The organism is Arthrobacter sp. NA-172, from assembly GCF_043952055.1.
Lineage (GTDB): Bacteria > Actinomycetota > Actinomycetes > Actinomycetales > Micrococcaceae > Arthrobacter.
Window position 1 is genome coordinate 2406572 of the sequence record NZ_JBINOT010000001.1, and the last position, 55488, is coordinate 2462059.

General features: G+C 63.3%; 53 protein-coding genes, 3 tRNA genes and 7 pseudogenes (2 of these 63 only partly in view). 30 read left to right on the top strand and 33 right to left on the bottom strand.

Annotation, left to right across the window (positions count from 1 at the left end; all coding sequences use genetic code 11):
- The 5 genes and pseudogenes from ACF0H6_RS11870 to ACF0H6_RS11890 form a co-directional block, all read left to right on the top strand.
- Window positions 1-537: pseudogene (locus ACF0H6_RS11870) on the top strand (DUF3566 domain-containing protein) (it extends 152 nt beyond the left edge of the window).
- 113 nt (window positions 538-650) lie between these two features.
- A tRNA-Ile gene (locus ACF0H6_RS11875) sits at window positions 651-723 on the top strand.
- Between the two features lie 58 nt (window positions 724-781).
- Window positions 782-898 carry a DLW-39 family protein gene (locus tag ACF0H6_RS11880; protein ID WP_395249762.1) on the top strand — a complete coding sequence of 39 codons (117 nt, stop codon included), beginning with the start codon at window positions 782-784 and terminating at the stop codon, window positions 896-898.
- Window positions 899-970: 72 nt separating this feature from the next.
- Window positions 971-1046: transfer RNA gene (locus ACF0H6_RS11885), tRNA-Ala, on the top strand.
- 67 nt (window positions 1047-1113) lie between these two features.
- The gene (locus ACF0H6_RS11890; protein ID WP_395249763.1) at window positions 1114-2022 is read left to right on the top strand and encodes a DMT family transporter; all 909 of its coding nucleotides are present in this window, start codon (window positions 1114-1116) and stop codon (window positions 2020-2022) included.
- 32 nt (window positions 2023-2054) lie between these two features.
- Here ACF0H6_RS11890 and ACF0H6_RS11895 read toward each other — a convergent pair whose 3' ends face one another.
- Together ACF0H6_RS11895 and ACF0H6_RS11900 are read right to left on the bottom strand one after the other, a co-directional pair.
- Window positions 2055-2939: a glycosyltransferase gene (locus tag ACF0H6_RS11895; RefSeq protein ID WP_395249764.1), complete on the bottom strand. Its 885-nt coding sequence runs from the start codon at window positions 2937-2939 to the stop codon at window positions 2055-2057.
- Between the two features lie 122 nt (window positions 2940-3061).
- Window positions 3062-4060: a hypothetical protein gene (locus tag ACF0H6_RS11900; protein WP_395249765.1), complete on the bottom strand. Its 999-nt coding sequence runs from the start codon at window positions 4058-4060 to the stop codon at window positions 3062-3064.
- A 153-nt stretch (window positions 4061-4213) separates the two neighbouring features.
- Between ACF0H6_RS11900 and ACF0H6_RS11905 the strand changes: the two genes are divergently transcribed.
- Window positions 4214-4756 (top strand): peptidylprolyl isomerase, encoded by a 543-nt coding sequence (locus ACF0H6_RS11905; protein ID WP_395249766.1) that lies wholly within the window; start codon window positions 4214-4216, stop codon window positions 4754-4756.
- A 21-nt stretch (window positions 4757-4777) separates the two neighbouring features.
- Entirely contained in the window at window positions 4778-5647 is an 870-nt protein-coding gene (locus ACF0H6_RS11910; RefSeq protein ID WP_395249767.1) for a rhomboid family intramembrane serine protease, read from the top strand.
- A 7-nt stretch (window positions 5648-5654) separates the two neighbouring features.
- Here the strand turns inward: ACF0H6_RS11910 and ACF0H6_RS11915 are convergent, their stop codons facing one another.
- From ACF0H6_RS11915 to ACF0H6_RS11965, 11 genes and pseudogenes are all read right to left on the bottom strand, one after another.
- Window positions 5655-6125, bottom strand: a complete 471-nt coding sequence (locus ACF0H6_RS11915; RefSeq protein WP_395249768.1) for an SRPBCC family protein — start codon at window positions 6123-6125, stop codon at window positions 5655-5657.
- Window positions 6122-6520, bottom strand: coding sequence for an ArsR/SmtB family transcription factor (locus ACF0H6_RS11920; protein WP_395249769.1), 399 nt, complete (start codon window positions 6518-6520; stop codon window positions 6122-6124). Before ACF0H6_RS11920 ends, ACF0H6_RS11915 begins: the two co-directional genes overlap by 4 nt.
- A gap of 573 nt (window positions 6521-7093) precedes the next feature.
- Window positions 7094-8448, bottom strand: a pseudogene (locus ACF0H6_RS11925) (FtsW/RodA/SpoVE family cell cycle protein).
- A 103-nt stretch (window positions 8449-8551) separates the two neighbouring features.
- Entirely contained in the window at window positions 8552-9583 is a 1032-nt protein-coding gene (locus ACF0H6_RS11930) for a cation diffusion facilitator family transporter (RefSeq protein ID WP_395249770.1), read from the bottom strand.
- Window positions 9580-9942 carry an ArsR/SmtB family transcription factor gene (locus ACF0H6_RS11935; RefSeq protein ID WP_395249771.1) on the bottom strand — a complete coding sequence of 121 codons (363 nt, stop codon included), beginning with the start codon at window positions 9940-9942 and terminating at the stop codon, window positions 9580-9582. Before ACF0H6_RS11935 ends, ACF0H6_RS11930 begins: the two co-directional genes overlap by 4 nt.
- Before the next feature lie 304 nt (window positions 9943-10246).
- A complete protein-coding gene (locus ACF0H6_RS11940; protein ID WP_395249772.1) occupies window positions 10247-10849 on the bottom strand; it encodes a DNA-3-methyladenine glycosylase I in 603 nt (200 codons plus the stop codon).
- A gap of 56 nt (window positions 10850-10905) precedes the next feature.
- On the bottom strand, window positions 10906-11586 hold the full coding sequence (locus ACF0H6_RS11945; protein ID WP_395249944.1) for an alpha-ketoglutarate-dependent dioxygenase AlkB family protein: 681 nt from the start codon (window positions 11584-11586) through the stop codon (window positions 10906-10908).
- A gap of 11 nt (window positions 11587-11597) precedes the next feature.
- Window positions 11598-12224, bottom strand: a complete 627-nt coding sequence (locus ACF0H6_RS11950) for a methylated-DNA--[protein]-cysteine S-methyltransferase (protein ID WP_395249773.1) — start codon at window positions 12222-12224, stop codon at window positions 11598-11600.
- Entirely contained in the window at window positions 12221-12727 is a 507-nt protein-coding gene (locus tag ACF0H6_RS11955; protein ID WP_395249774.1) for an RNA polymerase sigma factor, read from the bottom strand. The genes ACF0H6_RS11950 and ACF0H6_RS11955 overlap by 4 nt, the downstream gene beginning before the upstream one ends.
- A complete protein-coding gene (locus tag ACF0H6_RS11960) occupies window positions 12727-13236 on the bottom strand; it encodes a methylated-DNA--[protein]-cysteine S-methyltransferase (RefSeq protein WP_395249775.1) in 510 nt (169 codons plus the stop codon). The genes ACF0H6_RS11955 and ACF0H6_RS11960 overlap by 1 nt, the downstream gene beginning before the upstream one ends.
- Window positions 13237-13278: 42 nt before the next feature.
- Window positions 13279-13530, bottom strand: coding sequence for a cell division protein CrgA (locus ACF0H6_RS11965; protein ID WP_395249776.1), 252 nt, complete (start codon window positions 13528-13530; stop codon window positions 13279-13281).
- 297 nt (window positions 13531-13827) lie between these two features.
- Between ACF0H6_RS11965 and ACF0H6_RS11970 the strand changes: the two genes are divergently transcribed.
- Window positions 13828-14556, top strand: a complete 729-nt coding sequence (locus ACF0H6_RS11970) for a class E sortase (RefSeq protein ID WP_395249945.1) — start codon at window positions 13828-13830, stop codon at window positions 14554-14556.
- Between the two features lie 169 nt (window positions 14557-14725).
- A complete protein-coding gene (locus ACF0H6_RS11975) occupies window positions 14726-15367 on the top strand; it encodes an anthranilate synthase component II (protein WP_395249777.1) in 642 nt (213 codons plus the stop codon).
- 51 nt (window positions 15368-15418) lie between these two features.
- On the opposite strand, the gene ACF0H6_RS11980 is transcribed toward ACF0H6_RS11975, so the two are convergent.
- Window positions 15419-15610 carry a three-helix bundle dimerization domain-containing protein gene (locus tag ACF0H6_RS11980; protein WP_395249778.1) on the bottom strand — a complete coding sequence of 64 codons (192 nt, stop codon included), beginning with the start codon at window positions 15608-15610 and terminating at the stop codon, window positions 15419-15421.
- A 245-nt stretch (window positions 15611-15855) separates the two neighbouring features.
- Between ACF0H6_RS11980 and ACF0H6_RS11985 the strand changes: the two genes are divergently transcribed.
- The gene (locus ACF0H6_RS11985) at window positions 15856-16860 is read left to right on the top strand and encodes an alcohol dehydrogenase catalytic domain-containing protein (RefSeq protein WP_395249779.1); all 1005 of its coding nucleotides are present in this window, start codon (window positions 15856-15858) and stop codon (window positions 16858-16860) included.
- A gap of 55 nt (window positions 16861-16915) precedes the next feature.
- On the opposite strand, the gene pknB is transcribed toward ACF0H6_RS11985, so the two are convergent.
- The 7 genes from pknB to ACF0H6_RS12020 are packed head-to-tail and all read right to left on the bottom strand — an operon-like array spanning window position 16916 to window position 26457.
- Window positions 16916-18847: a Stk1 family PASTA domain-containing Ser/Thr kinase gene (pknB, locus tag ACF0H6_RS11990; RefSeq protein ID WP_395249780.1), complete on the bottom strand. Its 1932-nt coding sequence runs from the start codon at window positions 18845-18847 to the stop codon at window positions 16916-16918.
- Between the two features lie 54 nt (window positions 18848-18901).
- On the bottom strand, window positions 18902-20704 hold the full coding sequence (locus ACF0H6_RS11995; protein WP_395249781.1) for a protein kinase: 1803 nt from the start codon (window positions 20702-20704) through the stop codon (window positions 18902-18904).
- Window positions 20701-22158: a penicillin-binding transpeptidase domain-containing protein gene (locus ACF0H6_RS12000; protein ID WP_395249782.1), complete on the bottom strand. Its 1458-nt coding sequence runs from the start codon at window positions 22156-22158 to the stop codon at window positions 20701-20703. The genes ACF0H6_RS11995 and ACF0H6_RS12000 overlap by 4 nt, the downstream gene beginning before the upstream one ends.
- On the bottom strand, window positions 22155-23522 hold the full coding sequence (locus ACF0H6_RS12005) for an FtsW/RodA/SpoVE family cell cycle protein (protein ID WP_395249783.1): 1368 nt from the start codon (window positions 23520-23522) through the stop codon (window positions 22155-22157). The genes ACF0H6_RS12000 and ACF0H6_RS12005 overlap by 4 nt, the downstream gene beginning before the upstream one ends.
- A complete protein-coding gene (locus ACF0H6_RS12010; protein WP_395249784.1) occupies window positions 23519-25222 on the bottom strand; it encodes a protein phosphatase 2C domain-containing protein in 1704 nt (567 codons plus the stop codon). The genes ACF0H6_RS12005 and ACF0H6_RS12010 overlap by 4 nt, the downstream gene beginning before the upstream one ends.
- A gap of 3 nt (window positions 25223-25225) precedes the next feature.
- Entirely contained in the window at window positions 25226-25708 is a 483-nt protein-coding gene (locus ACF0H6_RS12015) for an FHA domain-containing protein (protein WP_395249946.1), read from the bottom strand.
- Between the two features lie 5 nt (window positions 25709-25713).
- Window positions 25714-26457: an FhaA domain-containing protein gene (locus ACF0H6_RS12020; protein ID WP_395249785.1), complete on the bottom strand. Its 744-nt coding sequence runs from the start codon at window positions 26455-26457 to the stop codon at window positions 25714-25716.
- Between the two features lie 375 nt (window positions 26458-26832).
- Here ACF0H6_RS12020 and ACF0H6_RS12025 point away from each other — a divergent pair.
- Window positions 26833-26915, top strand: a tRNA-Leu gene (locus tag ACF0H6_RS12025).
- A 69-nt stretch (window positions 26916-26984) separates the two neighbouring features.
- Here the strand turns inward: ACF0H6_RS12025 and ACF0H6_RS12030 are convergent.
- Window positions 26985-27660 (bottom strand): annotated as a pseudogene (locus ACF0H6_RS12030) (TetR/AcrR family transcriptional regulator).
- Window positions 27661-27799: 139 nt separating this feature from the next.
- On the opposite strand from ACF0H6_RS12030, the gene ACF0H6_RS12035 reads away from it, so the two are divergent.
- Window positions 27800-29194 (top strand): flavin monoamine oxidase family protein, encoded by a 1395-nt coding sequence (locus ACF0H6_RS12035; protein ID WP_395249786.1) that lies wholly within the window; start codon window positions 27800-27802, stop codon window positions 29192-29194.
- A gap of 149 nt (window positions 29195-29343) precedes the next feature.
- Here the strand turns inward: ACF0H6_RS12035 and ACF0H6_RS12040 are convergent, their stop codons facing one another.
- The gene (locus ACF0H6_RS12040; RefSeq protein ID WP_395249787.1) at window positions 29344-29973 is read right to left on the bottom strand and encodes a hypothetical protein; all 630 of its coding nucleotides are present in this window, start codon (window positions 29971-29973) and stop codon (window positions 29344-29346) included.
- Window positions 29974-30125: 152 nt separating this feature from the next.
- Entirely contained in the window at window positions 30126-30575 is a 450-nt protein-coding gene (locus ACF0H6_RS12045) for a DUF5997 family protein (RefSeq protein WP_395249788.1), read from the bottom strand.
- Between the two features lie 167 nt (window positions 30576-30742).
- Between ACF0H6_RS12045 and ACF0H6_RS12050 the strand changes: the two genes are divergently transcribed.
- The 6 genes and pseudogenes from ACF0H6_RS12050 to ACF0H6_RS12075 all read left to right on the top strand — a co-directional run bounded on the left by ACF0H6_RS12050 (window position 30743) and on the right by ACF0H6_RS12075 (window position 35254).
- Window positions 30743-31153 carry a molybdopterin-binding protein gene (locus ACF0H6_RS12050; protein WP_395249789.1) on the top strand — a complete coding sequence of 137 codons (411 nt, stop codon included), beginning with the start codon at window positions 30743-30745 and terminating at the stop codon, window positions 31151-31153.
- Window positions 31150-31969 (top strand): annotated as a pseudogene (modA, locus tag ACF0H6_RS12055) (molybdate ABC transporter substrate-binding protein). Before ACF0H6_RS12050 ends, modA begins: the two are co-directional and overlap by 4 nt.
- A 6-nt stretch (window positions 31970-31975) precedes the next feature.
- Window positions 31976-32779 (top strand): ABC transporter permease, encoded by an 804-nt coding sequence (locus ACF0H6_RS12060; protein WP_395249790.1) that lies wholly within the window; start codon window positions 31976-31978, stop codon window positions 32777-32779.
- The gene (locus ACF0H6_RS12065; RefSeq protein WP_395249791.1) at window positions 32776-33840 is read left to right on the top strand and encodes a sulfate/molybdate ABC transporter ATP-binding protein; all 1065 of its coding nucleotides are present in this window, start codon (window positions 32776-32778) and stop codon (window positions 33838-33840) included. Before ACF0H6_RS12060 ends, ACF0H6_RS12065 begins: the two co-directional genes overlap by 4 nt.
- A 43-nt stretch (window positions 33841-33883) precedes the next feature.
- Window positions 33884-34630, top strand: coding sequence for a LysR substrate-binding domain-containing protein (locus tag ACF0H6_RS12070; protein ID WP_395249792.1), 747 nt, complete (start codon window positions 33884-33886; stop codon window positions 34628-34630).
- Window positions 34631-34633: 3 nt separating this feature from the next.
- Complete coding sequence (locus tag ACF0H6_RS12075) at window positions 34634-35254, top strand: LacI family DNA-binding transcriptional regulator (RefSeq protein ID WP_395249793.1); 621 nt, start codon at window positions 34634-34636, stop codon at window positions 35252-35254.
- 70 nt (window positions 35255-35324) lie between these two features.
- On the opposite strand, the gene ACF0H6_RS12080 is transcribed toward ACF0H6_RS12075, so the two are convergent.
- Window positions 35325-36824, bottom strand: coding sequence for a SulP family inorganic anion transporter (locus tag ACF0H6_RS12080; RefSeq protein ID WP_395249794.1), 1500 nt, complete (start codon window positions 36822-36824; stop codon window positions 35325-35327).
- A gap of 7 nt (window positions 36825-36831) precedes the next feature.
- Complete coding sequence (locus ACF0H6_RS12085; protein WP_395249795.1) at window positions 36832-37935, bottom strand: GTP pyrophosphokinase family protein; 1104 nt, start codon at window positions 37933-37935, stop codon at window positions 36832-36834.
- Window positions 37936-38099: 164 nt separating this feature from the next.
- Here ACF0H6_RS12085 and ACF0H6_RS12090 point away from each other — a divergent pair.
- The 4 genes and pseudogenes from ACF0H6_RS12090 to ACF0H6_RS12105 all read left to right on the top strand — a co-directional run bounded on the left by ACF0H6_RS12090 (window position 38100) and on the right by ACF0H6_RS12105 (window position 41328).
- A pseudogene (locus tag ACF0H6_RS12090) lies at window positions 38100-38988 on the top strand (alpha/beta hydrolase).
- Window positions 38982-39950 (top strand): carbohydrate kinase, encoded by a 969-nt coding sequence (locus ACF0H6_RS12095; protein WP_395249796.1) that lies wholly within the window; start codon window positions 38982-38984, stop codon window positions 39948-39950. Before ACF0H6_RS12090 ends, ACF0H6_RS12095 begins: the two are co-directional and overlap by 7 nt.
- Window positions 39951-39983: 33 nt before the next feature.
- Window positions 39984-40472, top strand: coding sequence for a YbhB/YbcL family Raf kinase inhibitor-like protein (locus ACF0H6_RS12100; RefSeq protein ID WP_395249797.1), 489 nt, complete (start codon window positions 39984-39986; stop codon window positions 40470-40472).
- Between the two features lie 46 nt (window positions 40473-40518).
- Window positions 40519-41328, top strand: coding sequence for an HAD family hydrolase (locus tag ACF0H6_RS12105; RefSeq protein WP_395249798.1), 810 nt, complete (start codon window positions 40519-40521; stop codon window positions 41326-41328).
- 25 nt (window positions 41329-41353) lie between these two features.
- Here ACF0H6_RS12105 and ACF0H6_RS12110 read toward each other — a convergent pair whose 3' ends face one another.
- On the bottom strand, window positions 41354-42628 hold the full coding sequence (locus ACF0H6_RS12110) for a LuxR C-terminal-related transcriptional regulator (RefSeq protein ID WP_395249799.1): 1275 nt from the start codon (window positions 42626-42628) through the stop codon (window positions 41354-41356).
- Window positions 42629-42766: 138 nt separating this feature from the next.
- Here ACF0H6_RS12110 and hxlB point away from each other — a divergent pair, with 138 nt between their 5' ends.
- The 4 genes from hxlB to ACF0H6_RS12130 all read left to right on the top strand — a co-directional run bounded on the left by hxlB (window position 42767) and on the right by ACF0H6_RS12130 (window position 45354).
- Complete coding sequence (gene hxlB, locus ACF0H6_RS12115) at window positions 42767-43420, top strand: 6-phospho-3-hexuloisomerase (protein WP_395249800.1); 654 nt, start codon at window positions 42767-42769, stop codon at window positions 43418-43420.
- 57 nt (window positions 43421-43477) lie between these two features.
- Window positions 43478-44101: a 3-hexulose-6-phosphate synthase gene (hxlA, locus tag ACF0H6_RS12120; RefSeq protein ID WP_395249801.1), complete on the top strand. Its 624-nt coding sequence runs from the start codon at window positions 43478-43480 to the stop codon at window positions 44099-44101.
- A gap of 180 nt (window positions 44102-44281) precedes the next feature.
- On the top strand, window positions 44282-44530 hold the full coding sequence (locus ACF0H6_RS12125) for a hypothetical protein (RefSeq protein WP_395249947.1): 249 nt from the start codon (window positions 44282-44284) through the stop codon (window positions 44528-44530).
- Between the two features lie 38 nt (window positions 44531-44568).
- On the top strand, window positions 44569-45354 hold the full coding sequence (locus ACF0H6_RS12130) for a glycerophosphodiester phosphodiesterase family protein (protein WP_395249802.1): 786 nt from the start codon (window positions 44569-44571) through the stop codon (window positions 45352-45354).
- Here ACF0H6_RS12130 and ACF0H6_RS12135 read toward each other — a convergent pair.
- Together ACF0H6_RS12135 and ACF0H6_RS12140 are read right to left on the bottom strand one after the other, a co-directional pair.
- A complete protein-coding gene (locus ACF0H6_RS12135) occupies window positions 45296-46579 on the bottom strand; it encodes an RNA polymerase sigma factor (protein WP_395249803.1) in 1284 nt (427 codons plus the stop codon). The genes ACF0H6_RS12130 and ACF0H6_RS12135 overlap by 59 nt on opposite strands.
- Window positions 46580-46585: 6 nt before the next feature.
- Complete coding sequence (locus ACF0H6_RS12140) at window positions 46586-46936, bottom strand: YciI family protein (RefSeq protein WP_395249804.1); 351 nt, start codon at window positions 46934-46936, stop codon at window positions 46586-46588.
- A 132-nt stretch (window positions 46937-47068) separates the two neighbouring features.
- Here ACF0H6_RS12140 and ACF0H6_RS12145 point away from each other — a divergent pair, with 132 nt between their 5' ends.
- The gene (locus ACF0H6_RS12145; protein ID WP_395249805.1) at window positions 47069-48211 is read left to right on the top strand and encodes a glycerate kinase; all 1143 of its coding nucleotides are present in this window, start codon (window positions 47069-47071) and stop codon (window positions 48209-48211) included.
- Window positions 48212-48243: 32 nt separating this feature from the next.
- On the opposite strand, the pseudogene ACF0H6_RS12150 reads toward ACF0H6_RS12145, so the two are convergent.
- Window positions 48244-49594, bottom strand: a pseudogene (locus tag ACF0H6_RS12150) (uracil-xanthine permease family protein).
- Window positions 49595-49782: 188 nt separating this feature from the next.
- Here ACF0H6_RS12150 and ACF0H6_RS12155 point away from each other — a divergent pair.
- Both ACF0H6_RS12155 and ACF0H6_RS12160 read left to right on the top strand, forming a co-directional pair.
- Complete coding sequence (locus ACF0H6_RS12155) at window positions 49783-50388, top strand: malonic semialdehyde reductase (RefSeq protein ID WP_395249806.1); 606 nt, start codon at window positions 49783-49785, stop codon at window positions 50386-50388.
- Window positions 50389-50432: 44 nt separating this feature from the next.
- Entirely contained in the window at window positions 50433-50933 is a 501-nt protein-coding gene (locus tag ACF0H6_RS12160) for a 2'-5' RNA ligase family protein (protein WP_395249807.1), read from the top strand.
- A 6-nt stretch (window positions 50934-50939) separates the two neighbouring features.
- Here the strand turns inward: ACF0H6_RS12160 and pgm are convergent.
- A pseudogene (pgm, locus tag ACF0H6_RS12165) lies at window positions 50940-52610 on the bottom strand (phosphoglucomutase (alpha-D-glucose-1,6-bisphosphate-dependent)).
- Between the two features lie 208 nt (window positions 52611-52818).
- On the opposite strand from pgm, the gene ACF0H6_RS12170 reads away from it, so the two are divergent.
- The gene (locus ACF0H6_RS12170; protein ID WP_395249808.1) at window positions 52819-53472 is read left to right on the top strand and encodes a DUF4190 domain-containing protein; all 654 of its coding nucleotides are present in this window, start codon (window positions 52819-52821) and stop codon (window positions 53470-53472) included.
- Between the two features lie 89 nt (window positions 53473-53561).
- On the opposite strand, the gene ACF0H6_RS12175 is transcribed toward ACF0H6_RS12170, so the two are convergent.
- Both ACF0H6_RS12175 and ACF0H6_RS12180 read right to left on the bottom strand, forming a co-directional pair.
- The gene (locus tag ACF0H6_RS12175; protein WP_395249809.1) at window positions 53562-55031 is read right to left on the bottom strand and encodes a peptide MFS transporter; all 1470 of its coding nucleotides are present in this window, start codon (window positions 55029-55031) and stop codon (window positions 53562-53564) included.
- A gap of 58 nt (window positions 55032-55089) precedes the next feature.
- Window positions 55090-55488, bottom strand: partial view of an amidase gene (locus tag ACF0H6_RS12180; protein ID WP_395249810.1) — the final stretch only. 1071 nt of this gene lie beyond the right edge of the window; only the last 399 of its 1470 coding nucleotides appear in the window; the start codon falls outside the window, past its right edge — the gene reads right to left on this strand; its stop codon occupies window positions 55090-55092.

The window sequence follows — 55488 nt, forward strand, 5'->3', positions numbered from 1 at the left end:
GGCACCGGGCCAGCGCCCGGCAGGCCAGCGCCCGGCTGCGCCTGGTCAGCGTCCCGTCGGAGCGCAGCGCCCTGCAGGCCAACGTCCCGCGGTTCCCGGCCAGCGGCCGGTCCAGGGCAGCAGCGTTCGGCGCAAGGGACTCCGGGGCTTGTGAAGCCGGCACCGAAGGCGAAGGTGCGCCGCGCCCGCCTGTTGGTCAGCAAGGTGGATCCGTGGTCGGTGCTGAAGATGGCCTTCCTGTTGTCCGTTGCCTTGGGCATCGTGACGGTGATTGCCGCCATCGTTCTATGGACCGTCCTGGACCTTACCGGCATTTTCAACCAGGTGGACAGCCTCTTGGGCACCCTCGCAGGCTCGGAAAGCGGTGGCTTCGAACTCAAGAAGGTTGCATCGCTCGGGCAGGTGGCCTCCTTCGCCACCATCATTGCCGTGGTGAACGTTGTGCTGCTGACTGCCCTCTCCATGTTGAGCGCAGTGCTGTATAACATTTCGGCAACACTCGTGGGTGGCATCGGAGTGACCCTCACTGACGACTAGCCCAATCGGTCGGAAAATAGGGGAAACTGCTGGAAAACAGTGGTGAAAATACCTCGATTTGAGATCGGGCCGGGATGTGCTGTAAAGTCATGTCTCGGCCCGAAGAGGTATCGGGGCGTATAGCTCAGGCGGTTAGAGCGCTTCGCTGATAACGAAGAGGTCCCAGGTTAAGTCCTGGTACGCCCACGGAACCTGCACAGGTTTTGCTCAAAGGTTCAGGAAACTGATCCGGAACGGGGTGCATGTGAAGAAGTTGCTCATAGTTGCAGCTGCGATCGCAGGCGTCCTGCTCTACAAAAAAGTGCAGGCATCCGAAGCCCGGAAAACAGTCTGGAGCAAGGCAACCGACTCGGTTGACTAGCCAAGACGCCCGGCCTGAACATGGTAAAACCCATGGATGGAGCTGAGGTAGTATGGATGGGTTGCTTCTTATGGGGGCATGGCGCAATTGGTAGCGCACCTGCTTTGCAAGCAGGGGGTTCGGGGTTCGAGTCCCCGTGCCTCCACCATAAGAAAGAGTCCCGGTCAGAAATGACCGGGACTCTTTGCGTTAACTCATCCAACTAAGGTTGAAATGTGAACTTGATTGTTGCTGCTTTGGGCGTGCTCGGTGTGGCATCGTCAGGGCCCCTTATCGCAGGAACACTGGGCGCCACGTCCGTCACGGCGCTGGCTATCGCCTTCTGGCGCAACGCGATCGCCGCCGTCGTCATGGCATCCCCGGTCCTGATCCGCGAACCCCGGCAGTTCCGCAAGATCACGCGCTACGAATTTTCGTGGTCCGCTGTCGCGGCGGTAGCGCTGGCCTTCCACTTCGCCTGCTTCATCACGGCGCTTCAACTAACGTCGGTTGCCGCCGCAACCGCACTCGTTTGCCTGCAATCGGCGTGGATAGCCGTTTTCCAGCTCCTCCGCGGCACCAAGCACCGTTGGCCTGTGCTGGTGGGCCTGGGGATCGCACTGGGCGGCGTCGCGGCGATCACGGGCTTCGACATGGGAGCGTCCCCTAGAGCCCTCCTCGGTGATGTCCTGGCCCTCGCCGGAGGTGCGTTGGCCGGGCTGTACACCTTGGCTGGAGGCAAGGCGCGCCAAACCATGGGCATAGGAACGTACACGACGCTCTGTTATGGGATCTGCGCGGCCATTGTTGCCGCCTTGGCTCTCGTGGGCGGCCAGCCGCTTGTAGGGTTCGACGCCGGAGGCTGGCTGGGGATTGCGGCGATCACCGTATGCGCACAACTAGTAGGCCACACTGCCTTCAACCATCTCTTGGCCACCATGAGCCCGCTGCTGGTCTCGATGATCATCTTGCTGGAAATTCCGGGGGCAGCCCTTCTGGCCGCCGTGTTCCTGCACGAAACCTTGCCTGCAGGGACCTATGCGGGGCTCGCCCTCATCCTGGTGGGGCTCGCCGTCGTGGTCGCCGGCCAGCGGCGCGGCAGAGGCAACACTGAGGGCGCGATCGCCGAGCTCGGTACGGACTGACTGACCCGGGAAGCTGCTGTTCGTTTGTGGGGCTACTGGCCGCCGCGCCGGGCGCCTTGGCTCGAGTTGGCCGTATGGAAGGCGCGGAGTAGCTTCGCCGGGAAATAGACCGAGAAGAACACCACCATGGGGGCCTTAAGCGCCATTTTCTTCACGTTGTGGGCCTTGTAGGTTCGGTCGAAGCGGGAAACGTAGTAGCGGTAGTCGCGCGGTGAATCCTCAAGCCTGCGGGCAGACATACCGGACACCATCTGTGGCCAGTACTGCACCCTGAGATCGTGGTCCGCCAGATGCAGGGACAGATCAATGTCCTCATGCATCTCGTCCTTCTCGTCCAGGCAGGCTTCGTCCCGGATGGTTTCCCAGGCCGAGCGGCGAAGAGCCATGTTGGATCCAAAAAGGAAGTGGTATTGGTGCTTCGCGAGCCGAAGCATGAGCTGGCGCATTTTGTCGTCGGCTTTGAGCCCGAATCGACGCATGGGCATGTCGTAGTAAACAACCGGGCCCGTGGCGGCTTGAACTGAGGGATCCGCGAAGGCCTTTTGGACCTGTTCGACCCAGTCCGGCTCCAGGACCGAGTCGGCATCGATGCGGCCCAGGACCCCCGAGGTGGCGTTGTTCAGGCCAAAGTTGCGGGTGGGGATCAGTCCTTGCGACGTGTCCTGGCTCAGCAGGATGATGGGGCTCTCGGGGTATTCCTGTTGCATCTGCTGGACGATCTGCGCAGTCCGGTCCCCGGACATGTTGTCCACGACGATGATCTCGTCTGCGGGAACCGATTGGTAGATGGCCGCGATCAGGCATTGCCGGATGACGCTTTCCTCGTTGTACGCCGGGATGACGATTGAAACGCTCGGCTTCACGGGTGCGGCGGCTGCGTTAGTGACTGCATCTACGAAAGATCTATCGGCTAGCATCCCCATAAATCTAACATCAGGGCGGTGTTCCTTGAGGAAGCCTCCGGTGACAAGTGGCCAAACAATTGAAGGGATCCCGGCGAACCGGAATCCCTTCAACGTGGAGCAAATATGGCTCTGGCCTAGGCCTCGTGTTTGCCGGCTTCGTCGCTTGCTGCCTCGTCGCTTGCTGCCTCGTCCTTCGCGGCCTCGTCCTTGTGCAGGCTGGCAGCGATGTTCTTCACCGCAGTCTTGGCATCGGTTGTCGCCTTTGCTGCGGTGTCCGTGGCGTGCTCAACGACGTCTTTTGCCTTTTCCGCCGCAGTCTCGGCTGTGTCAGCAACGTTGACGGCAACGTCGTCAACCTTGTCCGATACCTTGGCCGCGGCGTCGTCCGCCTTGGAGGCAACCTTTTCTGCGGCCGCAGCGGCAGGAACGGGTGAAGGCGTTGTCACCGGGACCGGAGTCTTCCAAGGGTCCTCCACCGGACGGCTGGCCCTCCATGCGGCGACGCCGGCCGCGGCAGCTGCTGCCACCACCGTGAAGATGAGCAGGCCCCTCTTCTTGGGCTTCCGGGTCTTCGCAATCTCGTTCGAGACTGCCTTGGATGCTTCCTCCGCCGCGGCCTTCAGCTGAGCTCCAGTGGCCTGAGCCTGATCCTGGAGGTTATGCACCACTCCCGAGTCCACAAGCTTCTGGGCGACAGCATCGACCTGCGCGGGCGCGTTTTCAAGAACCTGGTGCACCACTACCGAAGCCTGCCCGAGCTGCTCGGAGAGCTTGGGAAGATAATCCTCGACGACCCTGTCCCGGGCGTGGCTGAGCGCCGGCGTCGCCTTGTTAAGGGCTTCCTGGATCTTGGGTGAGGCGTCCTCCACAGCGTCGTGGATCCGCGGAGCGAGGCTCGCCAAGCCTTCCTGGAGCTTCGGCGTGACGGTAGCGACGCCGTCGGCGAGGTTGTGCGCGGCCGACTTCAAGCCTTCCTGGAGCTTCGGCGATGCGGTGTCGATGCCGTGCTGGATGCGGGGAACCGCCCAGTTCACAGCTGCCTCGACGCGCGGTGCCGCCCAGTCCTTGGCATTCTCGACACGATCCCCAACGGTGTGCTCAAGTTCGCGGGCAATCCGGTCCGTTTTCTTCACAACTACCTCCCGATCAACATGCTCGTTTGTTGTTAGCCTACGTCGCTTGATCGGCACCGGCTATTCATCCAGCGGATTCATAGAAGATTTCACCGAGCGCGGAACCGCCTTCCTGGCCGCCTCGGCGTTGACCCTGCATGAAAGAATGGCGCTATGACCAACGCAACCGCAAAAGCAACTTTCCACACGAGCCTCGGCGATATCGTGGTTGACCTCTTCGGCAACCACGCGCCCAAGACGGTCGCTAACTTCGTTGGCCTGGCCACCGGCGAAAAGTCCTGGACGCACCCGGAGACCGGCGAAGACAAGACGGGGACCCCGCTGTACAACGGCACAATCTTCCACCGCATCATCAAAGACTTCATGATCCAGGGCGGCGATCCCCTCGGCCGCGGCGTCGGCGGACCGGGCTACAAGTTCGACGACGAGATCCACCCGGAACTGAACTTCAACGGTCCCTACAAGCTGGCCATGGCCAACGCCGGCGTCCAGATGGGCAAGGGCACCAACGGTTCCCAGTTCTTCATCACCACGGTCAACACTGACTGGCTTTTCGGCAAGCACTCCATCTTCGGTGAGGTTGTTGACGAAGATTCCAAGAAGGTTGTCGACGCCATCGAGGCTGTCCGCACCGGCATGGGCGACCGCCCCGTCGAAGACGTCGTCATCAACAGCATTGACATCGTCGAGCTCTGATTCCCGGAGCCTGAGCAGCATATGAGTTACGGAATCCCGGCGGCAGAGCCGTCCGCAGACATTCCGGTGTGCCCCAGGCACCCGGACAGGCCTTCCTATGTGCGGTGCCAGCGTTGTGGGCGTCCTGCATGCCCCGAATGCCAGCGGGCGGCCGCCGTCGGGTTCCAATGCATTGACTGCGTCAATGAACTAAAGCGTTCGACGCCGGCCGCGCGTTCTGCCCTTGGCGGCACTCTTTCGACCGGCCGGCCACTGGCGACGTACGTGCTTATTGGCCTGTGCGTCCTGGTGTACGCCCTGCAGTGGCTCATTCCCGGCAACGTGGTCGAGGATCAACTCTTCTTCGCATCCGGCTATGCCGCCCCCCAATACGGCGCCTTCGAACCGTGGCGGATGCTGACTTCAGCCTTTGTCCATTCACAGGGCTTTGTCCTGCACATCGTGCTCAACATGTACATGTTGTGGATCTTTGGCCAAGTGCTTGAGCCCGTTCTTGGCCGGCTTCGGTTCCTGGCCGTGTACGTGTTGTCAGCCATTGGCGGCTCTGTGGGCTTCATGCTGCTGACGCCTATCATGCCTGGAACCGCAGTCGAAGGCGCCTCCGGCGCCATTTTCGGCCTCTTTGGCGCGCTCTTGGTGATTCAAAGCCGCCGGGGCGGAGACACAAGGCAACTGTGGATCCTCATTGTCATCAATGGCGTCATCGGCTTCGTGGTCCCCGGCATTGCCTGGCAGGCCCATTTGGGTGGCGTTGTGACGGGCGCTTTGTGCGCAGCAGTCATCGTCTTCGCTCCGCGCGGACCGCGCCAAGCGTTGTTGCAGACTGCCGGCATGGCGCTGGTGGCCGGAATTCTGGTCCTGGCCACCGTCCTACGGGTGACGGCAGGCTAGCGGTCCCTTAACCGAGGATTTCCGCCAAGCGATCCATCGACTCCTTGATTCCTGCGTCCATACCGCTGGCTACAGCCATGTCCCGGGCCTCCACCGAGGGAAACACGGAGTGCTGCACCACGCGCGTGCGGCCCCCGAGATCCTCGAACCGGGTGGTATCCAAAGTCACTTGGCCCGGGGCACCATCGAACTCGAACGTCTGGATGATCCGCAATGGCTTCTGGACTTCGTGGAAGACCCCGCGGAAGCCGAATTCGTTGCCCTCGGGGTCCGCATGGATGTAGCGGTAGCTGCCGCCGGTCTGTGCGTCGTAGGACTCCAGGCGCATCTCCAAGCGACGCGGACCCAGCCACTTGACCACAAGGTCGGGATCGGTGAATGCCTGGAACACGCGATCCGGTGCGGCGTCGAAATCCCTGCTGGTATCGATGAACGGCGTACCTGCGACGACGTCGATGGTTGTTGTGTACGTGCTCATTTTTCCTTCTCCTCTTCCGGTTGGTCTTCTTCGGCCCGGTCGAAACCGGGTTCGCCGGCCAATAGTTCATCAAGCCGCGCGAAGCGCTCCTCGGCCTGTAGACGGTAGTTTTCAATCCACTCGGCCAAGGGACCCAGCGCCGTGGTATTCAGGTGGCAGGGCCGGCGCTGTGCTTCCCTGCTCCTGGTGATGAGCCCGGCCCCTTCCAGCACTTGCAAATGCTTCGAAATGGCTTGCAGGGTGACGGAGAAAGGCAGCGCGATCTCATTGACGGTTGCATCGCCTAGGGCCAATCGAGCCACTATCTTGCGGCGGACAGGATCGGCGAGGGCCATGAACGCCCGGTTGAGCTGGTCCTCAGGATCCAGCACCGCTGTTCTAACGATCTCCGGCATGTGTCTCCCCTGCCCGGCTCCGGTGGTGCGCACTTCGCAGCTAGCGCTGTACGCAAATGCCGCTGTACTCAAACATCATCTTTATTCAATTGAAAGGTTTATCAACCAATCGATTGAATACTTTTAGCTTAGATCCGCGGGTCGAGGACGTCAATAGCTCTGCCTAGTACGTTATCCACAGTGGTTATCCACAGTGTGTGTAACTTACACGCATGTAGTTTCCGCGAAAGTCCGCCCCCTGGGGCCGACTAACGAGGACAAAGGGTTCCTCTGGGCATTCACGTCCACAGCTGTGGATAACTTTCGCCCACAGTCCTGTGGTTATGTGGATAAGAAGCCCATAATTCGGCAGTGTGTGGACAACCTCACTGCTGACGGCGATCGGAGACTTGTTTCAACAGGGTTATCAACAATGTTAATAACTCACATCGTTGTAGTTCGCCATCTTTGACGGCCCGGAATACCCGTCATTCCGGGAGATTTCCACTTTCAAGCCAAGGTTTTCCCCACCTGTGGATAACTTGTGGGTACGGGCCTGTTGTTAAGTGTGTAACTACCCTGGGGGCAGGCAGCTCAGACGGGGACGTGTTCGGTCTGGGAAGCGACTGTTTGGGGCCTGCGGGCTGCGTCGCTGATCCGCAGCAACAGGGCGACGATGATCCAGTTTGCGAGGAGGGAGGATCCGCCCGCGGAGAGGAACGGCGTGGTCAATCCGGTGAGCGGGATGAGGCGCATGACGCCGCCGATGATGATGAAGCACTGAAGAGCCATGCTGAAGGCCAGTCCGCAGGCAAGGAGCTTTCCGAACGCATCCCGGATGCCCAAGGCAGCCCGGAATCCCCTCGTGAAGAGCAGCAAATAGAGCAGGACGATGGCGAACAAGCCAATGAGGCCGAGTTCTTCACCAAGGGAAGCGATGATCATGTCGCTGTTCGCGAAAGGCACAAGGTCCGGGCTGCCGAGCCCGAGGCCTTTTCCGATCAGGCCGCCGTCGGCCATTCCGAAGAGGCCCTGGACAATCTGGGCGCTACCACCGGGGAAACGGGTGAAGGCCTGGGGGTCGAAGGCATTGAACCAGGCGTCAATGCGCAAGCCGACATGGGGAAAGATCTTTGCTGCCGCGTATCCGCCCAAAAGCATGAGCACGACGCCGAGGACGAGCCAGCTGGCCCGGCTCGTGGCAACGTAGATCATCACGATGAACAGCCCGAACAGCAGGATGGACATGCCGAGATCGTGTTGGAAGACCAGCACGCCCACGCTCGCTGCCAGGCGGTGATCATCGGCCCGGTGTCCTTGATCCTGGGGAACTGCAGGCGCCCGAATTTCCTGCCGGCCAGCAGGATCAAGTCCCGGTTGGAGGACAAGTAGCCCGCGAAGAAGACGGCGAGCGTAATCTTAACGATCTCGCCGGGCTGGAACTGCAGGGAACCGAGGCGTATCCAGACATTCGCGCCGTTGATGTCGCCGGCCGAAATGCCCGGTACGAGGGGAAGGATAAGAAGCGCGGCGCTGACCGCAAGTGCAATGAACGTGTAACGGCGCAAAAGCCGGTGGTCCTTCAAAAGCCACAAAACGGCGGCCGCGACCAGGACCGAGACGATCGTCCATGTCATCTGGTTGGTCCCCGCATTGGTACCGGTGGACGCGTCCAGCCTTCGGATCATGGCGATGCCCAAACCGTTCAATGCAACCACGATCGGGAGGATCACAGGATCCGCGTACTTGGCCTTGAACCGCAGGACAACGTGAAAGATCCCGGCCAGCGCCGTCAGTGTCCCGGCTTGGAGCCAGAACCCAAAGTCAAGGGCTTGTTTCTTGTCCACGCTGGTCATTGCGATGGCCCCGATGCCGACGCCAAGCGCTACTACAAGCAGCACCATCTCTACGTTCCGGCGAGGCTTCGCCAAGATCGCTTGCTGGCTCATGGTCGTCCTCTTTCGTGGATTTCGGGCGGCCCGGCCGTCCTCGCTTCAGTGGGTCATCATAGCCCGGACAGCTGAGCAGCCCTTGGGAACAGACTCCATTTCATCAGTGGCCCGGTCCCGTCACCGGCTGAATCACCATGTCGTCAAGCTTGGGGAGCGCGCCCCCCAGACTGTGCCGGGCCTCGTGGACAGTTTCTTCCACTGCAGACAGGCTTGCGTTGGCGACGACGATGGTAGCCGCGCCCTGCAGGCGATGGCCGACCCACCGCAATTGCAGCTTCGATACGGAAATGACCCCGGGTGTCAATTCCAACGCCGTGTGTGCGCGGTCGAGCAGTTCAGGTTCAATTCCGTCCATCAGCCGTCTCCCCACGCTGCGTACCGTTCCCCAGAGCAGGACGAGAATGGTCGCCGAAATCAGCAGGCCGACCAGCGGATCAGCCAGAGGGAAGCCGAGCAGCACGCCGCCGGCGCCAATGACGACGGCGAGGGAGGTAAAACCGTCGATTCGCGCATGGACGCCGTCGGCTACCAGTGCGGCAGAGCCGATCTGCCGGCCGACCCTGATGCGGTAAACAGCCACAATTTCATTGCCGGCAAAACCTATGAGTCCGGCCGCGAGCACCCACCAAAGGTTGTTCAGGGGTTGGGGATGGAATAGTCGATCGATCGACTGCCATGCGGCGACTACTGCAGAGAGTGCAACCACGACGACGATGAAGAGTCCGGCTAGGTCTTCCGCCCGACCGAACCCGTAGTTATAGCGGCGGGTTGCCGCGCGACGTCCCAGGATGAACGCAATCCACAGGGGCACCGCGGTGAGGGCATCGGAAAAGTTGTGGATGGTGTCAGCCAGCAACGCCACCGAGCCGCTGATAAGGACAACAAGAAATTGCAGGACCGTGGTGCCGAGGAGGATGAACAGGCTGATCTTCAGCGCCCGAACACCTTGCGTGCTTGATTCCAGGGCATCGTCGATGGAATCGGAGGCATCGTGGGTGTGCGGGACAAACAGTTCATACAGCCACCCCTTGAAACCCTTGTGATGCTCATGGGAGTGTCCGTCGTGGTCGTGGTCGTGGTCGTGGTCGTGCACGTGGTCCTTGTGGTGACCGACTTGTTGGCGACTGGTCATGCCGTTGCCCTTTCTTCCCGGTGGTGTGCAGGGGTGCCGCCCAGGGCGTGTTCCGCTTGGAAAATTGCGTCCGCGACCAGTTGCCGGGCGTGCTCGTTCTCCAGCCGGTACATGACCCTGGTTCCGTCCTGCCGTGTGGACACCATCCGCGCCAAGCGCATCTTTGCAAGGTGCTGCGATACCGCTGCCGGAGACTTCCCCACCAGCTCGGCCAGCGCGCCGACGGCCATCTCGCCGTCCCGGAGCGCAAGGATGATCCGGACCCGCGTGGCATCGGCCAGCATCGCGAAGACCTCCACGGCCAACTCGACGTACTGGCTGTCAACTCCCAGCGAGCAGGCATTCTTATCTGCATTCATACGCAGATTCTTTCACAATTTTCAGCCATATCCGCTTCGAAGACTCCGGGTGGCTACCGAAGGTCTTTCGGCAGGCCGGAGACGAGGGGTTGAATGAAGTTCTCAACGTCCTTGGGGTGAACTCTCAATGAACCCGGGCACACTATCCACAGCCTTCTTCACACCGGGTAAAAAATGGACGTCAAACCGGCAGGCCGTACTCTCAGCTGGTGTAAGGGATTTTTGCCGCAAGTGCGTGGATGTCCACATGAATTGTCCACAGCTGTGGATAAAGTTACGCACTTCTGTGGAAAGTAGGAGCGTGTCAGATCCACACTCCCGAACTTCCACGACGATGGCTGTCCACAAGATGGGTATCGATCATGCCGATTGCCTCCATCAGCGCGTACATCGTAGTGGGCCCGACGAAAGCGAAGCCTTTTTTGCGCAGGGCCTTCGACAACGCAACTGACTCCGGCGACTGAGTGGCGACGTCGGCAAATGTGCGCGGTTCCGGCGTCGAGTCCGGCTGGAAGGACCACACGAAGTCCACCAGTCCGCCTTCGCTGCGCATCGCGATGGTGGCATTGGCGTTGGTGATGGCGGCGCGGATCTTGAGGCGGTTGCGCACGATCCCCGAATCGAGCATGAGACGTTCGAGATCATCCTCGGTGAAGGCGGCGACGCTCTCCGGGTGGAAGTCCAGGAAAGCGGCGCGGAAGGCTTCGCGCTTGCGCAAGATGGTGGCCCAGGAGAGGCCTGCCTGGAATCCCTCCAGGCTGATCCGCTCGTACAGGCCCCGCTCGTCCCGTACGGGCATGCCCCACTCATGGTCGTAGTACTCGCGCATGAGGGGATCAATGGACGCCCACGGCGGCCGGGCAAGGCCATCGTCGCCAATAATGGTGCCGTTCTCGGGCGGGGTCATAAGTGTTCCTCCACAGGAAGCCGGGCAGAAGCTGCTGTTGTCATTGTGCCCCGCTCCTACGACATTCCCGTGACCCGCAGGGTGATATTGATCCTGCCGCCCGGCAACCCGCAGCCTTCAGGAGCCGTCCCCGGGCGCATCTTGGTGATGCCGTGGTAGGCAAAACGGGACGCGCCACCGAAGACGAACAGATCACCGGAGGACAGTTCGACGTCGGTATAAGGCTTGGTGCGCGTCTGAGTGTTCCCGAAGCGGAACACACAGCTGTCTCCGATGCTGAGTGACACCACGGGAGCCCGCGATTTCTCGTCCTTGTCCTGGTGCATCCCCATCTTGGCGGCGTCGTCGTAGAAATTCACCAGCGCAGTGTCCGGGGTGTAGTTGGCGGCTTCGGCGGCATCGCCGTATGCCTCGAAGAGCGCTTTTCGGCCCAGGCGCACCATCCAGTCAGGAAAGTCGAGAACCCGGCGCCCGTTCACGTCGAAGGCCTCGCGGGTGTATTTGTAGGGCTGCCAGTGCCAGCCGAGGCACACCGTCCGGACCGACATGGGGTGCCCGCCGGGAAGAACCGCCGCGCGCAAAGGAACAGGACCCTGGGTCCACTCGACGAAACGGGCAGTGATCCACTGCTGCTGTTCCAGGCTCAACCACGCTGGAACATGGACGGCGCCGGGGGCGATCAGCCGAGGGCCGGCGTCGGGCGCGTCCGGCAACTCAAGCGGAAACAACGGTTCCATCCAGGGTGAACTCATGCTGCCTCGAGAGCCAGCAAGGTGCGCTTGGCTTCGGTGCCGCCGAGGTAGTTGCCAAACGATCCATCGGATTTCACCACCCTGTGGCAAGGAACAATCACAGGTAAAGGGTTGGTGGCGCAGGCGGTCCCGACGGCGCGCACGGCCCGCGGGCTTCCCGTCGCTAAGGCGACCTGCGCGTAGCTCTCTGTGTGTCCATAGGCGATTTGCGGCAAATGCTCCAGCACGCTGAGGCGGAATCCACGCGAAAGGGCGAAATCCAAGGGCAGGCCAAAATGGTGCCGCGTCCCGGCAAAGTACTCGTCCAGCTCGCGCGCTGCGAGATCCAGGCGGCCCGCGGAGAAGAGGATCCGCGGACTAAGCTTTTCCGCGAGGCGTTCCAGGACGGCGTCGTGCCCTTCCACTTCGAACGCCACCCGCACCATGCCACGTTCGGTCGCCGCGAGCAGTAGTTTGCCGAGAGGGGAATCCACTGTGCGGTAGGCAATATCGAGGGTGTGCTGCTCCGCGGCTGCCGCTGTGAGGCGGTCGTGGAGCCGCTGCAGGACGGCTGGTTCCGCGTCATTGAAGGGGGCGAGGGCGAGAAGCCTGGAGACGTCCGCTTCGTTGGAGTCGATGCTCATGGGGACTCTTCTTTCACGTAGCTCGCTGAGCTACCGACGAGAATGGTGCGGAGCGCCTTGACGCCGTCGGCGCCGGCGCGACGTGCGGCATCGGGGGTTCCACCGAGAAGGGCGGCGACGTCCTTGTATGGAAGCCCTGCGAGGTAGTGGTACGCCACGGCCTGGCGCTGCTTCGGCGGAAGCTGCCCGACGGCGTCGAACACTTCCGCGTGACCATTCCCCGGGATGCCAAGCCCGGAAGGCAGCGTGGGCACTTCGTCCACGGGAAGTGGTTGGCGGTTCCGGGAGCGGATGATGTCGATGGATTTGCGGTGCGCGATGGTGACGAGCCAGGCCTGGACGTTTGCGTCCGCCGGAAGCTCGGGGTAGGCCTTCAAAGCGGAGAGGAAGGTCTCGGACCAGCCGTCTTCGGCGTCGTGGGCGCCCAAAACTGCGCGGCATACCCGCAGGACCGTTGGCCCGTGCTCCCGGACGATCAGTTCGAACGGCTTCTTGGGCTCCATCAGAAGAGCTTGCTCTCCTTCGCCGCCAGTGGTTCTTCGAGTTCCAGGAGGAACCGTTTGTTATCGAGTCCGCCGGCGTATCCGGTGAGCCTTCCGTCGTGCCCCACTACCCGGTGGCAAGGGATCACGATACTCAGGGGGTTGCGGCCAACCGCTGAACCAACTGCCTGCGAGAGGTTGCGATCGCCAAGCTCAGTGGCCAAGTCTCCGTAGCTGACGGTTTCCCCGTACGGAATATGTTCTAGCCTGGCCCAGACCCGTTCCTGGAACGGATTTCCGGAGGCTTTGAAAGGGACGCCGAACCCTGTCCGCTCTCCCCGCAGGTATTCGCCCAGCTCCGTGGCGGCTTCTCGGAACAATGCGTCCTCGGCCGGGACGGTTTCGCCGAAGAATTCCGGAGGCGGCATATGCCAATGGCCTTCGAAGAAGATGCCCGTCAGCAAGTCGCCCTGGGCGGTCAGTGTGAGTTGGCCCAGTGGCGAATCAATGGTGGTGTGCCTGGTGGTCATGCCTAGTAGACGGTGCAGGCGGCCGATTTGTGAGGTCGCCGCTCAGGAGCGCCAGCGCGTGGTCATGAGGAAGCCGACGATTGCTATGCCGAAACCTGCCACGATGTTCCAAGATGCCCATGCGGGAACGGGAAGCTGACCGCTGGTGATGTAGAAGGTGATGATCCACAGCAAGCCGATGATCATCAGTCCGAACATGACGGGCTTGTACCAAATGGGGTTCGGCTTGTACTGCTGGGCGGTGGCCGCCTCGGTGGGGCGGACCGCCCTCTTACGGGACTTGGACTCGGGCACGGATCCTCCTTGGCCGGCTGAATGAAAGGCCGCGCGCGGGCTTGATATCCTGCAGGAAGGAAAATTCCAGCGGTCAACGCGCACGCGGCAATTCCGGGTTCGTACTAGCAGATAAGTCTAGCCGGATTTCGGAGACTGCTTGTCGTCGGGGGTCCGCGCCCGTGAAGAGGAGACCCAGTGGCGCATCAGCAGACGGAGGAAACCGCTGCGGTGCCCGACGGCGGCCCGGAAACCGGAGCGGACGGCACCCGGCGGTCCCGCTCGGCGCGCCGCAAAGGAAGGCCAACTACCGGCGACATTGTGCGGAAGATCGTCCAGGTCGTTGGTGAGCTCCTCCTTACTGCCGGTGTCATCATGCTGCTTTTCGTGGCGTGGGAACTGTGGTGGACCAACGTCGAAGCCGATGCGAAGCAAAGCCAGGCCATCCAGGGATTTGCCAAGGATTTTGCCGGCCCCGTCACTCCGGTTGCCCCAGCCAACCCTGCTGCGCCGCCGAACTACGGAAAACCCGCGGTGGCACAGGCTCCCGGGCACAGTGGAATGATCGGCATTATGTACATTCCCCGATTCGGTCCGGATTATTCGAGGCCCATCATTGAGGGAACCAGCTCCGACATCCTGGACACCCTGGGCCTTGGCCACTATGGATCCACCAGCATGCCCGGGGCGCCAGGCAACTTCGCAGTCGCCGGCCACCGGCAGACGCACGGCGCTGTGCTGGACAACATCCATCTCCTCGTCCCGGGCGACAAGCTCTACGTGCAGACCAAAGACGGTTATTACACCTACGTCTTCCGCAACAACCAGATCGTGCTGCCTTCGCGGACGGACGTCCTCCTGCCGGTTCCCACACAGCCCGGCGCGACGCCCACGGAAAGCTATCTGACCATGACAAGCTGCAATCCGCGTTTCGGCTCAGAAGAACGCATCATTGCGTACTCAGTGATGGAAAGCTGGCAACCTGCGTCCGCCGGGCCGCCGCAGGAGATCGCCAAACAGGTCGCCCAGACGAGCGGAAAGGGCTAAGCCATGTACGGATGGATATTCCGCCACCTCCCGGGACCACTGTGGGTCCGTATCCTGACATCAGCTGCCCTCGTGGCATGTGCGCTTGTCCTGATGGTTGAGTTCCTCTTCCCTGGATTTCGCAGTTCACAACTCTCACCGACTCAACGATTGGTTCAGCAAAGCAGCCATGAGCACTACAAAAATCCTCGTCGTGGACAACTACGACAGCTTCGTCTACACGCTGGTCGGCTACTTGCAGGAGCTCGGCGCGGAAACCACTGTGGTCCGCAATGACGACGTCACCCTCGCCGAAGCGATCGAGCTGGCAGAAGCCCGCGACGGCGTCCTGATCTCCCCCGGTCCCGGTACCCCTGCTGAAGCCGGCGTCTGCATCGAGTTGATCAAATGGTGCGGAGACAACAACAAGCCGATGTTCGGCGTTTGCCTTGGCCATCAGGCGCTGGCGGAGGCCTATGGAGGCATCGTCACGCATGCACCGGAGCTGATGCATGGCAAGACTTCACCGGTGCAGCACTGGGGTAAGAGTGTCTTTGCCGGGTTGCCGTCTCCGGTGACAGCAACGCGTTACCACTCACTTGCAGCCGTCCGGGAGAGCATTCCCGATGTCCTGGAAATCACCGCCGAAACCGCAGGTGGGGTGGTCATGGGCCTGCAGCACCGCACGGCACCGCTGTGCGGAGTGCAGTTCCACCCGGAATCGGTGCTGACCGAGGGTGGCTACCTCATGCTTGGCAACTGGCTTGAATCACTGGGGATGTCCGGCGCGGCCGCCAAGGCAGCCACGCTTAGCCCCCTCATCCAGCGCTGATCGACACCGGATACGCATTCATCTCTGAACTGCGCCCACTAGCCGGTCCGGCTACTTGGTAAGGCGGTTTCTGGCCGCGTGTTCGACCAGGATGGGGACGTAGTCGCGGATCGGCCCGCCACTTAGGTTTCCGTGTTCTTCCGCTACTACTGACTCGATGTCTGAACGGGGCTTGTCAGGGAATCGTTCGGCGAGATGATTGATGACTGCCAACAGGGCCCGTGCTTCGTCTTCCTGGGTCATAGGCCAAGTGTCTGATTCGGCGGCCTGGATCGTCAACTGTGTTCCGGATGTGAGGGTGCTGACACCTGGTCCGATCCTGGGTTGGGTCCCGAGGGTCAGCGCCGACGGGTTCATGGATAGTTTGCCCAGACTGGGTGGCTACACTGTCGGTGACCGCGCGGGAACTCCCGTGCCCCCGACCTTGTTCCTCTAGAACACTGATTCCCTCATCCCACCGCATTCAACTGTTGAAGAAAGTGAGCATCATGATGAAAGCCGTTCAATTCGCCGCTCCCGGCGCTTCACTTCAATCCGTCGAGCTCGATCTTCCCGAAGTTCCCCGGGGGCATGTCCTGATCAAGGTCGCCGCCAGCGGTATCTGTCACAGCGACTCCATGCCTGCCGCGGGCTTTGCTTCCGCCTACCCCCGGACTCCCGGCCACGAGGTTGCCGGAACCGTCGAGACCGTGGGTGAAGGTGTTACGCGCTGGACTCCGGGCCAGCGAGTCGGTGTGGGATGGTTCGGCGGGGCTTGCTTCGAGTGCGGGCCATGCCGGGACGGGGATTTCGTCTCATGCGAGGTCGGTAAGGTCACCGGTCTGACATCCGACGGCGGCTACGCGGAGTACCTGGTTGCCCCCGCCGAGTCACTCGCACTGATCCCTGAGGCGCTCAGCTTCGCCGAGGCCGCCCCGCTGATGTGCGCGGGCGTGACGACGTTCAACGGACTCCGCCACAGCGGCGCACGTCCGGGAGATCTGGTCGCTGTCCTGGGTCTGGGTGGTCTTGGTCACCTCGGAGTGCAGTTCGCCGCCAAGATGGGCTTTGAAACAGTTGCCATCGCACGCGGCGCCGAAAAGGAATCGTTCGCCCGCGAACTCGGCGCGCACCACTACATCGACAGCACCACCACGGATGTCGCCGCGGAACTCAAGCGGCTCGGCGGCGCGACCGTCGTCCTGGCCACGGTCACCGATGCCACGTCGATGTCGGCAACCGTCCCCGGCCTCGCAGCCAGGGGCCGGCTCGTCGTCCTGGGCGTCCCGCACGAACCCCTCGCGGTCAGTGCCGCCAATCTCGTCATGGGCAGCAGCTCAGTCGCGGGCCACGCTTCGGGCACGGCGAAAGACTCGGAGGACACCCTCCGCTTCGCCGCGCTGACGGGTGTACGCCCGATGATCGAGACCTACCCCCTGGCGAACGCGGCAGAAGGTTTCGAGCGCATGATGTCAGGCCGTGCACGCTTCCGCGTGGTCCTCACCACCAACTGACACAGACACCCATACCGGACACCCGCCACCACAGCCCGGTCGACCCAGTCGACCGCTAGCCGCCGAAGATTCCGCCGTGGCCCGATGTGTCGCTGGGAGACGGCGTGGGGGTCGGGGTCGGGGTGGGCGTAGGGGTGGGAGGCGGGGGAGGAGCCTTCGATACAACCACGCCGATGGTTTTGCCTTGCTCCACCAGCGACTTGAAGGCATCGCCTTGGCTTGTCACCGTACCAGGGGCCACCTGCGAGTTCTCCTGCTCGGTGACCGCCATCGCCAAGCCATTCTCCTTGAGCAGTGCCTGGGCATCCGCCACACTCAAACCAACGAGTTGGGGCATAGCAACCTTGCCTGTGGACACTACCAAATCAACGGTGCTGCCCGTACCCACAACAGCCCCGGAAGCGGGCTTGGTGCTGATGACCGAGCCGGCGGGGACGGTTGGATTATTGGCTAAGGTGCTTGACCCACCTACCAGGCCGGCTTGACGCAGGAGATCCCGGGCCGCGGCTTCTGTGAGGCCGCTAAGGCCTGCCGGGACAGTCACGGAGACAGGCCCGTCTGAGACGTTCAATATGACATGCGAGTTCGGCGCCACTTTGGTCCCCATGCTTGGGTCGGTGTCGATCACCGTACCCTTGGCGATGGTGTCATGCGGGACCCGGCGAGGCTCTGGGCTGAGATTGGCGCCGTAGAGCGCTTGCAACGCCGCTGCCTCGCTCATGCCGGCCACTTGCGGTATCGAGACCAGCGGTGGCGGAGCCGGCTTTTGGTTGACAGTGTTGTACACCCAGAATGCGCCGCCAGCCAGGACCAGCACCGTAAGGATGACCAAGACCACGGCCCACGCACGACGGCGGGACTTCTGCCTCTGGGTCCGCTCGCGTTCAGGGGCGAAGCCGAGCGGCATCGCGCCGTCGTGATACGGCTCTGAAGCCGATTCGCTCGCTTGCATGGCCAACATGGTGTCCTGGGCGCCGGCGTCACCGTCATCGTCCGGCTTCCCGGCCTGGTTGTTGTCCAGGAATTCGGCGCCGGTCAGCCCACGGGCAAGACCGTCACCGGGAAACTGCTGCGTGGACGGTATGACGCCCTGGGGGTCGGTGGGGGTTCCGGCGGCAAGAGCCGGCACTGCCACGCCGTTCTTGGCTGCACGCAATGCACGGCGGAAGGCTGCCGCATCCTGGAAACGGTCGGCACGGTCCTTCTGCAGGCCTTTTGCCAAAACGCTGTCCAGTGCCTCCGAAACCTTCGGATTGAACGCGCTTGCTGGTTCGGGGATCTCGCGAACGTGTTGATAGGCGACCGAGACGGGACTGTCGCCCGTGAACGGGGGCCGTGACGTGAGCATCTCAAACAACAGGCACGCCGCGGAGTACAGGTCGCTGCGGGCATCCACCGTCTCGCCGCGGGCCTGCTCAGGCGAGAGGTACTGGGCGGTACCAACCACGGCCTGGGTCTGGGTCATGGTTGCAGCGGAATCGGCCATGGCCCGGGCGATCCCGAAGTCCATGACCTTCACTCCATGTGAATCCCCGGAAACCATGACGTTGGCCGGCTTGATGTCGCGGTGGACTATCCCGGCCTTGTGGCTGTATTCCAAAGCGGCAAGGACGCCGAGAATGAACTCGATGGATTGATCGATGTCCAGTTCCTTGGCGCGGATCAGGTCGCGGATCGTCCTGCCGGAGACGTATTCCATGACGATGTAGGGGACCCGGACGTCCTCGCCCGGGCCGCCGGACACTGTGTACTCGCCGGTGTCGTAGATGGCCACGATCGAGGAATGGTTCAGCGCCGCTACTGCCTGGGCCTCGCGCTTGAAGCGAGCATGGAACTGTGGATCGCGCGCAAGATCCGCACGGAGCAGCTTCACCGCCACGGTTCGGCCGAGCAGAGTGTCAGTGCCCTTGTGGACATCCGCCATCCCGCCACGGCCGAGCAGTTCACCGAGTTCGTACCGCCCATTGAGGACGCGCTGGTTTGTCATTGGAGTGCTGTCCTCTCTATGGGCAGGGGTGGAGCGTCCGGTTGGCATGGTGTCCTACGGGGTGGTCTTAGGGGAAGGAGAAGCGGACGCGGCCGCCTTAGACAAGTGGTAGGTCACCACGGAGCCTGCAGCAACCTTCTGTCCGGCCGCGGGTTCGGAACTGACAAAGGTTCCCGGCGCCTGGCCGGTTGCTCCGTCAACGGGGTTTCCTGTGACCCAGCGTAGGCCGGCGCCTTCGATGGCGGCCTGTACCTGTGCCTCCGTGGCGCCCGCGCCGATAGTCGGCACCGAAACCATCTGCGGACCCTTGGAATAGGTCACAGCAATCGTGGTTCCCTTGGCCACCGGACCGGAGGGATTGATGTCGATCACAGTGCCGGGCGAGGAGGCATCGAAGACCGCTGTGCCATTGACCGGGAGGCCGAGTGCGTTGAGCTCGGAACGCACCTTGTCATACGGCTGGCCTTTGTAGGCCTCCGGAATCAGGTTGATGGCTTCGGCGGTGGGTGTAGTGGGGGTCGGGCTGGCCGAAGTGGGCGTCGCGCTTGGAGTCGCCGAGGTGGGCGGCGCGCTCGAGATCTGGGGCGGGGCGCTTGTGGTGACCTGCGTCTTGCTTGGCGAGAACAGGCCGGACTGGGACAGGAATACGCCTACCAAGGCGAAGAGCACCAGCACGATCAGGGCGACGAGGGGCCACGTCCACGGGCTGCGTTTCTTCCGCTGCGGTTCGGCCGGGTACTCCTCTTCCTCATGGATGTACTGGTCGTGCTCGTCAGCCTGCTCCAAACTGCGTTCGGCGGCCAAGGCATTGGCGCGCGAGAGCGTATTTCCGCCCTCGGCAGCGGCCCCCGCAGCAGCTCCAGCTGCCGCGGCGCCGATCACCGGAAGTGCAGACGTCGACGTCGAACGCGATTCCCTGCCGTAGGGCGAGGTGACAATGCCCGTGGGTGCTGTGGTGATGCCTGTCGGCGCGGTGATGGGACCAGTGGCGGATTCGAACAGCAACATGCCCGGTACGGCGGCGTGTGCAGCGGCAATGTCGCCTGCGCGGATCGCCTCTGCGGCCTCAGCCAGCTTGATGGCGTCTGCGGGACGGTTCTTCGGGTCCTTGGCGAGCATGGACATCAGCAGTGCGCGTACCGGAGTGGGGAGGCTCTCCGGCAGCGGCGGCGGCGCGTCGTTGACCTGGGCCAACGCAATCGCGATTTGCGACTCACCGGAGAACGGACGGTGTCCAGTCAGGCACTCGTAACCGATAACCCCGAGGGAATATATGTCCGAGGCGCCAGTCGCCGTCTGCCCCGTGGCTTGCTCCGGAGCAAGGTACTGGGCCGTTCCCATGACCTGGCCGGTCTGCGTCAGCGGCACCTGGTCCGCGAGCCGGGCGATGCCGAAATCAGTGACCTTGACGCGGTAGTCCGGGGTGATCAGCAGGTTGCCCGGCTTGATGTCACGGTGCACCAGGCCCTGGGCGTGCGCCGGGGCCAAGGCCCGGGCGGTCTGGGCGATGAAAGAAAGAGTGCGGTCCGGGGACAGGACCTGCTCCCGTTCCAGGATGCTGCTCAGCGGCTGCCCCGGCACCAGTTCCATGACCAGGTAGGCGGAGCCGTCTTCCTCGCCGTAGTCGAAGACGTTGGCGATCCCCACGTGGTTAAGCAACGCGGTATGGCGGGCCTCGGCGCGGAACCGCTGGAGGAAACCGGGGTCACCCGTGTATTCCTCCTTGAGCACCTTGATGGCGACGATCCGTCCAAGGATCTGGTCCTTGGCCCTCCAGACCTCTCCCATGCCGCCAATCGCAATACGACTGGTCAGCTGGAACCTGCCGCCGAGGGTGATTCCTGACGTAGGCCTCACTTATTCAACACCGCCTCAAAAATCTTCTTCGCGTTCGGACTGGTTAGCTTTGCGCCGGTTGACACGTCAACGCCTTCCATAACAATGGTGACGGCTACCTGCGGGTCGTTGGCCGGGGCGAACCCCGTAAACCATGAATTATTCAGGCCGGTATTTCCGAGTTGCGCCGTACCGGTCTTTCCGGCCACCTGGACGCCCGGTACCGCTGCGCCGCTCGCAATTCCCTTGGATACGACGTCGGTCATCCACTGGGTGATCTGGCTGGCGATCTCAGGTGTGGTGGAGGTACGCAACGCCTCGGGTTTGGGCTCATTGATCACACGGAGGTCAGGTGCCCGCACAGTCTTGATGAGGTCTGGTTTCATCTGGACTCCCTGATTGGCAATGGCCGCGGTCATCATGGCAATTTGCAGCGGAGTGGCCCGGACATCACGCTGGCCCACGGCGGACTGGGCCAGCGCGGCCTGGTCGAGGTTCTTTGGGAAATTGCTGATCGCGGACTGGAGCTTGAGCTGGTCACCAAAATCCTGACCGAAGCCGAATTTGCTCGCCTGGTCCGAGATTGCTTTCTCGCCCAGGTCCAAGGCGATGCTGGCGAACGGTGTGTTGCAGGACTGCTCCAAGGCGAAAGCGAAGTCTGCCGTATTGCGGACAGAGCAATTGCCACCGGCGTAGTTCGGCAACGAGGCACTGGAACCGGGCAAAGGCAGGCTGTCCGGGTTCGGCAGCACGCTGTCCTTGTTGTACTTTCCGGAGCTCAATGCTGCCGCCGTGTCGACGAGTTTGAACACCGAACCGGGAGCCAACAGCGCACCTGTGGGTCCGCTGACGGACTGGTTGAGGTTGATGCCGGGAACCTTGTTGATCTGCTCGTAGGCGGTCTGTTCCTTGGCCGGATCGTGGGTAGCGATCAGGTTGGGATCATAGGACGGCTTGGAGACCATCGCGATGATTGCGCCGGTCTTCGGGTTGGTGACGACAATCGAGCCACGCTGGCCGTCGGGAATGAGATCGTAGGCAAGCTTTTGGATCACCGGATCGATGGTCAACTCCACCGAGGCGCCCTTCGGTTGGCTGCCAAGGAAGATCTGACTCACCCGGTCGAGGAAGAGCTGGTCAGAGCTGCCGGCAAGCTCATCGCGGAGCTGCTGCTCAAGCCCCGTGGATCCGTAGGTCCTGGAGAAGTATCCCGTGATGCCCGCATAGAGCTCCGGTTGGGCGTAACTGCGCTGGTACTTGCAGGTTTCATCCCCGGCAACGGACTCGGCAATGGGCTTGCCGCCCACGATGATGGAACCGCGATCGTTGCAATAATTCGCCAGGACGGCGCGCTGGTTCCACGGGTTGTCATTGAGGTCGGTCGCACCAATGACTTGGACATAGCTGATCGCTCCAAAGAGCAGGGCAAACATGGCAACGGCTGCCATCCACGCGTTGCGTATGGAATGGTTCATGGGGTCTTCACCGCCTCTGTGAGGGCATGGGATATGGGCGTGGTGTCCACCGGGCCGCGCGCGGTGTTCGAAATCATGAGCAACAGGCCCACGATGATCCAGTTGGCAAGCAAAGAGGAGCCGCCTGCCGCCAGGAAAGGAGTGGTGAGTCCGGTCAACGGAATCAGGCGGGTGACACCGCCGATCACCACGAAGCACTGCAAGGCGATGGCAAAGGACAGTCCACAGGCCAAAAGCTTGCCGAAAGCGTCCCTAGTGCCGAGAGCGGCCCGGAACCCGCGGGTGAAGAGCAGCAAATAAAGCAAGACGACGGCGAAGAGTCCAATCAGGCCCAGTTCCTCACCAATGAGGGCGACGATCATGTCACTATTGGCGAACGGCACCAGATCGGGCCTTCCCTGGCCAAGACCTGTGCCGATAAGACCGCCGTCGGCCATGCCGAAGAGTCCCTGGACGATCTGCGCGCTGCCGCCCGGGAAGCGGCCGAACACTTCCGGTGTGAAGGCGTTCCACCAGCTGTCCAGACGAAACGCGACGTGCGCGAAGAACTTCGACGCCAGGAATCCGCCGCCCAGGAGCAGCGCGACGCCGATCACCACCCAGCTGATTCGGCTTGTTGCCACGTAGATCATGACGATGAATAAGCCGAAGAAAAGGGCCGAGGTACCGAGATCCCGCTGGAAGACCAGGATGCCGATGCTCACGAGCCATGCGGTGATCATGGGACCCAGGTCCTTGAAACGCGGCAATTGCACGGGGCCGACCTTCCGGCCGGCAAGCAGGATGAGGTCCCTGTTGGAGGAGAGATACCCTGCGAAGAATATGGCCAAAGTGATCTTGGCGATTTCGCCGGGCTGGAACGTCATGGGACCCAGCTTGATCCAGACGCTGGCGCCCAGGACCTCGCCCGCAGAGATGCCCGGTACGAGCGGCAGGACCAGGAGAACCGCGCTTGCGGCCAGCGAGATAAAGGTAAAACGGCGAAGGAGGCGGTGATCCTTGAGCAGCCAGATCGCCGCAATTGACACAGCCATAGCCAAAAGCGTCCAACGCAGCTGGTTGTTGCCGGTGTCTTCTCCGGGCTGGTCCATCCGATGGATGAGTGCAAGACCCAAGCCGTTCAGCGCAACCACAATCGGAAGAATTACCGGGTCGGCATATTTTGCGCGGGCCCTGAGCACTAGGTGGAACGCGAATGTTGCCAAGACCAGAAGGCTCGATTGGAACCAGAAATCGCCGTCGAAGGCGGCTGCACTGTTAAGTCCGACCATGGCGCTGGCGCCGATTCCCACCGCAAGGGCAAGGACCAGGAGGACGAGCTCGACATTTCGGCGTGGCCGCGGCGCGATCAGTGCCAGGCTCATGGTGACACCGCGCACGTGGGGACCGGCGTCGAAGTGGGCGAAGATGTCGGCGCGTTCGAAGGGCTTGGAATTGCGGGCGTGGAGGCCGTCGTGCTGGGGCTTGGCGTCGCGGGGCCCGTTGTGCTCGGGCTCGCCGTGGGCTTGCGCGTGCCCGTGGGGCAACTGGAGGGCAGGCCTGTGGTGCCATTGTCCTGCAGGCTCTTGACGATTTGCTGGGCGTCGGCCAGATCGCGTGCCGGGACTGTTTGGCGAACGATCTGCTGGGTGTAGTCCGGCAACGAGTCCATGCGGATGGTGGTTACAGACTCCACCTTGGAGAGCTGGAACGGACCAAGGGTTTGCGAAATGCCATTGAAGATCGCCACGTGCTGATTGAACTCACCGACGTAGTAGCGCGTCTGGGTCCAGGCATAACCGAGCCACAGCCCTGCGAACACGAGAACAGCCAAGACCGCGGCGATGGTAATCGTCAGCCAGCGGCGCTTCCTGGTGGGGAGGGGCAGTGTGTCCGGGCGGTCCTGGTCAGCTTTGTGCGTCAGCACCGTGGCAGCGCGGCGGGCGACACTGCGCCCGGCCACCGTGGGGATGGAACCCGTTTCGGCAGCCGTTGCGGCGGCACCCACCAATTCGTGCGGCCTGCTTGAAAGTTCTTCGCGGAGAATCTCCGCTGACAGGTGTTCACCTAGGTGAGGATCTGTCGCCGTCGGCGGTTCGCCCGCCGTGTCGGTAGTCTCGGCGGGTTTTTCGTCTTCGGTGGGGGCGGACTCCGGTGCGGTGCCGCCGGCAGCAGTGGCGGAAGCGCCGGCGTCGGACGCTGTTCCTGTGGGCGTGATCGGAGGGTTAGTGGCGCCGGTGGTGGGAGCGCCCGGGTTCGGGGCGGCAAGTGCCTCCGGATTGACGAGCTCGACGGCGGCCGTGCTGAGATCGCCGCTGGTCTCCTCCACGATTTCCAGAAGCACCACGGTGACGTTGTCCGGAGCCCCGTTGGCGAGCGTGAGCTCGACGAGGAGATCGGCGCACTCGGCGAGGTCCTTGGCTTCGCGGACCACCTGCTCCACCACAGCGCCTCGGACATAGTTCAGGCCATCGGAGCAAAGGAGCCAGCGTTCGCCGGGTTCGACGTCGAGCTCGTCCAGGTCAAGTTCAGGGCTGGCGTCCACGTCGCCCAGGACGCGCATGAGGACGTTCTTGTGCGGGTGGGTTTCGGCTTCCTCCGGGCGCAGCCGGCCTTCGTCGATCAGCCTCTGGACGAAAGTGTGGTCCACGCTGATTTGCTCGAATTTGCCGTTGCGCAGGCGGTAGGCGCGGGAATCGCCGATGTGGGCGAAGTGCAGCCGGGTGCCTTCGAGCAAGAGGGCAGTGACCGTGGTGCCCATGCCAGCGAGCTTCGGGTCAACGTGGACAAGCTCGGAGAGCAAGGAATTGGCGGTCTGGATTTCGTCTGCCAGGACTGTTTCAGCGCCGTCGGGGTAAGAATCGTGATCGAGGTGGATCATATCCAACACGGTGGATGCCGAGGCGACGTCTCCGCCCGCATGACCGCCCATGCCGTCCGCGACAACCGCAAGATGCCGGCCGGCGTAGGCAGAGTCGTCGTTCTTAGAGCGGACACGCCCGACGTCGGACCGCGCAGCGTAGCGCATGATCAGGGGGCGTTCCGGAGGCAGCGCCGTGCCCTCGGATGTCTGGGGGGAAGCCATGGGCTACGCCCTCAATTCGATGACCGTCTTGCCGATCCTCACGGGGACGCCAAGCTCCACCGGCAGGGCGCGGGTCAATTGTTGGTCGGCGAGGTAAGTGCCGTTCGTGGAGCCGAGATCTTCGATGAACCACCGGCTGCCTTGGGGGAACAGGCGCGCGTGCCGGCCCGAGGCGTAGTCATCCTCGAGGACCAGCGTGGCCTCTTGTGCGCGGCCTAGCAGGATGGGGCTGGCTGCCAAAGGGAGCATGGTCCCTTTGAGGGGACCCTCGACGACGACCAGCTGGCGTGCCTGTTGCTTCACCGGCTGGGGTGGTGCAGGGGCGAGTTCCGGATGCTTGCGCACCTCGCGCGCAGTCGGTGTTCCCATGGCTGCCTTACGGCCGATCACTAGATCGCGGCGCATGGTCGAGACGATGCTGAAGATCAGTACCCACAGCAGCAGCAGAAAGCCGAAACGGAGCGCGGTGATGGTCAGTTCGCTGATGTCGCTCACGGGCGCCCACCAGCGGGCAGGGGGAGAAGTCTGAAAATGATCTTGGTCCGTCCCATAGTGATGGTGGATCCGTCAGTAAGTTCCACACTGCCGTCCACTTTATGGCCGTTGACGTAACTTCCGTTGGTGGAGCCCAAGTCGACAGCGCGGATGATGCCGTCCGTCGTCTGGATTTCCAAGTGTTTGCGCGAGACTCCGGTATCGTCCACCAGGATGTCGGCTTCGGAGGACCGGCCCAGCACGATCGAAGGTGCATTGAGGGAGTAGCGCTGACCGCCAATGTCCAGGACAGGCTGGAGTTCCGTGGGCTTGCGGCTTGGCGCTGCGGGGACATTGGGCCGCTGGGGAGCAGGAGCTGCAGCCCCGTCGGATTTCTGGGTGGTCGAGGTGATTTCGAAGTGGCCTTCGCGCTGGGCATCATCGTGATTGAAGGAGATCCGGACCGGACCCTGCAGGATGTAGCCCTGGCTGCGCACGTGCTGGATGACGACGTCGCATAATTCTTCGGCCAGGGGAGTTCCCCATTCCTCGGCGCGAGCGAAATCTGCGTCGCTCAGGAGAACCTCGAAGACGTTGGGAGCCAACGTCCGGCCAGCAGAGATGGTGATGGACTTGTGATCCAGTTCGCGGCGAAGCCTGCTGGCTATTTCCACCGGCTCCACCCGCGCCTTCGACCCGGTGGAGAAGACGCCGCGGACGGCCTTTTCGATGCCGCGTTCAACCCTGTCAAGCAAACCCATGGTCCTTCTCCTTCCGTTTCGTTCACGCTTAACTACGAGTAGTCAGGACAAATCCCCGCGGGCGCCGGAGCGCACGCAAGAAGCCTGACCTCAACCCCGATACTACTGGGCAAGACTGTGAATGGCCTTATTCCACAACGCCCGGAACACGGGAAAAGTTCGCTTTCGCACCTTATTTCCGTGCGTTCGCTGCGTTGATTCCGGACCTTGGGGTTACCGGAAGGGCGGCGTGAAATCCACGAATTCCGGTGCTCTCCACGGCCCCATCATTGGCGGATTGGTGTTTTCAAGTGATTGTCCGTTATGCTTGATCTCGCTGCTTTCGCAGGGGTGAGGCCGGGGAAAGCCTGGTACGGCCCGGGCGAAGGAAGTTGCGCGCGAGTGGCGGAACGGCAGACGCGCTGGCTTCAGGTGCCAGTATCCGAAAGGGTGTGGGGGTTCAAATCCCCCCTCGCGCACGCAATTGAAAGGAACCCCGGTCTTTAGGCCGGGGTTCCTTTTGTTTAAGTCGGGCTGTTTAACTCGGGCTACGCACGAAGCGCCCCGAGCCCGCTGATTAAGGCATCCAAGCCCATGCTGAATGCGAGGTCCGAAGGGTAGTTGTTCCGCTCGGGTCCCAAGCTGCGGACCGCGGAAGTGAAGTGCGGCGTCGAATCGGCCAGCTTGCCGGAATCGAAGATGTCCGCAGGCGCGTTCGCGTCGAAAGCGGCGCCGAAAATATAGGCCTCGAGTGCCACGATGCTCGGAATGATCTGCTGCTCAGGGAAGCCTGCCCGGAGGAATCCCTCGGTCACGGCTTCGTACATGGCGAGCGTTTGGGGCGCGTCTGTCACCGGCAGGACTGCGATCACCGAGATCAGCGGGGTGTGCTTGGCGAAGATCCCCCGGTAGGAATAGGCCCACTGCCGGACGGCGTCCGCCCAGGGCAGCGTGCCGAAACCGCCGAAGTCGACCTTGGACATCAGATCCTCTTCCACCAGCTTGAGGACCTCGTCCTTGGAGGACACATGGTTGTAAAGGGCCGACGGCGCGACGTCCAGAGAGCGGGCCAGCGCGGCCATAGTGAGCCCGTCGTAGCCCTTCTTGCTGACCAGTTCCAGCGCTGCGGCAGTGATTCCGCCCTGGTACCAGGACCGCAGCCATGGGCCGGCCTGCCCTACGGCGCGCTCTGGTCTCGCCGGGAGCGGGGGTGGGTGCGGGCATCGCTGACCTTTCTGGAGGATGTGTCTAAGCATTATTCCACTGGGGTCTTCACAGCCGGGTTCAACCCGGCTACAGTTGAGATAAATGAACGTCATTCATTTATTGGTCAGCCAACGGGGACGGCCACAGAAAGGACATCATGTTGAATCTTGATCGCGACGTCGTCATTGTCGGTGCCGGTCCGTCGGGGCTGACGGCCGCGCGCGAATTGAAGAAGGCCGGACTGACCGTTGCCGTGCTTGAGGCGCGCGACCGCGTCGGTGGCCGCACGTGGACCGACACCATTGACGGAGCCGTGTTGGAAATCGGTGGACAATGGGTGTCCCCGGACCAGACAGCCCTCATGGGCCTCTTGGACGAGCTGGGCCTGAAGATGTACTCCCGCTACCGCGACGGCGAATCCGTGTACGTGGCTCCGGACGGCAGCCGCACGCGTTACACGGGCGCCTCCTTCCCGGTCAGCGAAAACACCGCAACCGAGATGGACAAGCTCACGGCGATCCTGGACAGCCTTGCCGCCGAGATTGGAGCCGAGGAGCCCTGGGCCCACCCCAAGGCCCGCGAGCTGGATACCATTTCCTTCCACCACTGGCTGCGCCAGAACTCCACGGATGAAGAAGCCTGCAACAACATCGGCCTCTTCATCGCCGGCGGCATGCTGACCAAGCCGGCCCACGCCTTCTCGGCCCTGCAAGCTGTGCTGATGGCGGCCTCCGCAGGTTCGTTCTCCAACCTCACCGACGAAGACTTCATCCTGGACAAGCGGGTCATCGGCGGAATGCAGCAGGTGTCCCTGCTGCAGGCAGCGGAACTCGGCGACGACGTCGTACTTAACACGCCGGTCCGCACCATCAACTGGCAGGAAGACGCGGACGGTGGCTATCGCGTCACCGTTGTGTCCGAGCGGGCAACCGTCAACGCACGCTTCGTCATCATGGCTGTCCCGCCGAACCTGTACTCGCGCGTGTCCTTCAACCCGCCGCTGCCGCGTCGCCAACACCAGATGCACCAGCACCAGTCCCTGGGCTTGGTCATCAAGGTCCACGCCGTCTACAGCACGCCGTTCTGGCGCGAAGACGGCTTATCCGGCACGGGCTTTGGCGCCGACGCCCTGGTCCAGGAGGTCTACGACAACACCAACCACGGAGACACCCGAGGCACTTTGGTGGGCTTCATCTCCGACGAAAAGGCCGACGCTGTCTTCGAACTCAGCGCCGAAGATCGCAAGAAAGCCGTCCTTGAGTCCATCGCCGGTTTCCTGGGCGAGAAGGCCCTGGGCGCCGAGGTCTACTACGAGTCGGACTGGGGTTCCGAGGAGTGGACCCGCGGCGCCTACGCGGCGAGCTACGACCTGGGCGGTTTGCACCGCTACGGCAAGGACCAGCACGCTGCTGTCGGCCCGATCTACTGGTCCTCGTCCGATCTGGCCGCCGAAGGCTACCAGCACGTAGACGGCGCAGTGCGGATGGGCCAAGCAACGGCAGCGCGGATCGTTACCGCGAACAACCGCATCTCGGCGGTGCCGGTCGCCTAAGTAAATCCATACGCGAGATCTCGCCCCTTTCGCTCGCTGAAGGGGCGAGATCTCACGTTTCGATCCCGTCCTTTCTCATGGACGGCGCCGAGCACGAACTCCTGATCCACATCGGGGCAATTCCGTAGCCCTCCGAAGAGGCGTGTGGATCAGGCAGCAGAAACGCCCGCGGCCGCCTCGGCTTCGGCCATCGCAGTGATGAGCTGCTGGATGGCGCGTGGGTAGTCCGTCCCGGTGGTGATGCGGCAGCGTTGGGCTTCCTGAAGCGCGCGGACCAATGCCGCGGTCTGGGGAACGCTGACGTCACTCATCCCGGGGTAGTCAATGCCTTTGGCGGGGTCGAGTTCATACCGCTGCCAGCGGGCCAAGAGGGCGTCGTGACGGGCAGAGGCTTCCGCGTAGCCGGGGCGGTTTTCGGGCTGGTTCTGGCGCTTCTGCTCCAGTTTCCTGCCGCCGGCAAAGGCCGCAAAGGCTGCGCCCGTACCTAGGAAAAGCATCAAGAGTCCGACGGCGGGCGAGGCCAAGGCGGGGATGACGACGGCCGGGACAATCACCACGAGCCCGGCGAAGACGTTCCAGAAAATGGCGTCAGGCTCTTTGGCGCTGTCCAAATCGCGGTGACCATGCGGCCCCCGGATGGTGACCTGTCCGCCGTCGGCGCCCCCATGTGCGACGCCCTTGCGGACGACATTTACGGTGAATGCCACCGCGCACATAAGCAATATTGCCCAGAACCCGATCTCCCAGACCGTCAGCTGGACTCCAGTTGTGGCGGGCAATCGGACCACCTCCAAGCGAATGCGCACCGCTTTTAAATTCAGTATGCGCCGAGGAACGCCTGGAGGCGAGAGTCTGATTTAAGCGTTAACGGCGGAAGGCAGACCGCCCCGGTTCGGGGTGATCTGCCTTCTTGCCGAATTCCGGGTGGGGACTATGCGTGGTCCCGCTTGGATGCCTTGGGTGCGTCCCGCTTGGCGGCGGCGTTCGTCTTGGCTTCCTGAGTAGCTTCCTTTTTGGCGGCTTCGTCCTTGATCCGCTTCGCCTCGGACCGCACGGCTGCGTGCGTGGCGCGCTCGACGACGAGCCACTGTGGCGGAGCTGCCAGCAGTTCGGTGATTTCGGCCGTGGTCAGGGGCTCGGTGATGCCGCCACGGGCCAGGCCGCTGATGGAGATGTTCAGCTTTTGGGCCACCACAGGGCGCGGGTGTGGACCGGTCCTGCGGAGTTCGGCGAGCCACTCCGGTGCGTTGGCCTGAAGCTCGGCGAAATCGGCGCGGGTAACTTCCGAATCCTGGAACTCCTGGGGTGTTGCGGGCAGGTAGATGCCAAGTTTCTTGGCAACGGTGGCCGGCTTCATGGACTGGGAGTTTGCAGAGGTCATGGTTCAAGGGTATCCGCCACCGCAGGGAAGTGGCACAGCAGCTGACGCGATCGCGCGGTCCGAGGCGGCGAGCCGGACGGCTGGCAGATCAGACAATCACCGGTCACATACGGTTTTACGGTGAATACTTTTCATTGCAAGCGCATATGAGGTTCTAGAATTGATTCATGCCGCATATACGAGTTTCTGAGGCCGCCCGCTTCCTGGGAGTCAGCGACGATACGGTCCGACGCTGGATTGATCACGGGGCCCTCACGGGGATGAAGGACGAATCCGGCCGCCTGGTGGTGGACGGACTCGAGCTCGCCCACTTGGCCCGTGAGCAGGCAGCTCTCCCTGAGGACCCAACGAAAGTGGGCCGCTCGGCACGCAACCGCTTCGTCGGCTTGGTCACCGGCATCACCATGGACAAGGTGATGGCCCAGGTGGAGCTGCAATGTGGACCTTTCCGCGTGGTTTCCCTGATGAGCAGCGAAGCCGTCCGGGAACTCGGACTCGAGCTGGGATCGGTCGCCACGGCCGTCGTCAAGGCCACCACCGTCATTGTTGAAACCGCGCAGGGAAAGAGCATCTCATGAAGATTGCACGCAGGAATGTCGGAGTTTTGCTGGCAGCAGGAAGCCTGGTTGCCGGCCTCGCCGGCTGTACCGGAACGTCTAGCGCCGGAAGCAGCGGAGCCGCAAGTAGCGGGAGCGCTAGCAGTGCAACGCCCACACCGTCTGGAACGGTCACGGTCTATGCCGCTGCCTCGCTGAAGGCGACGTTCACCAAGCTGGCCTCTGAATTCGAAGCCAAGAACCCTGGCACAAAAGTGGTCTTGAGCTTTGCGGGTTCCTCGGACTTGGTCACTCAGATCACCCAAGGAGCGCCGGCGGATGTGTTCGCTTCCGCGGACACGAAGAACATGGCCAAGCTGTCCGATGCTTCCCTACCTGGACGGAAAGGCAACGAACTTTGCCACCAACGTCCTGACAATCGCGGTTCCGCCGGCCAATCCGGCGTCGATCTCCTCCTTTGCGGACCTCGCCAAGCCGGGCGTGAAGGTAGTTGTCTGCGCGAGCCAGGTACCGTGCGGCGCTGCTGCCCAGAGCGTTGAGAAAGCGACCGGAACCACCCTCAAGCCGGTCAGTGAAGAGTCCTCGGTGACCGATGTACTGGGCAAGGTAACTTCGGGCGAGGCCGACGCCGGCCTGGTGTACGTCACCGACGTCAAAGGTGCCGGAGACAAGGTCAAGGGCATCCCGTTCCCCGAGTCCAGCAACGCGGTCAACACCTACCCGATCGGCACGGTCGGTACCAGCAAGCACAAGGACCTGGCAGCGGCCTTCATCAGCTTGGTCACGGGCAGCGAAGGCAAGAAAGTCCTGGGCGATGCGGGCTTTGGCGTACCGTAGGCGTTGATGAACTACAGCGGGATTCCACGGTGGGTCTACGGCCTGGCGGCAGTGGGCGGATTGTTCGTCTTGCTGCCGCTCGCCGCCATGGTGGCGAAGGTCGATTGGACCCAGTTCATCCCGTTGGTGACCTCCGAGTCCTCGCTGACGGCGCTGGGGCTTAGCCTCCGTACCTCCGCCGCGAGCACCGCCCTTTGCGTCGTCCTGGGCATCCCTTTGGCACTGGTCCTGGCGCGCCGGCCCTTCCGCGGGCAGCGGCTCCTCCGTGCCTTCGTCCTTCTGCCCTTGGTGTTGCCCCCGGTGGTAGGCGGTATCGCGCTGCTCTATACCTTCGGACGCCAGGGGCTCCTGGGCAAGAACCTTGAGCTCTTGGGACTCCAGATCGCCTTTTCGACGACGGCGGTGGTCCTGGCCCAGACGTTTGTGGCGTTGCCGTTCCTGGTGGTCAGCCTCGAAGGCGCCTTGCGGACGGCCGGCAACCGCTATGAAGCCGTTGCAGCGACTCTGGGTGCCCGTCCCACCACTATCCTGCGGCGTGTGACCGTGCCTATGGTCCTCCCGGGGCTCGCCTCCGGAGCAGTGTTGTCCTTCGCGCGCAGCCTGGGCGAATTCGGCGCCACGCTGACGTTCGCGGGCAGCCTGCAGGGAGTGACCCGAACCCTGCCGTTGGAAATCTACTTGCAGCGCGAGACCGACGCGAATGCCGCCGTCGCCCTCTCGCTGGTGTTGGTGGCGGTGGCGGTGATCGTCGTCGGGCTGTCCTACCGGCGTCCGCGCCCAGCGGATATTCCGGCGGAGGCGGCCACGTGAGTTTCCATATCGACGCCACCGTCCGGGCCCGCAACCTGGACGTCTCGTTGCGCCTCGGAGAAGCGGAAACCGTGGCGGTCCTCGGGCCTAACGGCGCCGGAAAGTCGACACTGCTCTCCGTTGCGGCCGGGCTCTTGAGGCCCGACGCCGGTTCTGCCCGCCTGAGGGAGCAGATCCTTTTCGACCTCGACGGCGGCAGCCGGGTCTGGACACCGCCACACCTTCGCGGGACGGCGCTGCTGGCCCAGGAGCCGCTGCTTTTCCCGCACCTGAACGTCTTGGACAACGTGGCCTTCGGCCCGCGCAGTGCTGGCGCTTCGCGGGCACAATCGCGCGAGGCGGCGCGGCATTGGCTTGCTGAAGCCGACGTCGAGCAGTTGGCCGAGCGCAAGCCGGGCCAGCTGTCCGGAGGGCAGGCCCAGCGCGTTGCGGTAGCCCGGGCACTGGCGGCCAGTCCCGAGCTGCTGCTCCTTGACGAACCGATGTCTGCACTGGACATCCACGCCGCTCCGCACTTGCGCCGGCTCCTCAAACGCGTCCTGGCCGGCCGCCGCGCCCTGATCATCACCCACGACGTCCTGGATGCCCTCATGCTCGCGGACCGCGTGATCGTCATGGAAAAGGGCCGGATTGTGGAGGAAGGCGCCACCCGGGAGGTGTTCCGGCGGCCCCGAAGCCAATTCGCTGCGGGACTGGCCGGGGTGAATCTGCTGGTGGGCACGGTCACGGAAGACGGACTCAGGACACCCGGCACCGAAGAGGGTGCCGGCATGCACGTCGCGGGACACCTCGACGACGAAGCGGAACCGGGCCAGCCCGGCGTCGCCGCCTTCCCGCCGTCGGCCGTTTCAGTGTTCCCGGACGCCACGCATGGCAGCCCTCGCAACTCCTTCCCGGTGGCGATCACCGATCTCGAACCGCACGGGGACCATATCCGGGTCCGGGCCGGTGATCTTTCGGCGGATATCACGCCCGCTGCGTCCGCGGAGCTGGGACTCGAACCTGGCTCGCACGTCTACTTTGTAGTCAAGGCCACGGCAGTCCAGGTGTATGCCGCTTAGGCCTGGCCACGCGCCTTGAGCGAGTGCGCGGTACTGTGAACTGGTGCCTGCCGATCAAGAATCCCTGCCCGTATCCGGAGCCCCCGATGCCGAAACGAGCGGTCCCCAGGAGCTGCGCTTCGCCTACGTCGCCGGTGTGACGCCCGGGAAATGGATCCGGCGCTGGGAAGAGCGCATGCCTGACGTTCCGCTGCACTCGTTCATGTCCGACGACGCCGGGCAGCTGACGGTCTTGCACGACGGTTCCGCTGATTTGAGCTTCGTGCGCTTGCCGGTGGACCGGGATGGACTCCACGTCATTCCCCTCTACGAAGAGCAGCCTGTTGTGGTGGCCCCGAAGGGTCATGAAATCTCCGTGTTTGAAGAGGTGGCCCTGGAGGATCTCGCCGAGGAGAACTTCCTGGATGTCGCCGAGATGGGTGGCCCCGAGATGGCCATGCAGGTAGTGGCTTCCGGTGCCGGGCTGGTGATCGTGCCGATGTCCGTGGCCCGGCATTTCAATGTCAAGGACACGGTGGCGCGTCGCCTGACCGGGACTGAAGGGACACAGATCGCGCTGGCCTGGCGGAGTGATTCCACGAGCGAGGTCATTGAGGAGTTCATCGGGATCGTTCGTGGCCGCACGGCCCAGAGTTCGCGGCAGCCTTCAGCGCAGCAGGAGAAGCCGAAGAAAGCGCCCAAGCCGGACCGGCGCGGCACCGGGGCCAAGAAGCCGGCCGTGGCGCAGCGTTATGCACCGAATCCTGACAAGGGTCGCGGCAAGGGCTCGCGCAAGAAAGGACGGCGCTAGGCCATGGGACTCGGAGCGAAGCCGACTATCAGGGACGTCGCAAGAAGCGCCGGCGTTTCCCTCACCACGGTGTCCTATGTCCTGTCCGGACGGCACGGTGGCACCACCCGCATCAGCGATGCAACGCAAGCCCGCGTCCAGGCAGCGGCCAAGGAACTGGGCTACGTACCCAACCAAGCCGCCCGCGGAATGCGCCGCGGCAAGACCGACCTCGTGGCGATTGCCATTGGCGACCTCGAATGGCCGTGGGACCGGGCGTTGGCTTCTGCCGCAGCCCGCATCCTGCCCGAGCACGGCTACCAGCCAGTGATCCTCATCGGCGAAGGGTGGCGGCGGTTCATGCTCTCCGGCGGTGCGGATGGCGCCATTGTGGGCGCCCTTCCGCCGGGCACGCTCCTGGACCTCACGGTGGGTGAGCTGGCGCGGCGTGGTGTCGCCCAAGTGGTCATTTCGGACACGATGCAACCGGCGGGGTTCGATGTACTGGCACCCGGATCATCAAGCGGCACCCCGGAGCCCGAAGCCCTTGAAGGGGCCGTCACTCTGCTCCTCAACAGGCTCGCCGGGCGCACTATCGGCGCCGGAACCACCATGGCCGCGCCATGGGAGTTCAAGACTCCGTAGCTGTCAGCTCTCCTTGAGCGGCTTCCGGGCCAGCCAGGCCGCGACGGGCCTTGTCATCGAGGCGGCCCACTTAGCCTGCGTTGAGCTTGCCTGCCAGCCGTTCGCGCATCCGTATGCTCGCCGCGTTGAGGCCCACCAGTTCCACCTCGCGGCCGTGACGGCGGTATTTCTCGCTAACGGAATCCAGCACGGCAACAGTGGATGCATCCCAGATGTGCGAGGCGTGAAAGTCGATGACCACGTGGTCGATTCCCTCCGAGGAATCCTTCGCGTAGTCGAACTGAGTGTAAAGGTCATTGGAGGAGGCGAAGAACAATTCGCCGTCCACCCTGTAGCTCGCCACGGTCCGGCCGTTGAGCGCGAGTTCGCTCCGCTCCACCGTGGCGAAATGGGCCACGCGGCGGGCGAACAGCACCATGGCCGTGAGGACGCCGGCACCTACCCCGATAGCCAGGTTGTGTGTGGCTACCACCACGGCCACCGTCACGAGCATGACGCCGGTCTCGGACTTCGGGAGTCGCCTAAGCGTTGCCGCCCGGATCGAATGCCAGTCAAAAGTGATGAGTGAAACGAAGATCATCACGGCCACGAGAGCGGCCATGGGAATCATGCCCACCACGTCCCCGAGCACCACCACGAGGACCAGCAGGAACGCTCCGGCGAGGAACGTCGACACCCGGCTACGGGCACCCGAACCCTTGACATTGATCATGGTCTGGCCAATCACGGCGCAGCCGCCCAGACCACCCAGGAAACCGGTGACGATGTTGGCAATGCCCTGTCCCCAGGAAACCCGAGTTTTGTTGGAGCGGGTGTCCGTGATGTCGTCCACGAGCTTAGCGGTCATGAGCGATTCCAGCAGGCCCACGAGCGCCATGGACAAAGCGAACGGGGCAATGGTCTGGAAGGTGTCCCAGGTCAAAGGCACGTTAGGCAGGAAGAAACCGGGAAGGCTATTGGGAAGTTCGCCCTTGTCGTGCACCGTGGGGACGCGGATTCCGGCCAGCACCGTGACGATCGTGAGGGCGACGACCGCCACCAAAGGCGCGGGCACCGCCGTCGTGATTCTGGGTAGACCGAAGACGATCAACAGTCCGAGGGCAACAATCGGGTAAACCATCCAAGGAACACCGATGAGCTCCGGCATCTGGGCCATGAACACCAGAATGGCCAAGGCATTCACGAATCCGATCATCACCGAACGCGGAATGAAGCGCATGAGCCGCGTGACGCCCAGGACCGCCAGGACGATTTGGAAGATCCCGGCCAGTATGACCGTTGCAATCAGGTAGTTGATCCCGTGATCCTTCATGACGGGCGCGATCACGAGCGCGACTGCGCCGGTGGCTGCCGAGATCATGGCGGGCCGGCCACCGACGATCGCGGTGGTGACTGCCATCGTGAACGATGCGAAGAGCCCGATCCGGGGATCCACGCCAGCGATCACGGAGAACGCGATGGCCTCTGGAATGAGGGCAAGCGCCACGACCAAACCGGCCAATGCTTCCGTCTTGAGCCTGCGGGGCGAGCGCAGTGTGAAACGGAGGGACTGGAGTTGTTCGGGTGTCATGGATCCTTCAATTTTTCGTGAGACGGTACCGCTCGATCTGTTTGAGCCGCCGCTGGAGGCTGTCCCGCCGGGGGTGGGGGACGACGTCGGGCGCTTCGGCGGTGAGGTCAATGTGTTCGGTTCCGTACTGCCACAGCAGGAGATCATCCAGGAGGCGGTCCGGTCCGGGGGAGTAGCGGTGGTCAAGGGCTTTGCGGACCTCGGTGATCCGGTTGGCGCTGAGGAGTCCGGCAAGCTCCACGGTCTTGTTCATTCCGTGGGCCGCAAGGAGCTCGGCAGCCCAACCCCAGTCGTCGTCGACTTTGCGGTCAACGTGGGGAAGAAGTGTCCGCCAGACGTCGCGCACACGGTTGGGTGTGAGGGGCATGGAACCTTCGCCGTCCAGATCCCAGTAGCCGCGGACTTCCTCGTAGCGTTCGTGGAGGTCGGCGAAGGCGCTTTCCACGGTTTCCAGCATGGCCGCGGTGGCTGTGAATTGGCGGTCGAAATGCGGCGTCCAGGCGCGCGGATCCTCGGCCTTGAAGCGGATATCGTGTTCGATCTCGCTCCATGCGTGCGCGAAAACCGTGCGGATCTGGCATTCGAAAAAATAGCTGCCATTCGGCGGGATATCCGCATTGAAGACTTGCTGGTATGCCTTCACGGACTCGTTCTGGATGGTGCGAAGGATGAGGTGCCGGCTCGAATATCCGTAAGTGCCGGACTCGATGGACCCGATGTCCTTCTCAAGATCGCCACGGCAATCGAAGAGCTGCCGTTGACGCTTGATCAGGTTGGCGACCGCGGCGTTTTCGGCCGGTAGCTTGGTGATGACGCGCAGCCCCACCATGTCGTTCAGAGTCCGGAACGGGTCCGGGAACTTCAGCACACGCGGGCCGCCGTCCAGGGGTACTTCGGTTCGCGAGATCTTTTCGCGGAAGGATTCAACCGTCTTTGTGCGTCCCGTGACGAACAACGGGACGGACTCGCTGTTCTTGAGCATGTCCCGCAGGGTCAGCAGGACATCGCGGGTGACGAGCTTCAGGGCAGGCCGGACGCGCTCGTAGAGCTCAACATTCGCCTGTACCGATTCGTGCAGCTGAGGATCCAAGCTGTCCCAATTGCTAGCCATGCCTCCAGCTTACGGTGGTGGGCCGACAGTTTTCGGAGGCGGAGGTTACATACATACCTCCGGCCTCAGCTCAGGCCGCCAAAGCCCTTAAGGATGACCCGAACAGCCTCGGCTCCCGCTCAGTGGCAGTGCTCCGCGATAGGCTCGGCACAAAGGAGGACACGATGCAGCGGCACAAGTACTACTACGGCGAGCACTCCAGTCAATGGGGCGAGCTGTTCGTACCAGACAACTCGCTCGGGCAACACCGAAGTCGACCCGACGGGGTGGTGGTGGTGATCCATGGCGGCTATTGGCGTTCGCAATACGGAGCAGAACTCGGTGAGCCTATCGCCCGGGACCTGCGCCGCACATGGAATTGCCGCCTGGAATCTTGAGTACCGCAGGGCAGGAAACGGCGGGGGTTGGCCCCACACGTTCGAAGATATCCTCACCGGAATCGATCACCTGAGTGAGATTGCCGGCACGCACGGCCTCAGCCTGGACAAAGTAGTGGCGTTGGGACACTCAGCAGGAGCCCACCTCGCGGTATGGGCGGCCGGGCGCGAAAAGCTCTCCAGGATCGGCGCCCCTGATGCCGACCGTCAACTTCATCGGCACGATAACGGCGCGTCAGTCCAGCTGACCGGCGTCGTCAGCCAATCGGGGCTGCTGAACCTGGCCGACGCCGAGCGGCTCAACCTCAGCAACGGCGCCGTCGACAACCTCATGGGTGGCGACTCCGTAAGATACCCCAAACGGCATATTTATGCGGATCCCATGAGTTCGCTCCCCCTCGGTGTCCCGGTTTTTGCGGTTCACGCGGCTGCGGACGAGGACGTCCCGTGCAGCCAGTCAGAGGTCTATGTTGCCGCTGCCACGGCTTCCGGGGGAGTGGCCCAGTTCCTCAAAGTACCCGGAGACCATTTCGATCTGATCGACCCCAGGGCGGTTGCGTACAAGAAGTGCCGGGAGTTGGTGCAGCGACTCGCTGGAATGATCTTCGCTGACACGTCGCCGGCTGTCATTTGGAGACGCGCGCCACATCGGCGTGGCAGAGTTGTCCCATGCTGACAGTCATAGGTGAAGCCCTGGTTGATGTCGTCCAGCGCTCGTCAGGAGTAGCCGCACATGTGGGGGGCAGCCCGCTCAACGTTGCCGTGGGGCTGGCCCGCTTGGACCACGCTGTGCAATTCATCGGCCGCTTCGGCAAGGACGCGTACGGCGATTCCATCGCGGCCCATTTGCGCGCAAGTTCCGTCATGGTCCCGCTTCCGCCCGACGGGAGTCCTACCAGCGTAGCTACTGCCCTGATCGACGACGACGGTGCAGCCAGCTACGCTTTCGACCTCACCTGGGAGCTCCCCGGGCTCGCCGGCCGCCTGCCGTTCATGCTTCAGGGCACAGCCCTTCTGCACACCGGGTCCATTGCCACCATGCTGGAGCCGGGCGCAGCGGAAGTCCTTGCCGCCGTCGAGCATTCCCACCCGAACGCAACCATCAGCTTCGATCCCAACTGCCGGCCCAGCATCATCAAGGATCGGGACTATGCCCGCACCCAGGTAGAGCGCTTCGTGGCCTTGGCCGACGTCGTCAAGGCGTCCGATGAGGACCTCGAGTGGCTCTACCCCGGCGTCGATGTCCTGGAATCGGCGCGGCGTTGGCTGCGCCTGGGCGGCAGCGGGGGACCGGCCATCGTGGTGGTGACACGGGGAGCGGACGGACCGTGGGGCGTCACCGCGGCGGGCGAGGCCCAGGTGGAAGCGCCCAAGGTGCAGGTGGCGGATACCGTCGGTGCGGGCGATTCCTTCATGGCCGCCCTCCTCTCGGGGATCGTGGACCACGGACTGGCAGGAGCGCAGAACCGGGACGAGCTGCACGCCATGCCGGCGGAAGTACTCGAAGGGATCCTCAGCCATGCCGCACGGGCCGCGGCCATCACGGTCTCCCGGCCGGGCGCCAACCCGCCGACCCGCGCCGAACTCAATGCCGTCCACGCCAGTGAAACAGGGTCAAGCGTCGAGGGGCAGCCATGAGCTACGCAGACCTTCCGGACGTCCCTTCGTTCGATGTCACCAGCGAGTCATTCCAGGAACGGCAGCGCACTCGGCCCGGCCCAGACCAGCAAGCGCTTCGGCGTGACCGGCGGCAAGGACGAATCCCCGCAGTTGAGCTGGAGCGGAGCACCGGAGGGCACCAAGGGTTACGTCGTCACCGTCTTCGACCTCGATGCACCCAGGGAGGGCGGCTACTGGCACTGGGCCGTGGTCAACATCCCCGCCGGTACGGGCTCCTTGCCGGCAGGCGCCGGCGCTCAGGGCGGTTCGCACTTGCCGGCCGGCGCGGTTCAACTAAAGAACGACGCCGGGTTCCCCGGCTACCTAGGTGCCGCGCCTCCGCCCGGGCATGGCCCGCACCGGTACATCGTGGCCGTGCACGCGGTCGACGTCGAAGTACTGGGTCTCGACGCCGGTGCCTCCACGGAGGCGCTCGTCCGCAAGCTGGCTTCTCACGCGCTGGGCCGGGCCGTCATCACGGGCCACTTCGAGCGGGGCTAGCTTTGGAGCTAAGTCAACGCCGGCTGCCCCCACGTAGACTGACATAATGCGCCTCGTAGCAAGTGACATTGACGGCACCATTCTTGGCCATGACGGCAAAATCAGCAGCCGCACCATCAGCGCATTCCACGCCTGCCGCGATGCAGGCATCGAGGTGGTCTTCGTGACCGGTCGACCGCCGCGCTGGCTCTACCCCCTCCGCGAGCAGATCGGCCACAGCGGCACTGTCATCTGTTCCAACGGGGCCGTGGTGTGGGATCTTGAGGCAGAGAAGCTGATTTCCGCACATGCCTTGAGCATCGAGTCCGTGCTGGAGGCCCGTCGGATCATCAAACAGCTCCGGCCCGACGCGTTGTTCGCCGCTGAAACCCTCACGGGATTCCACCTCGAGCCCGGGTTCATCGAGAACGAGACCAGCGAGCTCCTGGCCGAATTCACCCCTGCGCAACTGGACGAAACGCTCACCGCGGATGACGCCGTCGTGAAGTTCCTGGCCGTGACCCGCACGGGGACTCCGGACGATTTCCTCGCGGAGGTGCAGCCCGCCGTCGCGCATCTCGTGGAGACCACTCATTCCGCTCCCCGAACCGCGCTCCTGGAAATGTCTGCGCCGGGGATCAATAAGGCTGTGACCCTCGCTGAATATGCGGCATCCCGGGGCATCGACGCGGCGGACGTGGTGGCCTTCGGGGACATGCCCAACGATATCGAGATGTTGCGCTGGGCCGGCGACGGCTACGCGATGGCCAGCGGCCACCCAGAAGCCATCAGTGCCGCGGGGCAGCAGGCGCCGCATTTCGACGACGACGGCGTGGCCCAGATCCTCGAGGCGAAGCTCGCGTCCCTGCGGGTTTAGCGGGACTTTCGCCCGCGGCGGCACGTTAGTCCTGAGCGCGCAGCCCGTGGCTGTGTGCCAAGGCAATGGCCTCTGTTCGTGAACCCACGCCGAGCTTCCTGAAGATATTCCGGACATGGAATTTAACGGTGTTTTCGCTGATGTGCAGCTTGGCTGAGATGGCCCGGTTGCGCTGTCCGGCCGCTAACAGTTGAAGAACTTCCATTTCGCGCTCGGCCAGGCCCCATCCACCGATATCGGCCACGGGGGCAGATGGTGGGTCGAGTGGCAGGACCACCTGCACGTCCGCTCCCCAGCCGGCCATGACTTCGATGTTCATCCGCCCGTCCAGTGCTGCCACCCTGTTGTTGAGCCGGGAAATGTTAGGCGAATCCGCCGTCAGTTCGCCCAGGCCGTCGTCGCGCACATTGATCAGGAGATTCACGCCGTCGCAGTCCCACTGGACCCGCACACGCCTGACCGCGGTCTGCTCCACGATGGCCAGCACCAGACCCCGCACGATCGCCCGGGAGGCGTGGGCCACTTCGCCGGGCAGCGCCCGGCCGTTGACTGGTGGCTCGATGAACTGGATGTCGAGCCCGCTGAAATGCATGAGCGGCCGCAAATCCTCCCGCAGCCGTTCGAAGGCTTTGGCCACCGGCTCTTCAACGAGGTCCGTTGTGCGGTCGCTGAGCGTCCGAAGGTTCACGAGCGAAGTAACGGCAAGGTCCGTGACGGCTTTTCGGGCGGTGGTGTCGTCGAGGGCGTTTGATCGTAGCGCCGCCAACATCGTCTCCAGCGTGGTGGAATGCCTGTCGACGAGCTCGGCCGTTACGCGGAGCCGCTCGGCTGACGCCGCGCGGGACTCCAAGAGGTAGGACGGCGGCGCGTCCGCCACCTTCTCCTGGATGCGCCGGGCGGTCAGTTGCCATAGATAGTCAAGCGTCCGCAGGGCAGACTCCCGCTCCGACGGTTCTTCGGGCATGGCCGGCTCGGTGATGGTCAGCAGGGCCTTGGTTTCGGACGTCAATGCAAGAACGGGCCGTTGCCCTCCGGCGATGGTCGCCTCTCCGTGCCACGCCTCGCCTTCCGTGACCCTGGCCCGCAATTGGTCCAGCTCCGGAATGGAGACGCGGCTGATGATCCCCTCTGCCCCGGCCTTCTTCTGGGGGCGGCCGGTGCAATCCTCGGTGAAGATGACCAGTGCGCTGCTGCCTACGTACGGAAGCGTTGCTTCACGGAGCCTCTCGGCGATGCTCGTGAGCGGTGCGTTGGCCAGCTCAGCGACCGCCTCCAGTAGTGTCCATGGGCTTGAAGTCATCCCGCCACTCTAGCGGTTTCGGACAAAAGCACGCTACCCAAAAGGATAGCTAAGACTGCCCATGCTTGGCGTTACTCCTATCCGTCTGACGCGGAAAGATTGATTCAAACGGAACATTCATTGAGCAGGAGGCAACGCATGACCACAACCGCAGAGACTCCCCACGCCGCCTCGGGCCAACATCGCGACCTGGCTCGTGGCGTCCCGGACGTCGACCTGAGCCTGGACGTCGGCCTGGGCCTGGACGTCGTGGGTGGCGAGATCGCGGAAACGGCTGCTGAAATGGACCTTCGGCAGTTGTCCCGCCTGGCCACGGAAGTCCAGACCGCGGGGAACTCGGCCACCGGCCGGATCTTTGTTGCGGGAGCCGGCCGCAGCGGCCTCGTCCTACGGATGGCTGCAATGCGGCTGATGCACCTCGGTTTCGACGTCCACATCGCGGGGGACGCCACGACGCCGGCCATCCGCTCGGGTGACCTCCTACTGCTTGCCTCGGGCTCCGGGACGACCTCCGGCGTCGTGCGGGCTGCCGAGACGGCCGCCAAGACCGGCGCCAGGATCGCCGCGTACACGACAAACGCGACGTCCCCGCTCGCGGAGCTGGCCGACGTCGTCGTCATCATTCCGGCGGCGCAAAAGACGGACCACGGATCCACGGTGTCCCGCCAGTACTCCGGCAGCCTGTTCGAGCAGGTGCTCTTCCTCGCTGCCGAAGCCGTTTTCCAGACCCTGTGGGACAACGACGCAACCCCGGCCGAGGAACTCTGGCTCCGCCACGCCAATCTCGAATAGCCCCTATTTCCCAGCGCCTCAACCAACACCTCAACCAACAACGAAAGTGATCTCTCCATGAAGCTGCAAGTCGCCATCGACGTCCTCACTACTGAAGCCGCCCTCGAGATCGCGGGCAAGGTGGCCGAATTTGTGGACATCATCGAACTCGGCACTCCCCTCGTGAAAAGCGAAGGCCTATCCGCCGTGACCGCCATCAAGGAAGCCCACCCGGACAAGATCGTGTTCGCAGATCTCAAGACAATGGACGCCGGCGAACTTGAAGCCGACATCGCTTTCAAGGCCGGCGCGGACCTCGTCTCAGTGCTTGGCGGCGCAGACGATTCGACCATCGCCGGTGCAGTCAAGGCGGCCAAGGACCACAACAAGGGCATCGTGGTGGACTTGATCGGCGTGGCAGACAAAGTAAGCCGTGCCAAGGAAGCCCGCGCCCTCGGTGCCAAGTTCATTGAGTTCCACGCCGGCCTCGACGAGCAGGCAAAGCCGGGCTACAACCTGGACGTCCTGCTGAGCGCCGGGGAGGAAGCCCGCGTGCCCTTCTCCGTCGCGGGCGGTGTGAACCTGTCCACCATCGGAGCCGTACAGCGCGCCGGAGCGGATGTCGCCGTCGTTGGTGGTTCCATCTACGGCGCAGACGACCCCGCGCTGGCCGCGAAGCAACTCCGCGCCGCCATCATCTAGGGCCACTTCCGGCCGGGCGGACCCAACTAGCTGGCAGTTAACGTCGTTTTCAGGCCTCTAAACGACAACAAACGCGAGCTAGTTGGGACCGCTCACCCTTTACACAGCTCCAGTCCAACTGCCGTTCAACTCGTCCCCCTAGGGTGATCCTGTATCTGATAACGATCGCAGGGGGACATGATGGCCAAGAGGAAGACAACGGGGTGGCCTGATGCCCCGGTTCGCCGCGCAGTTCCGGCTGAACACTGGAAGCAATTGCGCCGCGGAGACCGCGTGAGCATCAAGCTCGCGCCGGGGTTTGAGAACCCCGGCCAAGTGGACGCCGTGTCGAGTGACCACAGCGTGGTCTGGGTAAACCTCGACGGCGGCCGCGGCCGCACGCTGGTGCACTGCGGCGACGGGGTGGAGATCGTCCCGCAGAAATCCTGACGGGGTCCCGGGCGGCACGGCCGGGTTACGCTACCCGTGTGAGCCCGTACTTGCCCTTCTTCAGTCGTCCGGACGGACAATCCGCTCCGCTTGCCTTCGCGCACCGCGGATTTTCGCCGGATGGCCTTGAGAACTCGGCCGCGGCATTCAGGGCGGCGCTTGAGCTCGGCTTCACCCATCTTGAGACTGACGCCCGCACCACTGCCGACGGCGTGGTGCTCCTCTTCCACGACGACACACTGGATCGCGTCACGGACGGCCACGGTCAGATCTCCAGCCTCACTGCTGCCGAGATCGCGAAGGCCCGCATCGGCGGCCGCGAAGCAATTCCGCTCCTTTCCGACATCCTGACTGGCTTCCCCGAGGCCCGGCTGAATATCGACGTCAAGGATTGGGGCACCGTCAAAGCTCTTGCCGGAATCATCGAACGTCTCGATGCCCACGACCGGGTGTTGATCGCGAGCTTCTCCGATCGCCGCCGACGCGCGGTCCTGCGACTTCTTACCCGCCGCACGGCCTCCTCGGCGGGAATCGTCTACAACGCCCTGTTTGCAGTCTTGGGTCCTGTCATGCCGGAACGCTGGTTGCGCAAGATGATGCACGACGTCGATGCCCTTCAGGTCCCGGTCCGCTATGGACCGGTGCAGGTGGTGACGCCTGGTTTTGTGCGGCGGGCGCGTCGGCTCGGACTCCAGGTCCACGTCTGGACCATCAATGATCCCGCCGAGATGGCCCGGGTGCTGAATGTGGGCGTGGACGGCCTGGTCACGGACCGTGCGGATCTCCTGAAGTCGGTGCTGCAGGGCCGCGGGCAGTGGTGGTGAGCGCCCGGGTGTGTGCTTCCAGGAAGTCGCGCTCGGCGTCGTTATCGGTGCGTTCTTGCGCAGCACGGTAGGCGGCGACAGCTTCCTCGGTGCGGCCCAGGCGCCGGAGTAGCTCTGCCCGCACGGCGTGAAAGAGATAGTAATTGCCTAGTTCGAGGACGTCGACGGCGGCAAGTCCCGCGGCGGGCCCTTCCACTTCTGCGAGGGCTACTGCCCGGTTCAAAGCCACCACGGGCGTCGGTTCGGTGGCCAGGAGCTGTTCATACAGCGCTAGGATTTGGCGCCAATCCGTGTCCGCCGGCCGGGCGGCATCGCTGTGCACCGCGTTGATGGCCGCTTGGATTTGGTATGGTCCGGGTTGATTCCTCTTCAAGCATTGCCGCACCAACATTTGGCCCTCGGCAATCAGATCTTTGTTCCAGAGCCTGCGGTCCTGCTCCGCGAGGAGCACCAAGCCGCCGTCGGGAGTTGCCCGCGCAGAACGGCGGGAATCGAGCAGGAGCAGGAGGGCCAAGAGTCCCTTGGCTTCGGGCTCATCGGGCATGAGTTCCGCGATGAGCCGGCCGAGACGGACAGCCTCGCGGCAAAGGTCTTCGCGCATCAGCCCCACGCCTGAGCTTGCCGCGTAGCCCTCGTTGAAGACCAGATAGACCACAGTCAGCACGGACTTGAGCCTTTCCGGAAGCTCAGCACCGCTCGGTATGCGGTACGGGATGTGGGCGTCGCGGATCTTGCCTTTCGCGCGCACCAGGCGTTGGGCCATGGTGGCCTCGGCTACCAGGAATCCGCGGGCAATTTCGGCGGTGGTGAGCCCGCCCAGGAGCCTGAGGGTCAGCGCTACCTGCGCGCCCCGGTTCAAGGCGGGGTGGCAACACGTAAAGATCAGCCGGAGTTGGTCGTCCTCCACGGTGTCCACCTCCATTGCGTCGCTTTCATCGCCGTGATGTCCATGATCGCCGTGCAGTAGCCCCGCCTGGGCGAGTTTCTCCCGTCCGGATGCCTCCCGGCGCAGCCGGTCGATCGCACGGTTCCGGGCCGTGGTGATAATCCAGCCCGCTGGACTAGGCGGCAGTCCGGCTTCCGGCCAGCGTGCCACGGCCTCGGTGAAGGCGTCCTGGACCGCGTCCTCGGCGGCGTCGATACTGCCCAAAACGCGGACCAGGACTGCCACGGAGCGTCCATACTCTTCGCGGAATATTTGTCCGATCTGGGAAATATGGACCATAGCGAATTAATCTACGTAGCCCGCGAACGGCCGGACTTCGATTGGAAGGGTAGTGGCTTGGGCGGCCTTGCGTCCCCATTCGAGTGCCACGTCCAGGTCCGGAGCTTCGATCACCCACAGGCCGCCCACATGTTCCTTGGCCTCCGCGAAGGGGCCATCGGTGGTGAGAATTTCGCCGTCGTTCACCCGGACCACCGTGGCGGTGCTGGCGGGGTGGAGGCCGCCCGTGAAAACCCAGGCGCCGGCGTCGCGCATTTCCTGGTTCAGGACGTCGAGATCGGTCATGATCCGGTTCAGGACTTCGGGTTCCGGGGCGGCTCCGTCGGGCTGGTAGATGCTGAGCAGATAACGTGACATGACTGTTCCTCCTTGGATGTGACGCCGGCATCTTGCCTGCGTCTCACCCTCTATACGAACGGCGTGTGCTGTTTTCGACATCTCAGACGCACGAATCTGCGAAAAGCTTAGCGCCGCTGGCAGGATGGGAGCATGCGCATCCTGATCGCCCCGGACAAGTTCAAAGGTTCCCTCACTGCTGCTGAAGCGGCGTCGGCCATGGCCGAGGGGGCATTGCGCGTGTATCCGGATGCTGTGGTGACGCAGTTCCCCATCGCCGACGGTGGCGAAGGAACTTTGGATGCGGCCGTGGCGGCCGGATACGAAGAGCGGATCAACGCCGTCGTCGGGCCTATTATCAAGCCAGTGGGCGCCGCATGGGCCATCCGGCAAAATGCCTTCGGCGGAGCTACCGCGGTGATCGAAACCGCGCAAGCGTCCGGATTGGCGCACATGGAGCCGACGCCGGAAAATTCCCTGCGTGCCCACAGCTATGGTTGCGGTCAGCTCATCGCCGCGGCACTCGACGCCGGGGCCACGGAGATCGTGCTTGGCCTGGGCGGCTCCGCGATGTCCGACGGCGGCAGCGGTGCCTTGCGCGCGCTCGGCCTCAAGCCCCTGGACGCGGCCGGGAACGTGGTTCCGCTCGGCGGGGGCTCCCTCTCCGACGTCGCGTCCCTCGATGTCTCGGGGCTGGATCCGCGGCTGACCGCCGTGCGGTTCCGTATCGCCGTCGACGTCCAGAACCCGCTCTTTGGCAGCGACGGGGCGGCGTATGTTTTCGGTCCGCAGAAGGGCGCGGATGAGGACGCGGTGGAATTGCTCGACGCCGGCCTTCGAAACTGGGCGTCCCTGCTGCGGGAAATGAGCGGACGCGATATCAACGTTCCCGGTGCGGGCGCCGCGGGGGGATTCCCGGCGTCGTTCCTCGCTTTCACGCGAGCATCGCTGGAAGGCGGCTTCGCGCTCGTGGCCGGACTGACGGGGCTTCCGGAAAAGCTCGGTGGCGCGGACTTGGTGATCACGGGCGAAGGCTCCATGGATTCGCAGTCACTGACCGGCAAAGCGCCCATTGCCCTGGCGGATTCGGCGCACGGGCAGGGCATTCCCGTGATTGTGGTGGCCGGAAGGATCTTGGTGACTCCCGAGGAGCTTGCGGGTCATGGAATAGTGGCCGCGGCCCAGCTGCTCGATGTCGCGCAACGCAGCAATGGTTTGCCGGACGCTGCCGACGCCATTGCGAACGCTGCCAAGTACCTCGCGTGGGCTACGAGCCAGGTGCTGGAAGGCGCCTAACTCCTGAGCATGCCCGGTGGGGGACCGCGGGCCTAGCGCTTCGGGTGCCGTTTCGCCGCCGCGTTGATGGCGGACTTCGCTGCCGGAGGCAGCCCCGCCGTCTCCATCTCCGGTTCAGCAACCGTCCCGCGCCAACGCGCCAAACCCTTCATGCCGTGATAAACCACCAAGGCAGCGGCCGAGCCCAAGGCGATGCCCGTGAACTTCAGTTCGCCAATGGTCCACGTGTAGTCCGCGATGCCGATGATGAGCGCGACGGCGGCCGTGGTCAGGTTGATGGGGTTCGAGAAGTTGACCTTGTTTTGTACCCAGATCTTGACGCCCAGGACACCGATCATGCCGTAGAGCATGGTCGCCGCTCCGCCCAGCACACCGGCGGGAACAGTGGCAATAAGTTCGCCAAACTTGGGCGAGAAGCTCAGCAGGATGGCGAAGATCCCGGCAACCCAGTACGCCGCCGTCGAGTAGACCTTAGTGGCGGCCATGACGCCGATGTTCTCGGCATAAGTGGTGGTACCGGAGCCGCCGCCGAAGCCGGCGAGAACTGTCGCAACGCCGTCTGCCATCAACGCGCGGCCGGAGACGTCGTCGAGGTTGCGTCCTGTCATCGCAGCCACGGACTTCACATGTCCCACGTTCTCGGCCACCAACACCAGGACAACCGGTACAAACAACCCGATAACGCCGAGGTGGAACTCGGGCGTCTGGAAGTGCGGCAGGCCGATCCAAGAGGCCGTGTCCATCTTGGAGTAGTCCACTTCGCCGCGCCCCATGGCGGTAAAGTAGCCCACCACCACGCCCACCAGGATGCTCAGGCGGCCAAGGATGCCACGGAAGAGGACGCTCACCAGAATGATCGTCACAAGGGTCACGAGGGCAGTGATCGGGGCTTTGTCGAAGTTCGCCTTCGCGGCCGGCGCCAGGTTCAGGCCGATTAAGGCAACGATCGCGCCTGTCACGATGGGCGGCATGGTCCGGTTGATCCATTCAGCGCCGAACTTCTGCACCACCATGCCGACGAGCGCCAGCACGACGCCGGCCAGCACCACTCCGCCCAGCGCGCCGGGGACGCCGAACTGCTGCTGGGACGCCAAGATGGGAGCGATGAAGGCAAAGCTCGAGCCGAGGTAGCTGGGTACGCGGCCCTTGGTGATGACCAGGAACAACAGGGTGCCGATTCCAGAGAAGAGCAGCGTAGTGGCGGGCGGCATGCCTGTGATGATGGGCACCCAGGAAGGTGGCACCGAACATCGCGACGACGTGCTGCATGCCGACGCCGATGGTCAACGGCCACGCGAGCCGCTCCTCGGGTGCCACCACGTGTCCCGGCCGGATCGTCTTGCCGTTGCCGTGCAGCTTCCATTTGGTTCCGAGCATGCTCATCGACGGGAGCCTTCCCTGAAGTTGTGATTGTCCGGGTGCAACCTTACCGTCCGGATGGCCTGCCGTTCCCGCTGTGGGGAACATCACCGGCCTTCTCGGGAAGGGTCTGGGGGAAGTTGAAGTTTGCACGTGAGGAAAGCATTAGCGCCCGGCCGTCCATGGCAGCGGGCACAGCGAAAGGTACGCGAATGACAATCGCCCACGAAGAAGCAGTGATTGACGCCGCAGCAGTCGACGCCATTTTTGCCGAAGCCCGGACTGCAAACTCCTTTGCCGGAGAGGTTTCCGAGGAGCAGGCCCAGGCCATCTACGAACTGACCAAGTTCGGCCCAACGGCGTTCAACTCCCAGCCGTTGCGCGTCACCTACGTCCGCTCGGACGAGGCACGCGCCAAGCTCGTCGAGACCCTCTCTCCGGGAAACAAGGCCAAGACCGCTTCGGCCCCGCTGGTCGCCGTGCTCTCCTATGACACCGACTGGCACGGCCAGTGGGACAACTTCCTCCCTGGCTACAACGCCCCGAAAGCTATGTACGACGCCAACCCTGAGTTCGCTGCAGTCACCGGCAACAACAACGCCCACCTGCAGGCCGGCTACTTCATCCTCGCCGTCCGCACCCTCGGCTTCGCTGCGGGCCCCATGACGGGCGCCGACTTCGCCGCGATCGACGCCGCATTCTTCCCCGCCGGGGACCAGAAGAGCTTCCTTGTGGTCAACATCGGCCAGCCGGGTCCGGACGCATTTGGCGCAGCCAAGCCGAAGTTCGCGTACGAAGACGTAGTCCGCACCGTCTGACCCTCACTCACCTTGAGGGGGCACACCGGTGGGAAACTTTCCTTATGCGGAACCTTATTCTGGTGGCGTTCGTCGAGCAGGTGGCTGACGGGCTGATCTTCCCGCGCAGTGATTGGCCGCTGCACATCACCCTCTTGAGGTTCGACGTCGGACCCGCGGACGGTGACGACGTCGCCGAGCGACTGAGCGAACTGGTTACCGCTCCGGCGATGGGCGCCCTAGGGGCGGACCTCACGGTCGGGCCCGACGCCGGATTCGGTCACCAAGGGTCCACGCCGGTCAGCCTCGTGGAACACCACCCCGTTTTGCAGGGCCTGCACGAGGAACTGTTCGACGCCGTGGCCAGAGTCGGAGGGCGCGCAGCAACGCCGAACTACGTCTTGGACCACTATCGGCCGCACATTTCGCACCACGACGGAAAGCGCCCCAGCCCGGGAGACGCCGTCGTGCTCGACCAGATCGCGCTGGTGGACATGGCGCCGGAAGGCAACCACACGATCCGTCGGATCCTCAAGCTGTGGCGCCTTCCGGCGGAGCCAAGTTAGCGAACGCTAGGAAATCACGCCGTCAACGAGCGCCTTGGCCTCTTCCTGGACCTGCTTGAGGTGGTCGGCACCCTTGAAGGACTCGGCGTAGATCTTGTAAACGTCTTCGGTTCCGGACGGCCGGGCCGCGAACCAGGCGTTCTCCGTGACCACCTTGAGGCCGCCGATTGACGCACCGTTGCCGGGCGCCTCGGTCAGCTTCGCGGTGATTTCCTCGCCGGCCAGCGTGGTGGCCGTGACGTCCGACGACGACAGCTTGCCTAGCGCAGCTTTCTGTTCACGCGTGGCGGCGGCGTCGATCCGAGCATAGACAGGCGCGCCGAACTGATCCGTGAGTCCCTTGTACAGCTGCGACGGCGACTTGCCGGTGACGGCCGTGATCTCCGACGCCAAGAGGCCAGGAGAATGCCGTCCTTGTCGGTGGTCCAGACGCTGCCGTCGCGCTTGTTGAATGAGGCGCCCGCGGATTCTTCGCCGCCAAATGCACCCTCGCCGGAGAGCAGGCCCGGCACGAACCACTTGAAACCCACGGGAACTTCCACGAGCTTGCGGCCCAGCCCGGCCGCCACCCTGTCGATGATGGAGGAGGACACGAGCGTCTTGCCGACCACGGACTGGGGGTTCCAGCCCGTGCGGTTGCGGTAAAGGTAGTCGATCGCGACGGCGAGGTAGTGGTTCGGGTTCATCAGGCCGCCTTGCCCATCAACAAATGGCGTGACGATGCCGTGACGGTCTGCGTCGGCGTCGTTTCCGGTGGCGATGTCGTAGGCGGTGCCAGTGCCGGCGTCGGCCATGCGCTTGATAAGGGATGCCATGGCCGACGGCGAGGAGCAGTCCATGCGGATCTTCTCATCCCAGTCGAGGGTCATGAAGGCCCATTGCGGGTCCACGGTGGGGTTGACCACCGTGAGGTCCAGCTGGTGGCGTTCGCCGATTTCGCCCCAGTAGTCCACGGATGCGCCGCCCATGGGGTCTGCTCCGATCCGGACGCCGGCCCCGCGGATTGCTTCGAGGTCCAGCACCGAGGGGAGATCGTCCACGTAGCTGCTGAGGAAGTCGAACTTGCCCGTGGCCTCCGCCTTGAGGGCGTCGTTCAACGGGATCCGCTTGACGCCCCGCAGCCCGTTTTCCATGAGTTCGTTGGCGCGGTTGGCGATCCAGCCGGTGGCGTCCGTGTCCGCGGGGCCGCCATGGGGAGGGTTGTACTTGAAACCGCCGTCGGCCGGAGGGTTGTGGCTCGGGGTGACCACGATGCCGTCTGCCTGGGGCTGGCCACTGCCGGCTTCGTTGTTGTACTTGAGGATGGCGTGGCTCAGCGCCGGGGTAGGCGTGTAGCCGTGCCGCGCGTCGATCAGCACATTGACGCCGTTGGCGGCGAGGACTTCGAGGGCGGAATTTTGCGCCGGCTCGCTCAGGGCGTGAGTGTCCTTGGCCAGGAAGAGCGGGCCGGTGATGCCTTGGCCGGCGCGGTATTCCACGATCGCCTGAGTGATAGCGAGGATATGCCCTTCGTTGAACGAGGCCTTCAGGCTGGAACCCCGGTGTCCGGAGGTCCCGAAGGCAACGCGCTGCGCGGGATCGCTGAGATCCGGCGTCACGTCGTAATACGCGTCAAGAAGAGCAGTGATGTCTACAAGGTCACTGGGGAAGGGCAACTGTGCCCGCACGGCTAGCCATTGACCCAGCATGCCAGACGGCTCTCTGTGCTTGAAGAGAAAAGCCACTATTGCGGCGCCTATGACATCGTATGTAGGCGTCATCGGCGAAGATTCACTGCCCGTTTACCGAAGTTCGCCACGAGGTTGGGAAGCCGGGCCTTCGGAAGCTTATGTGCGCTTTGGCTCGGCTGTAGGCTGGGCATAAAGACTCGCAAGGGGGATTTTCCATGACAGACCAGCCAGCTAAACCCGAGGACGCACCGCAGGGTGACGAAACGCCTCAGGTTAACGAACCGTCCAAAGGCTACGAACCGCCGTCGTACGTTCCACCGGCACCGCAAGCCGCTTCAAACACCCACGGCGAGCAGCCATTCGCCTCACCCGCTGCTCCGGGCCCCTACGGCCAGCCCCCGACGCAGCCGCACACCCAGCAGCCCCCGACGCAACAGCCGCAGGAACCGTATGGTCAGCCCCAAGGCGGTCCGGCGCAATACGGTCAGCCCCAATACCCCCAGCAGCCTGCCTACGGCCAACCGACGTCGCCCTATGCCCAGGCTCCGCAGGGCCAGCCTGCCTACGGCCAACCGCCCAGCCCGTACGGGCAGCCCGCCTACTATGGCATGCCGGTTGAGCCCAAAGGCCTAAGCATTGCCAGCATGTGCTGCGGCATCGCCGTCTTTCTGGGCTTTGGCTTCTTCGTATTGCCCCAGATTGCCGCGGTGGTCCTCGGACACATGGCCATGAAGAAGGAGCCTGCCGGCAAAGGTATGGCCATCGCGGGGCTGGTGATGGGATACCTGGGCATCATCGGAGTGATCATCTTCTGGGTCTTCATAGCTATTTTTGCCTCTACCGCTTCGCGCTACAACTACAACTACTAACCACGACGACGGCGGCCGGCGCGTTGGTGGGAATCCCACTCAGCGCACCGGCCGCCGTCGTTGTTTGAATTGCCTTATCTAGAGGATTGCTAGCGGACCCCGCCCATCAACTTTTTGATGGCAGGCGAGCCAGCAGCCAAGGCCACGGCGATCACCACGGCCGTGCCGCCGACGCCAAGGAAGTACGGCAGTTCGTTGTCAGCGTTGTACAGCCCGGCCAGGATGCCGGCCAGCGCGGTGCCGAGGGACACCGAAAGGAAGAACAGGGCCACCATCTGGGTGTGGAACGCCTGGGGGGCCAGCTTGGTGCTCACGGACAGCCCGATGGGGGACAGGAACAGTTCCGCCAAGGTGAAGAGGAACAGGATTCCTACGAGCGCCAGCAACGGGGTCTTTCCTGCGCCACTCAGGGGGATGAACGCCAGGAAAGCCAACCCCATGACGAAGAGTCCGGCAGCGAACTTGACAGGGGATCCCGGCTGCTTCGGTCCAAGTTTTGTCCACAGGGCAGCCATGACGCCTGCGAAGACGATGATGAATACAGGGTTGATGGACTGTACCCAGGCTGCCGGCATTTCCCAGCCGAAGAGGTTGCGGTCCAGTTTTTCCTCCGAGTACACGGCAATGAACGTGAACTGCTGCTGGAAAAGTGCCCAGAACGCTGCCGACGCGATATACAGCGGAATGAACGCGACAACACGCTTGCGTTCAAGCGGCGTGACCTTCTTGCTTCGGAAGATCAGCGTGAAATAGATCACTGAGGCGACAATGGCGGCGTAAGCCATGCTGCGGGCCAGGTTGCTCGGGTTTACCACGCCGGTCATCAGCAGCACAGCGATCACGACGGCGATGCCGAGGAAGATGAGCCCGTAACGGCTCCGCTGTACGGAGGGGAGGGGGTTCGGGACGCGGTGGGCTTCTTCCGGCAGCTTGTTGCGGCCGAGTACGTAGATGGTGAGGCCGATTGCCATGCCGACGGCGGCAGCGCCGAAGCCCCAGTGGAAGCCACTGCTTTCCTGCAACCAGCCGGTAACGAGCGGGCCGATGAGGCCACCGATGTTGATGCCCATGTAGAAGATGGAGAAGCCGGCATCGCGGCGCTCGTCCTTCTCGCCGTAGAGGCTGCCAACCAGCGCAGTGGCATTGGCCTTCAGGCCACCGGATCCTACGCCGACCAAGACGAGGCCGGCGACGAGGCCCGGGATTCCGGGCAGCAGCGCCAGTGCGATGTGGCCGGTCATGATCATGATGGCGGAGCCGAAGAGAACCCGCTCGGAACCGAAGATCCGGTCCGCCAACCAGGCGCCCAGAATCGTGGAGAGGTATACGCCTCCGCCGTACGCGCCGACCAGTCCGGCCGCGAGCGATTTGTCGATCGAGAGTCCACCGTGGTCAGCGGTGAAGTACATGTAGTAGAGCAGGATTCCCTGCATTCCGTAGAAGGAGAATCGTTCCCACATCTCTACGGAGAAAAGGCTGGCCAGCATCTTTGGGTGGCCGAAAAAGGAGGTATCGCCCGTAATTTTGGCGGGCGTCGCCGTGTCTAGAGGTGTGCTCATCTAATCTATGCTGACATTGACTAAGCGCATTGTCATATTTTTTAGATGCCTTGGGCAACTACCCGTCAAGTCCGGAGGCGTCTTTTTCGTGCACTTCCAGCTGCATTTCAAGCTGAGCGGCGAGCTGCAGGAGGAGCATTTCAGATCCCGGTTTTCCGATGAACTGGATGCCCATGGGAAGCCCGGCTCCTGACATCTGGCCTGTCCAATGAACGGGCACGGTGATCGCCGGCAGCCCGCAAACATTCACCATGGAGGACCACGGGGCGAACTCGCATTGCTTGCGATAGTCGTCGTCGGCGTCGCCCGGCCACTCCGGGGCTGGCGCCTGCTCCCCGCCGCGTGTTGTTCCGGTAAACCAGCCCACGGGCCTTGGCGTCTGTGCCAGCGCTGGCGTGAGCACCATGTCCCACTGTGCGTACTGGGCAACGGTGTCGTGGGCGAACCGCCTCAGGAA

Coding starts and splice junctions, on each gene's coding strand:
- ACF0H6_RS11895 (WP_395249764.1), bottom strand. CDS start 2,939: ATGCTAGCCGATAGATCTTTCGTAGATGCAGTCACTAACGCAGCCGCC.
- ACF0H6_RS11905 (WP_395249766.1), top strand. CDS start 4,214: ATGACCAACGCAACCGCAAAAGCAACTTTCCACACGAGCCTCGGCGAT.
- ACF0H6_RS11910 (WP_395249767.1), top strand. CDS start 4,778: ATGAGTTACGGAATCCCGGCGGCAGAGCCGTCCGCAGACATTCCGGTG.
- ACF0H6_RS11915 (WP_395249768.1), bottom strand. CDS start 6,125: ATGAGCACGTACACAACAACCATCGACGTCGTCGCAGGTACGCCGTTC.
- ACF0H6_RS11920 (WP_395249769.1), bottom strand. CDS start 6,520: ATGCCGGAGATCGTTAGAACAGCGGTGCTGGATCCTGAGGACCAGCTC.
- ACF0H6_RS11930 (WP_395249770.1), bottom strand. CDS start 9,583: ATGACCAGTCGCCAACAAGTCGGTCACCACAAGGACCACGTGCACGAC.
- ACF0H6_RS11935 (WP_395249771.1), bottom strand. CDS start 9,942: ATGAATGCAGATAAGAATGCCTGCTCGCTGGGAGTTGACAGCCAGTAC.
- ACF0H6_RS11940 (WP_395249772.1), bottom strand. CDS start 10,849: ATGACCCCGCCCGAGAACGGCACCATTATTGGCGACGATGGCCTTGCC.
- ACF0H6_RS11945 (WP_395249944.1), bottom strand. CDS start 11,586: ATGGAACCGTTGTTTCCGCTTGAGTTGCCGGACGCGCCCGACGCCGGC.
- ACF0H6_RS11950 (WP_395249773.1), bottom strand. CDS start 12,224: ATGAGCATCGACTCCAACGAAGCGGACGTCTCCAGGCTTCTCGCCCTC.
- ACF0H6_RS11955 (WP_395249774.1), bottom strand. CDS start 12,727: ATGGAGCCCAAGAAGCCGTTCGAACTGATCGTCCGGGAGCACGGGCCA.
- ACF0H6_RS11960 (WP_395249775.1), bottom strand. CDS start 13,236: ATGACCACCAGGCACACCACCATTGATTCGCCACTGGGCCAACTCACA.
- ACF0H6_RS11975 (WP_395249777.1), top strand. CDS start 14,726: ATGAGCACTACAAAAATCCTCGTCGTGGACAACTACGACAGCTTCGTC.
- ACF0H6_RS11980 (WP_395249778.1), bottom strand. CDS start 15,610: ATGACCCAGGAAGACGAAGCACGGGCCCTGTTGGCAGTCATCAATCAT.
- ACF0H6_RS11985 (WP_395249779.1), top strand. CDS start 15,856: ATGATGAAAGCCGTTCAATTCGCCGCTCCCGGCGCTTCACTTCAATCC.
- pknB (WP_395249780.1), bottom strand. CDS start 18,847: ATGACAAACCAGCGCGTCCTCAATGGGCGGTACGAACTCGGTGAACTG.
- ACF0H6_RS12000 (WP_395249782.1), bottom strand. CDS start 22,158: ATGAACCATTCCATACGCAACGCGTGGATGGCAGCCGTTGCCATGTTT.
- ACF0H6_RS12005 (WP_395249783.1), bottom strand. CDS start 23,522: ATGAGCCTGGCACTGATCGCGCCGCGGCCACGCCGAAATGTCGAGCTC.
- ACF0H6_RS12010 (WP_395249784.1), bottom strand. CDS start 25,222: ATGGCTTCCCCCCAGACATCCGAGGGCACGGCGCTGCCTCCGGAACGC.
- ACF0H6_RS12020 (WP_395249785.1), bottom strand. CDS start 26,457: ATGGGTTTGCTTGACAGGGTTGAACGCGGCATCGAAAAGGCCGTCCGC.
- ACF0H6_RS12035 (WP_395249786.1), top strand. CDS start 27,800: ATGTTGAATCTTGATCGCGACGTCGTCATTGTCGGTGCCGGTCCGTCG.
- ACF0H6_RS12045 (WP_395249788.1), bottom strand. CDS start 30,575: ATGACCTCTGCAAACTCCCAGTCCATGAAGCCGGCCACCGTTGCCAAG.
- ACF0H6_RS12050 (WP_395249789.1), top strand. CDS start 30,743: ATGCCGCATATACGAGTTTCTGAGGCCGCCCGCTTCCTGGGAGTCAGC.
- ACF0H6_RS12060 (WP_395249790.1), top strand. CDS start 31,976: ATGAACTACAGCGGGATTCCACGGTGGGTCTACGGCCTGGCGGCAGTG.
- ACF0H6_RS12075 (WP_395249793.1), top strand. CDS start 34,634: ATGGGACTCGGAGCGAAGCCGACTATCAGGGACGTCGCAAGAAGCGCC.
- ACF0H6_RS12080 (WP_395249794.1), bottom strand. CDS start 36,824: ATGACACCCGAACAACTCCAGTCCCTCCGTTTCACACTGCGCTCGCCC.
- ACF0H6_RS12085 (WP_395249795.1), bottom strand. CDS start 37,935: ATGGCTAGCAATTGGGACAGCTTGGATCCTCAGCTGCACGAATCGGTA.
- ACF0H6_RS12095 (WP_395249796.1), top strand. CDS start 38,982: ATGCTGACAGTCATAGGTGAAGCCCTGGTTGATGTCGTCCAGCGCTCG.
- ACF0H6_RS12100 (WP_395249797.1), top strand. CDS start 39,984: ATGTCACCAGCGAGTCATTCCAGGAACGGCAGCGCACTCGGCCCGGCC.
- ACF0H6_RS12105 (WP_395249798.1), top strand. CDS start 40,519: ATGCGCCTCGTAGCAAGTGACATTGACGGCACCATTCTTGGCCATGAC.
- ACF0H6_RS12110 (WP_395249799.1), bottom strand. CDS start 42,628: ATGACTTCAAGCCCATGGACACTACTGGAGGCGGTCGCTGAGCTGGCC.
- hxlB (WP_395249800.1), top strand. CDS start 42,767: ATGACCACAACCGCAGAGACTCCCCACGCCGCCTCGGGCCAACATCGC.
- hxlA (WP_395249801.1), top strand. CDS start 43,478: ATGAAGCTGCAAGTCGCCATCGACGTCCTCACTACTGAAGCCGCCCTC.
- ACF0H6_RS12125 (WP_395249947.1), top strand. CDS start 44,282: ATGGCCAAGAGGAAGACAACGGGGTGGCCTGATGCCCCGGTTCGCCGC.
- ACF0H6_RS12135 (WP_395249803.1), bottom strand. CDS start 46,579: ATGGTCCATATTTCCCAGATCGGACAAATATTCCGCGAAGAGTATGGA.
- ACF0H6_RS12140 (WP_395249804.1), bottom strand. CDS start 46,936: ATGTCACGTTATCTGCTCAGCATCTACCAGCCCGACGGAGCCGCCCCG.
- ACF0H6_RS12145 (WP_395249805.1), top strand. CDS start 47,069: ATGCGCATCCTGATCGCCCCGGACAAGTTCAAAGGTTCCCTCACTGCT.
- ACF0H6_RS12155 (WP_395249806.1), top strand. CDS start 49,783: ATGACAATCGCCCACGAAGAAGCAGTGATTGACGCCGCAGCAGTCGAC.
- ACF0H6_RS12160 (WP_395249807.1), top strand. CDS start 50,433: ATGCGGAACCTTATTCTGGTGGCGTTCGTCGAGCAGGTGGCTGACGGG.
- ACF0H6_RS12170 (WP_395249808.1), top strand. CDS start 52,819: ATGACAGACCAGCCAGCTAAACCCGAGGACGCACCGCAGGGTGACGAA.
- ACF0H6_RS12175 (WP_395249809.1), bottom strand. CDS start 55,031: ATGAGCACACCTCTAGACACGGCGACGCCCGCCAAAATTACGGGCGAT.